Source organism: Tautonia rosea, from assembly GCF_012958305.1.
Lineage (GTDB): Bacteria > Planctomycetota > Planctomycetia > Isosphaerales > Isosphaeraceae > Tautonia > Tautonia rosea.
Genome location: NZ_JABBYO010000005.1, coordinates 173,015 through 230,685 on the forward strand (window position 1 = coordinate 173,015; position 57,671 = coordinate 230,685).

Below are 57,671 nucleotides of genomic sequence, written 5' to 3' on the forward strand. Positions count from 1 at the left end.
GAGTCGCTGAAGTGGCCCCGGAGCCGGAGCCTGAAGCCGGAGATGGTATCGGAAGAGGTGCTTGATCTTCATCACCGGCGCCGGGGCCGGGCCAAGCAAACGGACGGAATCCTCCCCCAGTTCCCGAAGCAGGTGAGCGAACGATTCGAGGTAGCCGACCACCTCCGCCTCCGACGGCCCCCTGGCGATCAATCGGACGACCCGACCGAACGGCGGGGTGCCGTTCTTCTCCCGTTCGGGAAGCTCCTGGGCCACGAACCCGAGGTAATCGTGCCGAGCCGCGAAGGCAATTGCGGGAGCATCTGGCGTATACGTCTGCACGAGGACCCGCCCGGGACGATCCCCCCTGCCCGTCCGTCCGGCCACCTGGGCGACGAGCTGAAACGTTCGCTCAGCCGCTCGGAAATCCGGCAGATGGAGCGATGTATCGGCGTTGACCACCCCCACTAACGTCACGTCTGGGAAGTCGAGCCCCTTGGCGATCATCTGAGTCCCCAGCAGAATGTGCACCTGCCTGGCTCGAAAGGCTCCGAGCACCTGCTCATAGGCCCCTGGTGATCGCATCGTGTCTGAATCCATTCGCCGGACGACATGTTGCGGAAAGGCCTCTCGAACCTCTCGCTCCAGCCGCTCCGTGCCGATGCCCCCGTAATGGAGCCGATGGTACCGGCACGATGGGCAAGTGTCCGGTGGGTCATATTCCGCGTCACAGGTATGGCACAGAGCCTTGTGCCGCTCCTTGTGGTGGGTCAAGGCCACGTCGCAGGCCCCGCACTTCAAAACGTTGCCGCACTTCGGGCAGAGGATGAACGTGTGGAACCCCCGGCGGTTGAGCAAAAGGATCACCTGCCCATCATCGGCCAGGGCCTCGCTCATCGCCCGTCGCATCAAGCCGCCGATTGCCAGCAAGGGCTGCCCCTTGGTCGGCTTCTCGTGCCTCATGTCGATGATGTCGACCCGAGGCATCCTCCGCTCGGCAACCCGTCGAGCGAGCGTCAACCGGGTGTATCTCCCTCGCTCGGTGTTGGCCCAGGTTTCGAGCGACGGCGTGGCCGATCCCAGGACCACCGGCACCTTTTCCAGTTGAGCGCGCTTTACCGCCACATCCCGAGCATGATAGCGAGGCGTTGTTTCTTGCTTGAAGGTCGATTCATGTTCCTCATCAATGACGATCAACCCCAGCTTCCGTGTCGGCGCGAAGATCGCCGACCGGGCGCCGACGACCACCTGGATCTCTCCCGCGGCGATCGCTCGCCAGTGCCGGTGCCGCTCGGCGTCGCTCAGGTGGCTGTGCAGAACCGCCACTCGGTCGAACCGGCGTCGAAAGCGTCGGATCGTTTGCGGCGTCAGGCTGATCTCAGGGACAAGGACAATCGCCTCTCGCCCTCGCTCCACCACCCGCTCAATCGCACTCAGATAGACCTCGGTTTTTCCGCTGCCGGTGACACCATGAAGCAGGAACGTCTGAAAGCTGTCGCTTCCGAGCACTGGATCAAGCTGATCGAGCACCCTCGCCTGCTCAGGGGTCAGCGCGATCGGGGCCTTGCCGTCGTGGTCGTCGTTCGAAGGCTCCGGATCGAGCGGACTGGCCACCGGAGCTCGGCTCATCCGGCGTCGAACCGTGTGAATCAAGCCTCGCTTGCGCAACGACGCAATCGGCGCGGTGGTGCACTTGGCCATTCGGCAGACATCGGCAACCGACAGCGTCCCTTCGGACTTGCAGAGCAGTTCCAGGATCTCAGCCTGCCGAGGCGGCAAGGCCAGGGTGTCTCGGGCCAGGCGGACCTCGTCCGGGACGGTCAGGCAGGTCGCGATCCGGGTCCCCGCCTGTTTTTTCACGCCGGCCGGCACCACCGCATCGAGCGCCTGGCCCCAGGAACAGGAGTAATAGCCCGCCATCCAGTGCGTCAGGTCGAGCATCACGCCGTCGATCAAGGGCGGGTCGTCCAGGATCTCCAGCACCTCCTTGACCTTCCCTGGCGCCACATTGGCCGTCGGCTCAATCCGAACGACATAGGCCGTAACCCCTTGATTCGATCGTCCAAGGGGGACCCGGACTCGCTGCCCGACCCTCAAGCTCTGCCTCAGGTGACGGGGGATTGCATACGAGTAGACCTCCTCCATCGGCCGGTTGAACACGACACCCGCAAACGGCCCCTCGGTCTCGACGGCAAACAGGGCACCCTGGCTTTGGTCGTTGGCGTCAGTGCGGGGCATGGCGATCCGCTTTGGAAGGCTTGGGACGAGCCGGAACCGGACGCACCGGATCAAGCACACGATCTCCCAGAACATTCCCTCTTATTGTCGGCAGAATGCTGGGCGGATGTCCACACCCCGGCAACAAGGAGATTCCTAGATGAACGATCGACCGAAGGCTCGGTCAAGCGCCAGTCTGGCCCGGACCATCGAGGGAGAGTCGGCCGATCCGACGTTAATCCGGGCCACCTCGTAGGGGCGATTCGAACCGGGACGATTCGAACGACCTCCGAAGGTAAAGCCGGCCCGGTATCCGGCCTCTCGTGCGATTCGGCACGTCCGATCGTCGTAATCCCCGTATTTTCCATAAGGATACGAAATGGCATCGGCCGGTCGGCCCAGCCTGGACTCCAGCAATTGCTTCGAACGGATCAGCTCCTCCGACTGTTCCGACTCGTCCAGATCGGCCAGCCTGCGATGGGTCTGACCGTGGGAGCCGACCCCCATGCCCGCCTCGGCCAGGGCTTGAACCTGATCCCAGGTCATCATCGCCGATCGGCCGAGGGCATCGAGGTCGAGCCGAACACCGGCCCGTTCCTGCAGGTGCTCGGCCAGACGATGCTCGTCGAGCCGGCGAGCGGCGAGGCAGGCGCGGACCACGAGGGCGAGGGCCTCGTCGCGACGTGTTCGGGTCAGGTCGATGGTCAGTCGGGCCGGCTCATCCAGTTCCAGACGATCCCGGTCGGTCTGCCGGATGATCCGAGAGACGAGATCCCACCAGAACGGCCGGGGGTGGTCGATCAGGTCCGGAGGAATGAAGAAGATGGCCGAGGCTCCGGCCCTGGTAAGCGCGGGCAAGGCATGGTCGAACTGATCGCGGTAGCCGTCGTCAAAGGTTATTGCGGCGCACGGTTCGGTGAGGGGGACCTCACCGGAGGCCATGTCGATCAACTCAGCCGGCGAGAGCAGCCGGAAGGCCCGCTGAATCCCCTTGATCTGGGCTTGAAAGTCCTCGGGAGTTGCCGAGAACACCGGCCCGTAGTCCGGCGTAAGGGCGGGATCCCCGATCCGATGGTATGCCAGCACAAGCAGACAAGGGTGTCGGGAAAGCTGCTCCATCGCACGAAGCAGACCAAGATCCCTCATTCGGTGAGCCAGAAATCGACGTTTGTTAAGCATGACGACCGTTCCAAGGCGCTTCGATCAGGTGTACGCGTAGTCCGCTTCAAGCTGGGTCAGATGAAAGGGAAGCCCCTGCGGGATCAATCCCGAGCGATCCCGGACGTAGCACGGGATCTCGAAGACGGCTCGATAGCCGGAATTCCGGAGGGCCTCGGTAATCCAGGGGGTCGTGGCGAAGCACTCCGCGAGGTCGGCCCCACGGCGTCTCAGCTCCTCGGTGGCGGCCTGGATACTCGCCAGCCAGAGATCGGGATCAGGATCATCAAGAAAACAATCGACGATCTTTCCCCGCGTCACCAAGGGTTGTGGAAGGACACTCAGGATCAGGAATCCCCGGACCGATCCTCCGCGACGGATCATCCAGCCTTCGAACCAGGGGCGAGGGAACCGGAGGAAGTGATTCAGGAGCGACGGGTCACGGCGGGTGAAGCAGAGCGGCATGGCCAGTCGCTCGATGACCGCTTCGGCATCGTGGCCGAACTCGGAGACCGATTCCAGAGCAACGTGAGTGATCGGCGACCGACGCAGGCGGAGCATCCCGGCGGCATCTCTGGTCGAGCCGAGAACACGTCTCGCCCATCCGCCGCCGCTCCGATTGCGGAGTCGATACCAGGGTTTCAGGAGGCGACGCCAGACGGGAATCTGCTGCCGGATCACGTACCCGGTCCGCTGGCCCATAGCAGTCGACGACGGAGTCAGGCCGATCGCGAGGTGGACCTTTGCCATCCGGTGAACCCGCATGAGCAACCGGGCTCCCATCCCGACCCCAGACTCGGAGACGACCCAGTCGATCGGGTGAATGGCGGGGATCTTCTTTGGTGCGACTCCTGTTCCCGCCTGAAGGATGGTGGTCGGATGCAGGCCGATCGAGCCGACGATCTGTCCACCCTTAATGGCGACAAGTCCGGAGGGAAGTTCCGGCGGCCCCCCCATCGGGTCGAACAACTTCCACCTGAGGATGTCCGGAGCGGCAAAAGTCGCATCGGACGAGACCCCGAATGCCTCGGTCAAAAACTGAGACAACGAGGGAACATCCTCTGGGGCGATCGCTCGAATCTCATCGGTCATCGCTTCGTTGCCTTCGCCCCAGATTCCTTACCGATCAACGACGGTTCAAGCCGCCGATCACGACGGCGGGTGTCCCTGCCCTTTTCCTGGGCCAGTCGCCCCGCCATAATCGACCGACGGAGGGGTCGGCCGAACTGGGGAGGACCCGGAATTTCCCTTAGTGTGACGGCCCGACCCGACCCGAGGCCAGCCCTTACCCCGGCGAACGGCCGGACCTTTGGGAGCGGTGGACTGATGCGATTAGGTTTGTTCGGCGGCACCTTCGATCCGATCCACCTGGGTCATCTGATCCTTGCCGAGTCGTGCCGGGAAGCGTTGGCGCTGGATGAGGTCTGGTTTGTCGTTGCCGGCCAGCCCCCTCACAAGGGCGGCGATCGAACGGCGGTGGCGGATCGGATCGAGATGGTCCGGATCGCCATTGCCGGGCACCCGAACTTTACCGTCTCGGAGGTCGAGGCGAATTCGCCAGGACCCCACTACACCTATCAAACCCTCGAAGCCACTGCCCGCGATCGGCCCGACGATCATTTGTTTTTTTTGATTGGAGGCGACAGCCTGGTTGATTTGCCGACCTGGCGGGAGCCTGGGCTCGTGATGGAATTGGCCACGGTGGTCGCGGTGGGGCGGGCGGGTTTCGCCGAGCCTTCGGCCGACCAGATGCGACCGATCCTCGAACGGGCTCCGCGGGCCCGACCCATCGAACGGGTCAATGCTCCTCAGATCGAAATTGCCTCACGAGACCTGAGGCGGCGGGTCGCTGAGGGCAGAAGCATCCGTTACCTCGTTCCTCGTGGGGTTGAAGCATTCATCAAGGCGCGAAACCTGTACCGGAGGAGACCGGAATGAGTTCCTGAGAATTTGGGGTTCATCGCTCGTCATGGCAACTGATTTGCAGCAAAAATCGCAATGGTCGTGACGATCCTAATCCCGGACCTATTTGGACGGGTTGATGGGATCAGACTCAAACTCTGCGGGCGGCCGAGCCCTGTGCCCGATCGCTCACGTTGGGGCGCTGGGGCCCCCTTTGCGAGAGGATTGACTGCGATGATGCCAATCACCCGAGACGACTTGGAAATTCTGCTCGATACACCGCAGCAGCTCAACTATGTCGTCAGTGCCTATGCGGACCTGACCGTCCGCGATGGATTCCGACACTTTGCCAGCACGGAATTAGCAAACATCGCACGCGCTGCCGACACGGCACTCTCGGAAGCCGAGGCGCGCAAGGTCCTGGACGAGCACGTCGGACCGATACTCAAGGAAGTCGAACAGACCAAGCCGGGAGCCAAGGGACTGGCCGCGTTTAGCGCTCCGGGGCGAGGACTCTTCCACGTGATTCCGCTCCACTTTCCGGTCGAAAACAAGCTGGTGCTGGATGAAGACCCGTTCGTCATGCCGTTGCTGGAGCGTTGGTTCGGTGATCCGAGCTATCTGGTTGCTTTGATTGACTCTCACGAACTGCATCTCTTCGAGGCCCACTCGGGGCACGCCGAACATGTCACCGGGCTGAACAAGGAAGTCCCTGTCGAGATCCAACGCGACAAGCCGCGATTTACCTACAAGAAGCGTTTTCTCGACACCTGGCACGAACGGCAGCAGCAATTGACGAACGATCAGTTCCTCAAGGGAGCCGCCGATCTGATCTCGGACCACTACCGCGCCGGTGCATTTACGGGTCTCATTTTGCTCGGTCAGGCACCCACGACCTCAGCCATCCGCCGCTTGCTCCACAAGGAGGCTGATACTGCGGTGGTCCTTGAACACGCACAATCCATGAAGCCGGAGCCAAAGGTTAAAGATGTCGAGGGGGATGTGTCGCGGGCAATGGATCAATGGAGGGCCGCTGAGCGAGGACGAATTCTCGACGAATTGAAGCAGCGATGGGAGCAAGGCCATCTGGTCGCCAACGGTCCGACTGAGGTGCTTGACGCCCTACAACAGGGACGAGCCGTCGAGGTGATTATCGGTCCGGACCGGACCATGCCCGGTGCGCGTTGTTCATCCTGCGGCTATCGATTCGGAGCACCGACAGCCCAGTGCGTTTACTGCAATGGTCGGACAATTAACGTGAACGCAGTGCAGGAGATTCTTCGCATGGCGGTCCGTCAGCCAGTCGCTCGTGTCCATTTGCTCGGACGTCCGGGAGAACGGGCCCCCGATCCGATGGAGCGAGCCAACGGGGTCGCCGCTTTCCTTCGAGCCGAGGCGAACTGGACCCCTTCGGAACCGGTCCGGGCTTGAGAAGGCGATCGACGGGAGACGTGGGAGAGGTGCTTATCGAACCACCTCTCCTCGAGACTCGGAAGCGGCCTGAATCACGGCATCAACGGGAGCAAGGTCTTCGGTCAGCGGCACTCGGGTCGGTTCCGCTCGACGGGAATTGAGTCGAACAACCGGCCGTGAGACGGGATCGAAGACCGAGGAAGGCCAGCGAACCAGTCGGACGCCATTGGCCAACGTGACCCGAGGGATGCTTGTCAAGGTGTTCGAAACCAGCGGCGGCCGGATCGGCAATCCATCCTCGCGGTGCCCAACCTGCTGGAAACGGGTTCCTGAGCGGGTGAGTTCATCGAGTCGTCGGCCCGAAAACCCGGCCTCCATGGCCAGATCAGCCGCGGGCCAGATGATCGCCGTGTCGAGTCGATCGACAGTGGCAAGGTTCATCTGCATCGAATGAAAGGGGCCTTCCCCCGTATCAAGCCAGCTGAGTGAAGCCGTGGCGGCCGCATGATCGGCGACAAGCGCGGGAGCCACCGAACGATCGCTCCGCAGAAAGATGTACTGTTTATGATCATTGGGGATGGACGTTGCGGTTTCGAAGATCGACCGCGCTCGTTCGTCGCCGACGACCATGTCCTCCTGGGCCGCGATCACGACCAGAGCAGTTGACTCGGGAATTCGATCCAGTGCCGGCTCGCTGGAAGGAAGGACTTCTCCCGGTAGGACCGTGACGAGTGCCTTGGGTTCCGGCAGTCCAACCTCGTCGGCCATCGCTGCGAGTTGTGCTGCCAGATTGCCCCCAGCCGAGTGCCCAATCAGGGCGAAGCGGTTCCGGTCCGGTCGTGCTCGGTTTGGTGCGGTATCGAGCACGACAAGCGCCTTGCGAATGGCGTCGAGCGCATTGGGTAAGAACTCAGCCGGCCGCGTGGTCCAGTCCTGCTGATACCTTGGATAAATGACGATGTTTCCACGACTGGTCAGGTGAGCAATCCAGGCCCCGTAGAGACCGGGATTCGTCGACATCCAACCGTGCAACAGAACGACGACTGGGGCTGGCTTTGAGGGTGTAGGATCGGTCGGCTCGAAGATCCAGTAGGAGCGCGGCCCCTCGCCGTAACTCAGCGCGAGCATCGCAGCGTGAGGCGAGCGCTTTGTGGTCTTCTCGGCGAGTGGCTGGTCAAGCGGGAATTCGGGGAGCGGCAAGATCCCGGCCAGCAAGAGTACCAGTGCTGATCCCACGTCAAACCCTCCTTGGTGTCGACGAACGGGAAACGGCATTTCGCACGGTTCCGAAACCTGACCGGAGGCTCGACCGCCTCCCCAGGGTTCCGGCAAGGGTCTCTTGCATAGCCGTTTTGGGGAAATTCCGAAAGATGGGATCGACGAATCACAGGAAAAAATCAAAAATTCCGTCAATCCTCTCAAGTCGGACGATCTGACCGACCGATGCATTTCTTTGCGATTTCCTGGAATCGAGCAGTTCTTGAAACTGGAATTTCTTGGAAGAACGCTGGACTGGCAGGGAGGCGAGTCCAGGGCTTCTTCCGTCTGCGAACCTGGAGTGCGGATGCGTGGCGACCGGCACGTTTCCTGGGATGGTCTCAGCCTCGTCCTGGGTGTGCTGCTGCTGAGTTTTCTCGTTCCCGGCCCTCTTTTGGCCGATTCGCCACCGGTCCGGATGACCCTCGAACTCAGCTGGCGACCTGCCGACGAGGATGTCGGACGCGCAGTGAAAGAGGAATCGCCTGGTACAGTTGTCGAGCTCTCGTCTGGGACAATTGTCGATGCTCTTGCCTGGTCAGACACGACTTCTCTCCCCCTCGATCACACGGCTCGACGCCTTGATCGTCTGAAGAATGGGGCGATCAGCCTGGGGTCGAACCCGATCGGACGGGCGAGGTTACGGATCGAAGCACCGATTGAATCGTTGCTGACCATTGTGACCCCGGCCGAAGGGAGTTGGACGGTTCCTCTCATCGCCTTCCTCGATGGTCCACAACGCTCGATTCTGGAGTCAGGAATCTTCCTTGAGGCCCGTCGATTGGATTGGGATGGACTGGAGGTTGGACTGCCCGGAGATGGGGTCGTGACCTCGGGAGCCATTGTTCCGATAAACGTCAGGGTGAATGTCCTCACTCCTGAGCCGACAGAGGTCTCGCTCCTGCTCTCGGTTCGGCTCCGACCGGTTCGATCGGATCGGATCCTTTGGGAAGAGTCACGGCGGCTGGTGCTCTCGACAAACCTGCCCCGACCGGTCCCGCAGATTCTCAACGTCGCCGTGCCGCTTGATGAGGGGACCTACCTTCTTGAAGTCACTGCATCCTGGACGCCTCGTGACCTGAATGTTGATGGAAGTCGATTGAGTCGATGGTGGCGACGGCTGCGAAATCGTTCGACCGATGTCGCTTATCGACGTCTTAGCCTTTCGGTCCTCAATTCCAGGGTTGAGCCGGCGGAAGGGGGAGCTTTGCAACCTCCTCAGCGTCAGGGAGCGGACCAGCTCGACATGGTTGTCGATTCGGCCGATCTGGGTCGGACGAAGGGACTGCGACCCCGAGCGGAGGGGCGGCTCGCGACGGAGTCGTCGGCAACGGATGCACCTTGGAATGTGCCGGGAGAATTGCTGGTTGATCCACCTCGTCGGGAGCGTCTCTGGAGCCTGGTGGGCAGAGTGGGTTCTGAAAATCGTCCCCTGGACCCTGCTGGTCCTGACGGTGTGTCCTGGGTGGCCTTGCCCCTCAAAGTGCCTCATCCGGATCGACCTCATCGCCTCGATCTGGCGGTGCTGAGTGGAGATCCCGCTTCGGTTTCCGTCGCAATCGTGGCACCAGGCAATCGTCCCCGATTGTTACTGGATGCAAGAGGCTATGGCCCGCCGCTTGTCGGTCCTGGGAGTCAGGCGGTCTGCTCGTGGTCGGTCTGGCCTGATACGACCGATCCGGTCCTGATCGTCGTGAATCGCTCGGCCGATCGGCCACTCTGGCTCGGCGAGGTCAAACTCATCGAACAGGCCGACGACCCCGCTCCGCTTCTCGTGATGGGCTCGCCCGCTGATGGTGGTCGGTCGTTGGCGGTCCGCGTTTCCGGACGTCGTGATCTCGAACGGTTCGGTGGGACAAATGATCACGGACCGGATGATCCCATGGCTCGGGCTCAGCACTTGATCTCCTACCTCAAGTCGGTCGGAGCTTCGGCCGTGGTGCTCCCCGCTCCAGAAGAACGTGGTTGGGTCCGAGACGCCTTGGAAGGACAGGCGTTGGAAGATTCGATTGGGCCCGATCCCGATCGAGTTCTTCTGCTGATGCTCAAGCGTTACCAGATGGTTGTGATCCTTGAGATGGACGTCGAAGGAAGACCCTTGCCTGGCTTGCCGCCTCCCGAGGACTCCAGAGCGGTGGAACTGGGGTTGGTCCGGATTGACCGATCGGGAGCCTCGGAATCGGATCAACCGACCTACAATCTGCTCAGACCGGAAGTTCAACGGGCACTTACACAATCATTGATCGAAACGGTTCGCGCAATGGCGGGGCCACGAGGCCCTCAGTGCGATGGAATCTTGCTGCGACTTGGGCCAGGCCCGACCCTGCCCGGTCGGCCCGATACGGGTTTCGATGATTGGACCTACGCTCGATTTGTGCGAGATACAATCAAGGGAGATGTGGCCCCTGGCCTGGGCAAAGACAATCCTGATCGGTTCGCTGCTCGACACAAGTATCTCACCGGCTCGGCGCTGGTTCCCTGGTTGACCTGGCGATCTCGGCAGGTCGGGGCCTATTACTCGAGCCTTGCCGCGGCAATCGCCGAGGCCAGCCCCGGAGTCAGTGTGATGCTTGCCACTCCGGTGCTCGATGATGGCGTGGTGGGAGTCGAGGCCCGCCGTTTCGATCGGGATGGACTGCCTCCGGATGCTGCCTGGAGATCACTCGGGCTTGATCTGGCCGATTGGCCTGGAGGTGATCGTCCCTCCCCCTATCTCCTTCGAGGCGTGAGTGGGGGAGTCGGTGGGTTGGAACACGATCTGGCAACTCACCCCGCACTCGACGCTCAATTGGTGAATCGGCCTGGTCGAGGGCTGCTGCTCGGTGCTGATGAGGAGCGAGTAGAGGAAGGTGTCGCGTCGGATCCGCAATTCTCTCTCAAGCTCTCGGCAGTACCCCCTCCTTCGGGGGTTGAGGGGGACGAGGTCTTCGCTCATGCGGTGGCTGCACTCGACGTGGGCTGGGTTGTGGTGTCGGCCTCCACGCTGATCAGTCAGGAGGATCGTTTTCGACGCTTTGCCACCGTGTTTCGGAGCCTCCCACGACCCAGAAGCGGCCCTGTCGGATCGTCCTCGGTGGGCACGGTTGCCCGACTGGTGACGCTCTCCGATCGTTCCTATCTTTGCCTTGCGAATGACACGCCTTACGTCTCGCGATTGACCGCGGTGATCGGGACACCTGCGACGACCCTGATCGAAGACCTGGATCGCGGTGTCCCCGTGCCGGTCGAACTGGTCGCTGGAGGTCAGCGGGTCACCCTTGATCTTCCGCCGTTCGGGATCAAAGCGTTGCGGATTGGGGCATCGGGCGTCCGCCTCGATTCGGTCTCGGCAGGTCATGATGCTCGGCGGTATGCGCATCGCACCGCCGTTTCTCGACGGCTCCAATCCCTGGCCTCGGGCGGATCGATCTCGCACCTGAATCCCGGTTTCGAGCCGGAATCGCTTGTCCGCCAGGCCTCCTCAGGAGATCAGTTGGATCAGGATCTGGTCGGCTGGACGACCGAAGGGGTGTCAGGAGCATCGTTAGCGATTGATGTGATTGGACCAAGAACCGGCCAGGGAACCCTCAGGCTTCATGCCACGGAGGCACCTGCCACAGCGACCAGTCCGGCTTTCTTCCCTCCAGGGCCGGCGGCGACCCTCAGGGCGTTTGTGCGAACCGATCCTCCTGACGCCGCGATTCGGGTCCGGATCGAGTCGGAGCCTGGAACACCAACGCCGGTTCACCTCGCCGCAGACCTTCCCGAGCAGGATCGGAGCGACTGGACTGCCTTGGCCTTACGGGCCCCCGGACTTCCGGCCGACGGCGTTTCTATGCTCCGTCTCCGGTTTGAGCTGAGGAGTCCGGGACGGCTCTGGATCGACGATCTTTCGCTGACCGGCCCGGGGCTGGCCCAGGCTCGAAGCTGTCTGACTGCGGCGCTTCAGGCATACGAAGAAGGACGTTACGCCGACTTTGCCCGGCTGGCTCGATCTCACTGGGTCGAGAAAGCTGGGGGACCGATCGAACCTCTGGATGCTTCCCCCCTTGTGGCTCCGCTGGCCGGAGAGGTTTCGACTGATCTACCCGCCCGGTCGCGGCTTCGGTAAGATCACGATCGTCCGGGTTCGGATATCCCGAAGGATCCCTTGAGGAGCAACTCCGCGACCGCTCGGGGAGTGGGTGATTCTGGACCAATCGGGAACCGCCGCCACGGAGATCGGAGCGTTCTGGCCCGAGGCGGAGCGGCCGTAGGGTCGTTGCGTGACCCGGAACGACCGCGAGGGATGTCCGCGTTTTCCCCAAGATCGCCTCGCGAAGTCACACTCCGAGGGAGGGTCAGGAGGGCCTCGAATGTTCGTCTCATGCAGCACCCTCTGTTTTGCCGACCGGCCGCTTGAAGCGGCCCTTCGACAAATTGCCGAATTGGAGTTCAACAAGTTCGACCTGGCTCTGGTCGAGGGTGGTCCTCACCTCAGCCCATCGGAAGTCGCCACCGACCCCGATGCCGCCTTACATCAGCTCAGGAGAGGCCCGAGCCTTTCCCCCTCAGCCCTGGATCTCGACTTTGGCTCGGTCGACACGGAAACACTCCAGAAACGGTTCGAGGCGATCTGCCGTTTCTCGAAACTGCTGACCGTCGCTGTGTTGACGATCCCAGCGGCGCCGATCGATACGCCACTGGAACGTGAGATCGAGCGGTTGTCCGAGCTCGCCCGGGTTGCGAATCGGGAGGGCCTGGTTCTCTCGGTCCGGACCCACCGTGAGACCCTGACCTCGGATCCGTCGGTGGCGCTCACCCTTTGTCAATCCGTCCCCGGACTAGGGATCACGCTCGATCCAAGCCACTATGTGCTGGGGCCGCACGCCGGGAAAAATTACGACGATCTGTTCCCCTACGTCCAGAATCTTCATTTTCGAGACACGGGGAAAAATCCAGGAGAAGAACAGGTCCGGGTAGGTCAGGGGAAGGTTGATTACGCCAGGATCGTTACGATTCTTGAACGGCATGGGTACAATCGGTCACTGACCGTTGCCCTGATCAACCACGGAACATGCTCGTTCGATGTCGAGGTGGAAGTGCGGAAAATGAAGCTCTTGCTGGAAAGCCTCATTTAAACACTCACCTTGTTGAACACTGGGGCTCCTGGCGAGGAGGTTCTCGGGCGACTATAATTCGGAGCACGAACAGGGTGGTGTGTTTCGAAATGGTCGATGGCCGCCCCGATTCCTTGGCGATGATCGCCCTGACCTGATTTCCCCGACGCGACGCGATTGCCAGGCCTTCGCGAATCTCGGAAAAGTCGGGGGGATCGAGAGGCTCAGCCATGTATGACCTCGTGGTCCTCGGGGGCGGTTCGGGAGGGTTGAACGTTTCTGGAGCCGCGGCAGCAGTTGGCGCGAAGGTGGCCCTGATTGAGGCAAACCAGCTCGGCGGCGAGTGCACGTTTACAGCTTGTGTTCCCAGTAAGGCACTGATTCATGTGGCGGATCTGGCTCGTCGCATCCACCATGCTGAACGTTATGGCATCACGGTGAGTGCTCCAGCAATCGACTTCGGTCGTGTGATGAGTCGCGTGCGGTCGGTCGTGTCTTCCTTTGCGGTCTCGGACATCGAAGCGATGCAGGCTCGGGGTGTAGAGGTTATCTCGGGCCGAGGTCGATTTGAGGCCTATGACACGGTGGTCGTCGACGAGACTCGTCCGATCCAAGGGCGAGCATTCGTGATCGCGACCGGCTCACGCCCGGCAATTCCCCCGATCAAGGGGCTTGAGGCGGCCAATCCCCTGACGAACGAAACGATTTGGACACTGACGGATCGGCCGGAATCGCTTGTGGTGATCGGTGCGGGCGCTGTGGGGCTCGAACTCTCACAAGCGCTAGCTCGCCTCGGAGTGGAGGTGACGATCATTGAAACGGCCCCTCGAATCCTGCCGCAGGAAGACCCTGAGGTCAGCAATCGGCTTCGAGCGTGCCTGGAATCTGAAGGGATCAAAATTTTCACGAACGCCGAAATTGACACGATTGAATGCCGGGACGACGGGAAGGTCGTTCATTTTGTCGACCGGCAGACCGGGAACAGTTATCAAGCGTTGAGAGAGATGCTACTTGTGGCCGCAGGACGCCGAGCCAATGTGGAATCCTTGAATTTGGACGCAGTGGGGATTGAGGCTGATCCCGAACGAGGCATTCCGGTCAATGCGTACCTCCAGACGTATGCCCGGAGGATTTATGCAATTGGTGATGTGATTGGTCGGAACCAGTGGACCCATGCGGCCGAGCGGGAAGCCGCTGTGGTCTTTCAGAATGCGGTTCTAGGGATTCCCAAACGGTATGACGAATCGGTCATTCCTCGAACGACCTTCACGGATCCGGAGGTCGCCTCTGTGGGCCGAACCTCCGGATTCGATGCCTCGGAATCTGTTCGGATCCTTCAGGTTGAATACGAAGAACTCGATCGGGCTCGGATTGAAGGCCGCACTCAGGGCTTTGCCAAGGTCGTTGTCACACCTTCGGGAAAGCTTCTTGGTGCGACCATTCTGGGAGACAATGCCGCTTTGGTCCTGCAGGAATTCGTTCTCGCGATGGATCAAGGATTGACCCTGCATCAACTTCTCAACACCATTCACCCTTATCCGACTCATGCCGGACTCGTCCGAGCCCTGGCGACCAGGTTCGCTTCGACTCGTCTGGAACATGGGCTGACCCGAGCTGCTTTGCGTATTGTATATGGATATGAACCTGCGTCGGGGATAACAGCGCGATCGGAATCCAGTCCTGAAATCTGATGTGCTTGGATCGAGGTTCACCACATCCGACCCTGGTCATTTTGAGCCGAGATCATCGCTGACAAGGCTCTGGAGAGCCGAATACGGCAACTCTTTGAACGACGAACAGGCATTTGCGAACTGCTTCAGAGGGAAAGGTGCACCATGACTCGCATGCTGCAAGTGGTTCTGATGGGAATGCTGATCATCGTTCCCACGCGAAGTGAGTCGGCCGAGGGGCCGAACATCGTGTTTTTTCTCGTGGACGATCTCGGGGTAATGGACCTTGAACCGTATCACCCAGAAACCTTTTACGAGACGCCAAACCTGAGCCGTCTGGCATCGCGTTCCATGCGGTTTACCAGTGGTTATGGGGCCAATCCGGTTTGCAGTCCGACACGCTACAGTCTGATGACCGGGAAGTACCCGACACGAGTTGGAGCGACGAACTGGTTCTCTGGGGTGAGGGAAGGACGGTTTCGCCCTGCTCCATTGAAGGACGTGATGCCCCTGGAGGAGTTCACTCTGGGCGAGGCATTGAAGACGGCAGGCTATCGAACTGCGTTCCTTGGAAAATGGCATCTGGGACCGACCGAGAAGTTTGGACCGAAATCCCAGGGTTTTGACGTTAATATCGGGGGATTTCGGGTGGGATCGCCTCCAGGAGGATACTTCTCGCCATATGAGAACCCTTATCTCGAAGATGGTCCGGACGGCGAGTATCTGACCGATCGACTGGCGGGCGAGGCAGCTGGGTTAATCCGCGCCTTCAAAGATGATCGGTTTTTCATCTACCTTTCTTTCTATTCTGTTCACACGCCGCTTCAGGCGCTGGATGATCGGGTTGAGGCGTACCAGGCGAAAGCGGCCCGACTGAAGGTAAGCGAAGCCGATCAGTTCGCCTCGGAGGAACAAGTCTGGCCGGATGCCGGTCCAAGACGGGTACGAGTGGTGCAGAGCCACCCCACTTATGCGGCCATGGTGCAGAGCATGGATCAGGCGGTCGGGAGGGTACTGGATGAACTCGACGAGCTAGGACTGAGTGATAACACCGTGATTTGCTTTATGTCAGATAATGGTGGGCTGTCGACATCTGAAGGGTCTCCGACCTCAAATCTTCCGTTTCGAGGGGGCAAGGGATGGCTATACGAAGGAGGCATTCGCGAGCCCTATCTCATTGCCTGGCCCGGAGTCACTGACTCGGGTGGGACATGTGACGTTCCAGTGATGAGTACTGACTTTTATCCGACTTTGCTCGATATTGCGGGAATTCCTTTACTTCCGGAACAGCATCGTGATGGATTGAGTTTGGTCCCCTTGCTGAAAGGGGAGGAGGATTCACTCGCTCGTGACGCACTGTACTGGCACTATCCGCATTATTCCAATCAGGGTGGATTTCCGGGAGGGGCGATCCGATCGGGCAATTTCAAGCTAATCGAACGGTTTGAGGATGGGCGTATCCATCTTTACGATCTGTCGCGAGACGTGGGTGAGAGACACGATCTTGCCTTCGATCACCCTGAGGTGGCGGATTCCCTTCGAAAGCGCCTGCATTCCTGGTATCAGGAGGTGGGAGCAGAATTTCTTCGAGCGAGAGAAGGTGGACCGGAACCATGGACCCCGTAGTTCCGTTGAGAAATGACGCACTTTGTCTCTGTGGATTGAGTCACGCAACTCCCTTCTCCGATGTTTCTATTTGAGCGATTTCGTTGTCACCCCGCCGATTCACGCGCGATGAGTCAATGGCATTGGATTGGGCGTTGCCACCGGTCCGCGCCTGGTTTATGGAAACCTTCGGGACACCGACGAGAGCGCAACACGAAGGCTGGCCTTCGATTGCCTCTGGTCGGCACACATTAATTTGTGCTCCGACTGGAACGGGAAAAACGCTGGCAGCGTTCCTCGCAGGCCTTGATCTCGCATGGAAGGCATCGGGTTCTGAAGGCGTTAAGATTCTTTATGTTTCACCGTTGAAGGCGCTCAACTCCGACGTTGCGATCAATCTTGAATTGCCACTCACAGGGATTGTTCAAACGGCCGAGCGGATGGGTACGCCACTTCGATGCCTGAGTGTTGGGGTACGCACGGGTGACACATCCTCCTCCGAACGACGCGATCAACTGAAACACCCTCCTGAGATCCTGATCACGACACCCGAATCGTTTCATTTGATGTTGACAAGTCGCCAGCGGGAAACGCTTCGAAGCGTGACTCATGTGATCGTGGATGAGATCCACGAGCTTTGTTCCCGGAAGCGGGGTGTGAGTCTTGCTGTCTTGCTGGAACGACTCGAACGCCTCACCCCTCGCGCGTTTCTTCGCATTGGGTTGTCGGCGACGCTGAATCCGGTCAAGGAAGTTGGTGCATTCCTTGGAGGATGGCGCACCGTCTCATCGACTACGGGGCGTCGCCGGAGAGTTCGTCGACCGGTCACGATTGTTGATGCGGGGAGTTCCAAATCGATTCAGATCACGGTTCGATCGGTCGATCGCGCGGTCCCAAACATGGAACGCAACGACCTTGAAGTTCAGTTGCTCGATGTCATCCGCGACTCTCGATCGACATTGATTTTTGTGAATCACCGAGCGGAAGTCGAACGGCTCACCAATCGGTTGAATGATCTGAACGGGAAACAAAATCCGCCACAGGGTGGGGCAGAGGTACGACCGATGGTCCGGTCCCACCACGGAAGTTTAAGTCTTGAGCAGCGCCGAGCGACAGAAGCAGCACTCAAGGACGGGAACCTTTCGGCCGTGGTGGCAACGGCTTCCTTGGAATTGGGCATTGATGTCGGCACGATTGACCAGGTGTGTCAAATCGGCTCACCTGGAAGCGTGGCCAGAAGCCTACAACGAGTCGGTCGAGCCGGACATTCGGTGAATGAAGTCAGCCGAGCTCAACTGTTTGCGAGGACCGATTCCGAACACATTGAACTGGTCGCGCTTGCCGAAGCCATTCGGCATGGAGCTGTCGAACCTCTCCAAATTCCTGAACGATGCCTCGATGTGCTTGCCCAGCAAATTCTTGCATGCGTTGCGGTGGAATCCTGGGAGGTCGATTCGCTTTTCGAATTATTCAAACACGCTTATCCCTATCGAAATCTTTCTCGAGAAGAGTTTGATTCCGTTCTCTTCCTGCTCTCAGGTCGATCGAGTTCCATCGACATACGCGATCTCCGTGCTCGACTCCACTGGAATCGCGTTGCAAATCGATTGGAGCCTCTTCCGGTGACACGACGCCTCGCGATCCAAGGGGGAAACACAATTCCTGACGCAGGTCAGCTTCCCGTGGTACTTGAGGGAGAAACGAGACTCGGTGAACTGGATGAAGATTTTGTGATGGAACGTCGCGTGGGGGATATTGTTCAGCTCGGAACTTCTTCCTGGATGATTCGATCGATTGATCCCAAGCGCGTTCTGGTCAGTCCCGCGGAGGGACGTCCGGGAATCGTGCCCTTCTGGAGGGGAGAAGGACTGGGTCGGTCAAGCCTACTTGGTCTCCGGATCGGAGCACTTCGAAGGCAAATTGCACTTCGAGCCAAAGATGAGAACTGTGTCGAGTGGTTGTCTCAAAGTCTTTCTCTCGATCACAAGCTCTCAGAAAAGCTGGTCGCAATCATCAGAGAACAACTTGATTCGGTTGGGGTGGTGCCAAATGAGAGGCAAGTTCTCGTTGAATCGTTTTTCGATGAGTCGAAACTGTTGTCGTTCTTGATTCAGTCTCCGTTCGGAAGACGGTTCCACCTGGCCTTGAAGTTCGTGCTTCAAGGGTTCCATCGGGACCGACTGGGAATCATCCCCCTTGGTTATCATGTTGATGACGGTCTCTTGATCCAGTTTCCGGAATGGGTTTCCCCTGACTGGAACCTGTTTGAGGGAATCACTCCGGCTCAGTGTGAGACAATTCTCGTCAGAGAACTTTGGGATAGTCCTCTGTTTCAGATGCGGTTTCGGCAGGTTACAAATCGGGCCTTGCCGATGGCAAGTGCCACGTCCTCTGTTCGAACTCCACTTTGGTTCCAACGGCATCGTGCGGAAACGTTGTTCAAGTCGATTTCCGTCGATCGGGAACATCCTTTATTCCGTGAAGCGATTCGTGAATGTCTTTCCGAGGATCTTGAACTTGCCGAGCTTCAATCGTTTTTTCTGAAGCTCAATGATGGCTTCATCACGGTGGAGTCGATTCCCCTGGGAACGCCCCTCTCTCCTTTTGCCTCGGAGTTGCTTCATCAGATATCCGGCAGACTCCGATCGCAGACCCAGCGGTCGTTGAGACGTCGAAGGCGATATTGGAAGGACCCGTTTCGGGAGATCGAGCACCACGAGCCAGCGGATTCCGAACCTCGAATCGGGCCGATTGATCCTGATGCGTGCGAGCAGCTTGAAGCTCGGCTTCGAGGGCGATCCTCTCCTCCTCGAACGCCCGAAGAACTGGTGGAGTTGCTTCGGTATTGTGGGGACATCGACGAAGGAGATTACTCTCAAGCCATACAGCCGCATATTGAAGAACTGATGGATCGAGGAATGGCAACTCGAATTGATATTGCTGGAGTCGAGCTTCCCATTCGATGGATCTCGACGGAATTGCTTCCAATTTATGTCGCTGCATTCGAAGTGGATAATCTCGGGATCGAACTGGATTTTTCCAAGCATTCTCAGCACGAGCCCATTACCAGGGAGGTGGCAAGGACCCAGATCATCCGGTCCTATTTTCGGTCTCACGCTGTGGTCAATCTTGATCAGGTTGCGGCGCGTTACGGGATGCCTCTTTCAGTCGCACAAGGGATTGTTGATCATCTTGCTCGAACTGGTGAGCTCGTCCCCTTTCGTAAATCGCCTGACTCCGGCCCAGATCGGTGGATCGAACGTCGCAATTTCGACGATCTCCAGCGAATCACAATCGCATTGAGACGGAAGGAATCGGTTTCGGTTGATCCGGAAACTTTTGTCGATGTGCTTGTGACGCATCATGGACTTGATCGAGAGATCCGAACTTCTGGGGAAGCGATTGACGAAACCTTGCTTCGGCGGTTGGCGGGGTTTCCAGCACCGATCGAGTTCTGGGATTCAGAAGTGTTGGTGAGAAGGATGGGCATCTCGAATCCTCGCATTCTCGACCAGTTCTTAAGAACCGAACAGTGGCACTGGCGATGTTTGGTTGAGGATGGGGGAGAGCTTTTCCTTTCCCTGGTCCCCCCCGATTTCTCGGGAGAGTGGGGGACGATGAAGCCGGTTTCATCCATGTCTCCCGATGCAGAGACACTCCTCGGGCTGCTGAGATCGAAGGGGAGCCTCGAAACCAATGAGCTTGTCGCAAACAGTGAGATCGATCCGATTCGGGTGATCTCTGCGATTGAAGAACTCTGGAAACATGGCTTAATCGGAGGTGACCAGTTCGATCCCGTCCGACATTCGAGTCTTGGAAGGGCTTCCCTGGTGACGAGAGCACCGGTGAGTCGGAATTCGCGCCGATCTCGGAGACCTCGCGAGGCGATTCGAGGCGGGCAGTGGGAATCTTCCGACGTCAACTGGTTGGTATTCGCGAAATCTGACGTGAGAGAACCCGGAACCAATGGTTCCATCGAGACGTGGGCGAGTCTTCTTCTCAATCGCTACGGGGTCTTATGTCGCGAGACGGCCAAACTTGATCGCTGGGCTCCAGCATGGTCCGAGTTGAGAGCTGCGTTAGATCTGGCCGAGTTACGAGGCGAGGTTCGGAGAGGATATTTTGTTTCAGGGCTTTCCGGAGTGCAGTTCGCAACCGAGTCGTTCGTCGAAGCGCTCCGACAGCACCATGTTCAGGAGCAGAACTCACGGCCCGTGTTGATTTCGACAATCGATCCGGCCAACCTTTATGGATCGGGAGCGCCGTTCGCGTTCCCTCTCCGGGAAGATCTGGGAATTCGATTTGCTCGATCAAGCTCAAATCACCTTGTGTTGTTGCACGGGCGACCGGCGATTCTCTCGGAGCGTTTTGCTCGAAGGCTCACGGTGCTTCCCTGGGTCGAGGGTGAGGAGATCGAGAAGGCGTTCGGTATGTTGAGCCGATTGGTCGCTCCAGGGAGACGTGTACTCAAGATCAATGAGATCAACGGCCAGCCCGCGCTCAGGAGCAATTTTGCCGGGAGTTTGCTTCGAGCCGGTTTCGTGAGGAACCCGCCCGGGTTGGCGTTTTATGCGGGGTGGTCATCAGGCCCTTCCGCATGATAGGCTTCTTCAAGCTCGAGCACAGAAAGGGCGCTCGCTTCGTGTCACTGGACGAGGTATGGCGATGATCGATCTTCCTCCTGAGCACACGAGTGATAACCATCGCCCTTATGACTGTTTGATTATCAGTGATTTGCATCTCGGCAGCGATGTCTGTCAGGCCCGATTGCTGGAAGAATTTCTCGAGTGGGCCGCAGAACAGACCTCTGAACTGGTGATTAATGGTGACATTTTCGATGATTTGAATTTTAAGCGGCTCAGCAAACGGCATTTTGCCTGCCTGAGGAGTATCCGAAGGCATTCAGATCGCGATGATCTTCGACTTACTTGGATTCGAGGCAATCATGACGGGGCGGCCGACGTCATTAGTCATATTGTGGGTGTCGATTTTCTTGACGAATATGTTTTTGACAATGGCACGATTCGTTTGCTCATTCTTCATGGAGATCAGTTTGACCACTTTATTACCAAATACAAATGGATGACCTCGGTTGCGTGTGGCCTTTTCTACGTGATTCAGAAATGGGTGCCCCACCGCGCCGCTCGGTGGATCCGGCGGATTTCAAAGCGGTTTCAACGCAATAGCGAGGTGGTGCGTGATGGCGCTGTGGATTACGCCCGTACCAAGTCGTGCGATCACGTGACCTGCGGACACACGCATGCGGCGTTCGAGTGCGAGATTGACGGGATTCGATACGTCAATAGTGGGACCTGGACCGAGCACCCCCCCTGCCCGTTTGTTGCCGTTGTGGGCAATCGAGTCTGGTTGGAGAAATGGCCGTTGAGTGATCCTCAGCCGCTCGCGATTGTGATGGATCGAGCGGGTCGAACCTCTCCTTCGGAGGCGAGCGAGGATTGAGTTGAGGTGTTTGGCCGACACCGGCTCGGAATCCGGGATTGCGTCGGCCGGATCGCCCATCCTACGATACAACCAAGATGTCGTTTCACCGGCAGGGCGTAGGGCTTTGGAACGCGCACTTTCCGGTTTATTGAGAGTCAAGCCTCGGTGAGGAGGCGGAGGTCAGCGTGTCGAGCGATCAGACCCGGATCGAAAAGGATTCGATGGGGAGCATGGAGGTTCCCAGGGACGCCTATTACGGGGCTCAGACCCGTCGGGCCGAGTTGAACTTCCCGATCAGCGGTCTTCGAATGCCTCGGGCGATGATCCGATCGCTCGGGCTGATCAAGAAGGCCGCCGCCCAGGTGAACCGGGACCTCGGTCTGCTGGACCCGAAACTGGCTGAGGCGATCGTTTCTGCCGCCGACGCAGTGGCCGCTGGGCGGCACGACGACCAGTTTGTTGTGGACGTGTTCCAGACCGGGAGCGGCACCTCGTCGAACATGAACACGAATGAGGTGATCGCGGGGGTCGCCAATGAGTCCTTGACCGGCCAGCGAGGCGGTAAGAGCCCCGTCCATCCCAACGATCACGTCAATTACGGTCAATCCTCGAATGATGTGTTTCCGACGGCGATCCACCTGGCAGCCTTCGAGGGGATCGAACGTCAGCTGATCCCTGCGATGAGCGAACTGGGCCGTCGGTTGAAGCAAAAAGCCGCGGAACTGGATGGAGTTGTGAAGATCGGCCGCACTCACCTGCAAGATGCGGTGCCGATCCGGCTGGGACAGGAAATCTCGGGATTCGCTGCCCAGGTGGATCATTCGATCCGTCGCCTTTCAGCCGTTCGGGAGGCTCTGGGTGAACTCGCGATCGGAGGGACTGCTGTTGGGACCGGTCTGAATACGCACGAGGAATTCCCTGAACGGATGGCGGCGAAGCTTTCGGAAGAACTCCGCCTGGCCTTCCGCCCTGCGACGAACCACTTTGAGGCGATGACCAATAAGGACGCGGCCGTTGAAGCGTCGGCAGCATGCAAGACGGTCGCAATCAGCCTCTCAAACATGGCGAATCAGATCCGATGGCTCGCCTCGGGACCCCGTTGTGGAATTGGCGAGCTAATGATTCCCGAGCTTCAGCCGGGCAGCTCGATCATGCCAGGGAAGGTCAATCCGGTGATCCCCGAGGCGGTGATGATGGTTGCGGCCCAGGTGGTGGGGAATGATGCGACCATCGGATGGGCCAATGCGCTGGGTTCGAATTTCGAGCTTAACGTAATGATGCCGGTCCTGGCCTATAACTTGCTTCAGTCGATTTCATTACTGACCAGCGCAGCCAACGTGCTGGCAAGCCGTTGTATTCAGGTCGATGCGGAGGTGGTCGTCTTCGGTGAGGTTCGAGGCCTTGAAGCAAACGTGGAGCGTTGTCACGCCCTGATTGAGCAGAGCCTGGCCATGTGCACGGCGCTGGCTCCTCGAATCGGCTATGATGCGGCGGCAGCGGTGGCCAAGGTGGCGTCCAAGACCGGCCGGAATGTCCGAGACGTGGTGAACGATCTTGTCGGCAAACCCGTGGCAGATTACGAAGCGATCCTGGGAGTCGCAGCCTCTCCCGCGGCTCAAGCAACGGGTCCTCTGCGTCAGGCGGAGGTTGATCAACTGCTCGATCCGATGCGACAGACGCACCGAGGGACAGGCAGTTGACCGGCTGAGTGCCTGGAGCTCAGAGCCTTCCTTCTGGCCACGCACAGCAGCGGGATATCAATGATGGATAAGGCCGACCAAATCAATCGCGTCGAACACGATGTTGAAGATCGGTCGGCCGATTCCGCGCCGATCATCATTGTCCAACGCGGTCGAGCAACCTGGGGACGGGAACTCCTGTTGCTGCTTCTTCTGCTGTCGACCGCGTCGTACATCGTCTATCAGGAATATCGAGGTCCATCGGTCATTCTCCGAAACCCACCAAGGCAAGAAGCCCGCATGGTGGATTCTGTTCCGGTCGCAGCGATCACTCCAGGCAATCTGGTGATTCGAGGTGCGGAAGGTGGAGAACGAGAGTCCGAGTCGACGCCGGCCAATCGGCTCCCGAATCCGTCCGAAAACGCCGCTGAGGAGAGTCGTTTCATCGAATCGAATTCGAACGTCATTCCTGCCGAAGGGCTTCCCGGAGGTGGAGGAGTTGACCCCTCTGATGGCCTGGAGGAGCTCGGGGGAAACGAAGCCGAGGCCCTTGAGAACCCGGTCGTCGATCCCTTCGGATTTCCCGAGCCGTTGAATGACCCTCGAGAACCCTCGTCAGAGGAACCAGAGCGTTTGCCTGATGCTGAGGTTCCTCGCCGCGCGAGCGCGGTGATTGTCTGGGATCAGGACCGTCTCCATCGGCCGCCGATCGCACCTCGGGAGGAGGCGGATCGCCTCGCCGATCATCAGCGAGGTGATCATCTGGAGGCGAGACGGGATCGCCAGGAGAACGTGGAGCAAGTCAGAAGCGACACACCGGAACGCCAGGTTGCAGTACAGACCCTCGCGCAGCGGCGTCATTTCCTGCAGTGTCTTGCCCTGGCGATTCGCCAGTACGGACGTCAGGCTGGTCCGCACATTGACGGGCTTTGCCGTGATTACCGCATCCCCTTACCGTTCGAGGTCGTGCAACTGGAGCAACACTATGGTGCCAATGTGTTCCTTGCAGGTGGAGACCTTGAGCAGACCATCACTTCGCTCAGGCGTCTCGGGGCTCCAGAGAGCTATCTTGTGGAGCAGTTGAGCGAACAGATGACTCGGACCATCGGCGCTCGGCACGGTCCTCGGAACGCCATGGAAGCCAAAGTTTTCGCAGCTCGAAAGTTGCTAGCGATCCCACTGCCGGATGAGAGTGAAGTCCAAAAGACTTCGCGACCCTCGATCGGCGGATGATGCAGGTCTCGAGGAATCGGGGTCGGTATGCTGGTTCAGTCTGAAGCGACCTGATTGCGTTGATGGTGTGAGGCCCATCGGGCATTAATCCAGTCAACGAGATCCTGAGCATAGCGGTCTGGGTCTGGCTCGAACTCAAGAGTGTGGTGGGCGTCGGGATATTCGATGATCGTTTTGTCGAGACTCTTCAGCCGTTCCAGATAGGCCCGTGTGCGATCGTTGTTGACGATCCGATCATGCTCGGCGAGCATGAGGAGACAGGGCTGTTCGACTCGGGAAGGAGCTCGCCGGGCTTTTCGATCGAGAAACGTACTGGCAGCCAGGAGTGCGGCCGAGGCGGTTCGGAGACTCAAGGGGTCGTTCGCAATGAAGCGTTGGGCCTCGGGGTTCGCGGTGAAGAGTGCGGGATCTGCCAGTGGAATGGGGAAATGAGCCTTTCTGTTCACAAAGAATGCGGCTGCAATTCGGAGGCGTTCGGAGGTTGAGACCCCGACCCTTGGCTCAAGTCCTGGACAGATCAAGGCAATTCCTTGGATCAAATTGGGTTGTCGGGCCGCGGAAGTGACGACTAGCTTTCCTCCCCAACTGATTCCTCCAAGGATGACCGGCAAGGACGGGTGAGGCTCACGAACACTCCGGCAGATTTCGAGGACGTCCGTGATGAGCCTTCCGGAGGAGGGACAATGTCCGCGATCTTGATGATTTGAACCCGACCCGCGACGATCTGGGAAATGGGCTTCGATCCCTGACTCGGCAAGCGATCGACCGAGCCGATGATACCAACCGGCGTGGCTCTGAACTCCGTGGAGGATGATGCAGATGGCATGCGGTGCCACCGTCGGCTTCCATCGCGTGACCTGAATCGGGTAACCGTCCGTGGTGTGAATCCGGTGTGTGGTCGACTCAATCATGGTGTGAGTTCTCGTCGAGCAACCGTCATTCGTTCGAGCGGAGCATGCTGAACGGCCACTCCCAGGCCAGGGCCGGAGAGCGGCTCGGCCCATCCTCCGTAACGGAATGTGATGTCAGGAGCAGTCAGGTTCTCGGCCAAGACGTGGCGATCGTACGACCCTTCCAGATAGCGAAGACCGACCAGGTTGGATGCCAGGTGGCGACCAGCCGCAGAGAGGATACCTGATTCTCCGGGATGACATCCGAGTTGCACACCCAGCCCATGTTCAACGGCGAGATTAATCAGGCGGAGGGTGGGAGCGATTCCGCCACACTTCGAGATCCGAACGTTGAACAGATCAGCGAGACCAGAATCGATTGCTCGATGGGCGTCGGGCTCTCCGCAAAGGGATTCATCGAGCATGATCGGAATCCCGAGTTGTGGACGCAGTTCGGTCAGTCGCTCGACTTCGAGGTGCGGGACGGGCTGTTCCAACGCAGTTGGATTGAATTCGCGCAACGGAGCGACACGTTCGAGCAATTCGTCGGCCGACCAGGCTTCATTCGCATCGATACGAAGATCCGTTGATCTTCCCAGAATACTCCGGAATTGCCGAAGACGTGCCGGGTCATCCTGGCCTGAGACTCCAACCTTGACCTTCACCTGATGAAAGCCATATATCCTCATCTTCCAGGAAGAAATCCGTTCCTTTCGTGCTCCATTTGCGGTGATGGCACCGCTGTATCGCACCGGACCGGGAGTGCTCCGGAGGTAGGATCGACCGGTCAGAAGCTGTCGGATTGCGTCTGAGAGGGATTGCCCAAATCGCCGACCGTAGGCATCGAAGAGTGCGAGTTCCACGGCGCATCGTGCTGCATTGCCGAACATTCCACGGGGATCGTTCTCAATGCTGGGGAGTCGGATCGAGGCAATCCGAGCGACAGCGTCTACAAAATCGGAGGGTGATCCAACTTGCTGGGCGACCTCTCCGGTTTCGAGAGCGTCAAAGGTCGTCTCGATTGTCTCACCCGTCACATACGAGCGTGGCACACCCTCGCCGAACCCGACGGTCCCATCCTCGAGCGTAACCCGAACGATCAGGCTGTCACTGACTGTTCGCTCATACGAAGCGTGCTTGATCGCTTTTTTCAACGGCAGGGCTAAATGAATCCCCTCAATCCTGACCAAGCCCATCGAAATCCCCCAGCCGAGCGTCTCTTGATCACTTTGCCCAATTCTACCCCGAGAATTCGAATGGAGCGTGCACCAGCTCACTCCAGTGGGTTGACTATATGATGAAGGGCCCCTCGTGGTGATTCTCGCGACGATCCCCACCGGTTGCGAACCGATCAACCACGAATCCTGAGTGAGGGATCGAGGGGGATCGCGCTTGATGTGTCAGAGGGAACGGGGTCAATGGAACCCGATGGGTCCTCGGGGGTTAGAAGAAGAACATCGACATTCCGACGGTGGCGAGGAGTAAACCGCCGGCCGCGCCGAGTGATCGTTGCAAGAGGGAAGAACCACGGAAACGAGGGGTCAGTCGTCGGAACCATCCGGCACAAAGAGCAACTCCGAGTAGCGTCGCGGAGGCCCCAAGACTGAACGCCAGAAGTAGGACCACGCCAAGCACCAAGTTTCCGACGACCCATGCCATAGCGAGCAAAAGCACCGCGTCCCAGCAGGGAATCGCCCCAATGGCCAGGCCGGTGAGAATCGCTTCGCGAGGCGAGAGAAGCGCGGTACCTGGCGAATCGGTCTTCGGTGCCAGACCGTTCAGCATGGTCCCGAGACGCCAGGTGCCAAGAATGGCAAGGAAAAGGCCGACCGATCGGGTCATCGGACCATCAATGTTCCCCAACTGCGGAGGGAATACCAAGACCGCGATCACGGCCAGGATCACCGCCAGGATGAGATGAGCTCCTGCGGCTGAGCTTGCGAGCAGGAGACCCTGTTGGACCGGGTGATCTCCCTGGATCGAAGCTCCGAGGACGACGGATTTCCCGTGGCCGGGCTGTAGAGAATGGGCTGCTCCGAGGAGAAGGGCAGCCATGAACACGATGACGCGAGGGGTCTTCGACGACTCCCAGAAGAGCCGGGTGAGCCGTTGCGGTTCGACTCGATCACCTCCCGCAGGAATTGCATCCTCTCCCGATTCGGATTGAGGATCAGACGGCACCGGGAGTTGAGCGGTGAGGGCAACAGCCGAGTGGTCCAGGGGAAGATAGTCAATCGAGACTTCACGGGTCTGACGTTCCTCCTCGTCGGACAGCAGAAAGATCGGAACGTCTTCGACCTCATCAAGTTCGGGCGGCCCGTTGTATCCGTTGATTTGGGTTGTCGCATCGTGGCGAAGGGCGAGCCGACTGATCCCGTAAGATGAGGAATAATTCGAGTCCAGGACGCGAAGGTGGCCCTGGTCGGGAATCGAGGCCTGGAAGACGAATCGGAGGAGCAGATGCTCCTCAAAGTTCACAGCCACGTCGTCGATAGTCCAGGACAGTTCGGTTTGGTCGACGGTGGCCAGCAACCCTCGGGCATTCAGGGGGGCGATCATGCGCGCATAGCCCTCGATCCGATCAATTCGATCGTCGCCTGCACGTTCTGGAGCGAGTCGCTTGAGATCTTGATAGAGCGTCCACTCGGTCTGGCTGACCTCGTAAACGACCTGAAGCGAGGGAGGGTCGAGAATGATTTGAATTGCCCGATCCACCCGCTCATTCGGGATGTCGTGAGCCTGCGCAGGTTCCTGGGCGACGATCGAAATGACAAGGACGATCGCGACCCAAAACCAGGAGAACGTAACAGTTGGCAATCTAACCCGCGGCTCCCGGATGATCGGCCTGATAGAATTTTTCCATTGCTCGGGTGACAACATAGATGACGACATTCCGGCTGACCGGCTTGGCCAGGACACAGAACGCGTGAGCTGACAGAGCTTTGCGTAAGAGGTTGTCGTCCTGATCGGCCGAGATGAGGATCATCGGCAAGACCCCCTTGATCTGCCGGATCAACTGCATCGTTTCCAGGCCGCTGAGGCGAGGCAAGTGCATGTCCATCAAGGCGAGATGGACCACCTCGTCGCGAGCGATATCAACGGCCTCCTCCCCGGTCTCCGCCAGGAGGGTCCGGTAGCCGGCAGGCTCGAAGATCTCGCGGAGCGACTCTCGGGTCTCGGAGTCGTCGTCCGTGATCAGGATCGAGAAAGGAGAATCGCCAGGCACGGGACGTATCTCACCCAACAGGCGTCAGATCGGTGTGAGGTCACTCGGAGGAGACGGCAAATTGTAGACCGGAGCGGAATTGAAGTCGAGAATTGTCTGCCGATCGGTCACAAGCGACAGTTTTTCAAGAAGTTATGGCTGAGAGGGTCATGATGAGAAGTTGACTCATGTCGGCGGATCCCTTGGTCGAGAGTGCCAGTTTGGCAGATCAAGCAACGTGTGTCTGTCGCAACCACCCCAACAGGTCATTCTGGTTGGGCGGTAGCGAGGCGATCTATTGGGAGGGTGATCGGCCGTCCGAACCGGACGGCAGGGTCGAATGCGTCGGTTGTGTTGAGCTCATCCAGGTTGGTCTGAATATCGAGAAAGTGATAGCGTTCGAGCAGTTGCCCGTCGGCTGCGGTTGCCTCAAGAAGGACAGGCAGGCTTGTTGATTGATCAACCACCAACCTCCAGAATTCGCCTTCGGGAGTCGTTCGCAAGACTTCGAGACAGGTGACCTCGAAATCGTCAGGAACATGAGGCCCTTCAAGAGTGAAGTTGCCCAGAGTGGGATCTCCTGATCGGACTCTATCAACCTGTGTTTTCGTCTGAGTGAGAATGTGGAGCAGACCCGCTTCGGTGATCGGATGACGGCTATTACTCAGGGCCAATGGGCTTGAGGGTTCAAGCTGCATGGGAGGAACCGGGATGAGGGTTTTCCCCAGCTTGATGTGCATCATTCCATTGCATTCGGTCTCAGAATAGAGCACCTCCCGCCCTCGGTTCGGCCCGTCGGGCCATTCCAGGCGAACGGCAAAGGGTTCTGTCCTGACATTGAGCACAACCGTTTCAGCTGGTTGAAGCGAGTCTCGAACGCGTTCCTGTCGATCCAGCGTGACTCGGTAATTCTGGATACTGGTTAATCGAGCGATCCCCTGATCCATCAGGAGATCAATGGCGTCGAGCGGATCGGTCGGCTCCGGAGCGGGGGGTGCAGGAGGGGAGGAGGCAAAGCTGGTTTCAGGAGCGTTGGTGGGACGAGGATTGGTCGGCGGATCAGGATGATCGGCCAAGAATCGCTCCGGCTCCGGTTCAGTCGGAGCGAGAGTGGGATCGGCTAACGGCATGGCACCAGGCGCAGGAGCATTCAACGGTCTGGGGGACGGAATCTCGAGGGAATCGCTCGGACGAGCGTTCAGGTTCAGTTGTGAGGCGTAGGAATCTGTCGCTCCCGTTCCGTCCTGGACCGGGGGAACATGGTTGGGGGCGGACGTCAGCCGATCCCCGCCGATCCGAGGGTTCCAGGTCTTTTGAAAGGGAGCACAACCTGAGACCATAATCATCAGAACCGCCGTGAGGTCACGAAGCGGCAAGACATGCAGGCGGAGTTCGCTTCTATGCTGACCCGATGTCATCCCTTTGGCCTCCGAGCCGGGACATGGTGACATCCGTGTCCGCTTGCCGATCGCGAGATCGGCTCAACGGGTTTCGGGGATATTGACTCCACCGATCAGACGGAGCGGTCAGGCCGCTCCGGACTGCTTGGACTCGTCGGCAAAGGTAAAGGTCGAAATGACCTTTAGATCCGAGAGCAAGCAAGGTTGTTTATACTGCTCAAGGGTGCCACCAGTCGAGGCCAATCGGCGCGATCGGAAATCGCCCCAGGAGCCAGGAACGACCCGACGGACCTGGATCGGACCCAGGCGATGGGTGTCTCGCTTGTTCTCGTACTCGACATTTTGGCGACAGAGTTCCTGATCAATCCGCTCGGCGAGAAACTTTGGATCAATGACTCCGGGAAGATCGTCGCTTTCGACGAGCAAGGAATAAAACGGAGGATCACCCCAGGTCGGCAGCACGATGAATGAACCCAGGGTCAGCCCGAGTTCCTGCTGAACGGTCTTCAAGGCACCAACGACCTGGAACTCGGAGAGTTTCTCTCCAGTCATGCTGGAGATGTGGGAGCCTTTGTTGAGGAAGGTCAATAACGGAGCTCGACCCTCAAACCCGACACACTGCACCAGATCACGAATCTGATAGCGGTAGAGACCTCCGGCGGTGGTCAGGAGGATGAAATAACGACGTCCTTCCACGAGGTCGGCTGCTCCGATGGCTTCAGGCTGATCGGCGTCTTCGGCTTCCTCGGGAATGAACTCGAAGTAATGATGCTGGTAGTCGAGAATGCCGGCTGGGGAGTGGTCTTCGACGGGAATCGTCATCCGACCTTCGGAGGCAATTAAGCCGGGGTCTCGGATCGGGGCTTCACCGAAAACGTCACTGAACTGGTTCAGGTAGGCTCCCATCGTGCCACCAGTCCAGTTGGCAACCAGTTGCAGGTCGGTCCAGTAGTCCTTGGGAAGCAACTGACCGGTCCGGTTCACGACCTCCTCCAGGCGACGGGCCGTGCCAGGACGACGAAATCGGGTCCGCAACCGAAGGTTCTTGCGGACGTCGTCCGGAATCTCCCACTTCGGATCAATCCGTCCGTCGCGGAGGTCGCGAATCAACGTTTCCTTCTCTCGATCCCCGAGTCGAGCGATGCCGAGCAGGGTGCTGGGATTGGCGGCAATGATCGCTCCGAGGTTTCGAGCCACGGAGAGGCGAAGCGCGACATAGTACTTGGCTTCGACCTGTTTGATCCGGGACGCCGCCGGGGGCATGCAGTAATTCAGTCGAACGAGCGGGTGCTGCATGGCGGCGGTCAGGCCGGTGATCGCCCCGCATGGGATTCCGGCGGAGGTGGATGATTCCCGCCAGTCGCTCGCGAGTTGCAAGATCGGCCGCATGCCGTCGCGCAACATTCCTTCGTGGGCATCAAAGGCAAGGATGCCCCAGATCTTCCATCCATCTCGGTAGGCGTTAAGCGATTCTCGGGTGACGGGAATTGTCTTGGGACGGGCGGTGGTGCCGGAGGTCATGGCAAACATCATGACCTCGGTTTTGGGACCGAAGAGGGCGTGGGTATGCCCTTCTCGAACGCGAGCCAGATAGGGCTCCATTTGATCATAGTCGCGGATGGGAACCCGTCGTTGATAATCCTCAGGAGACTGGATCGAGGAAAAGCCATGCTCCCGACCGAAGTCGCTGTCGGCATGGCGGCGCGTCAATTCCAGCAACCGATTGCGCTGGATTTGATCGGCCTCGGTCGTGGCTCGAAGAAATTCGCGGGCGAGTCGCCGGGCCCGCTCGGCCATGGGTGCGCCCGCCCACCGGCGAATCACATGGAACATCGGGTCTTTGGCTCGACGAGGAAAGAGGAGTCATCCCACTCAGAGCCTTTTGAGTGAACTCGAAGGCCCTCAACATCCCTGCGTCAGCATGAGACGACGAGTTCGCTCAACTGTCAACCCGAGACGGTTGATCGGTGAGCGGAGGATAGCGAGACTTCCAGAAGAAATGGTTCGACGACCTGCCCATCAACTTCGGAGAGTTCGACCTGAGACGAACGGGCACGGGGTGCTGAATTCCGGAAGAAGGTTGACACACGGCAGCGGTACTCGTCGGGAGAGATTTCCCGGCAGCGATTATGCTTGGCACCAGGGACGAGCCAGAGTTCCTTGGGCTCCCGAGCGGCGTCAAACAGGCCCTGGGCGATCGAGGGTCCGATGTAGGCGTCTCGTTGACCGTGGATCATGAACAAGGGACGGGGCGTCAGTCGAGCCGCGGCTCGCTCAATGTCTGGGAAGACGCGACGAAGACGCCACTGCGAGCGGAGTCGCCCGACCCATCCCACGAAGGCGAACATTGAGACCGGCATATACCGCCAGATGAACCACCGGCCGACATAAATCTCCGCCCAGCGAAGAATATAGGCCAACATGGTGCCGCGCGTCGGGAAGGCACCGTCGGTGGCGACGGCCCAGACATCCCTGGCATCGGCGGCCACGCAGAGGGCGGTTCCCCCTCCGCGACTGACACCGAACAGGGCGAAACCGGCAGGATCGCGATCTGGTCGCGTTCTCAGATAGTTCAGTGCTGCTTGAAGGTCGCGAACCTCCCGACCGCAGACCCATTGGAAGGGCTCGTAACCTTCTTCGATATCACTATTTCCGTGATTGCGGAAATCGAAGGTGAAGAGGTCGAAGCCTTCATCCCGAAGGGAATCGGCGTAGGCGAGCGCACTCCAGCGATTTCCAAGAAATTCGTGGCAAAAGACGATGACCCCGAGTCGTTCAGGAGAACGAGTCCGGAAATAACTTCCGACGAGTTCCAGCCCATCGTTGGTGAGGAAGGTGACTTCTTCCGCTTCGGGCAAGGGATCGACACGAAGCGGGAAGAAGACCGGCCTTTCCTCGAAGATCCGGCTCACATACGGAGTGTACCGGACCAGGATGTAGACGACGAACGTCAAAATCCCAATCACGGGCAGAAGGGTAAGGAGCAGAACAACCTGGGTGCTGGACACGTGGTGATCACTCCAGACGGACGAGCGTCGTCAAGTCGAGCCGACACACAACGAGAGTCGGACAGGGGGTCAGTGAAACGTCAAGGAACGAGGGTCAATCTCGATAACGTCCGAGAATCAACGCGATATTCTGCCCACCAAAGCCGAAGCTGTTGGAGAGAGCAAGGTTCACCTTCAAGGAACGGGCTTCACCGGGGATGTAGTCGAGGTCGCAATCGGGACTCGGATGGTCGAGGTTGGCCGTGGGCGGGACGATTCCGTCTCGAATGGCGAGCAGACACACGATGGCCTCGACACTGCCGGTGGCTGCGATCAAGTGGCCCATCATACTCTTAGTGCTGGAGATGGGGATATTGTATGCCCGATCCCCGAGAGATCGCTTGATCGCAAGGGTTTCGATGCGGTCGTTGACTTCGGTGCTGGTTCCGTGAGCATTGATGTAATCGATTTGCTCTGGGGAAATGCCCGCATCGCGGATCGCTTCGTTCATGCAGGTGATCGCACCTCGGCCTTCATCATGACTGTCGGTCAAGCGGAAGGCATCAGCCGTCGAACCGTAGCCGAGGATTTCCCCGTAGATCCGCGCACCACGGCGGGTGGCATGCTCGAGTTCTTCGAGCATGAGCATGCCGGCACCCTCTCCGATAATGAAGCCGTCTCGATCACGATCGAAGGGTCGGCTGGCATGTTGTGGGTCGTCGTTACGAGTTGAAAGGGCGGTCAACAGATTAAATCCAGTGACTCCGAACGGGTGAATCATACTATGGGTGCCGCCGGAGAGCATCACGTCTGCGTCACCGTAGCGGATCAACTCAACGGCTTCACCGATCGCCTGGGCGCTGGCGGCACAGGCGGTCAGACAACTGGCATTCGGTCCGCGAGCATCGAGATAACTTGCGAGATGTGCAGAAGCGGTGCCAGGCTCTTGTTCAGCCTCGTGGATCGGGTGCAGACGATCCAGACCTTGCCGGACGAACGAGGCCATGTCGACGCGATTCGTTTCCTTGCTGGCTCGATGCACGAGGTCGACAAACCGAGGGAAGTCTTGCTGCCCCTCCCCTGCTCCAAGATAAACGCCGAACGAGGCCGGATCGGGTCGAGCGTCCTGTGAATAACCGGCATCGTCAAACGCCATTTTGGCTGCGGCCAGGGCAAACTGAGTATTTCGGGAAAACTCGTTGTAGCGTTCCCAATCAGCGATGTAAGCGTTCAGGCGAAAATCCTTGACTTCCGCTGCGATCTGGGTTGGAAAGGTGCTGGCATCGAACAAGGTAATCCGATCAACCCCGCTGCGCCCTGCCAGCAAGGCATTCCAGGTCGATTCCAGGTCGGCCCCGACAGGGGTAACCATTCCCATCCCGGTAACGACGACGCGACGTCGCATAAGTGATTCCTCGGGCAACGCGGCCGATGACGCCCAGATTGCTGGTGAAATGCTCAGAAGGAGACTCAATCCACGGGGCCGACCCGGACAGCGAGGGCGGCAACTTGCCCGTAACGGTTCAGGTTCAGATTGACGAAGACGGGATTCTCGGTTGGTCGGGGATCACCGTGAACAACGTCGATCTCGCACCTGGGATCCGGATTGTCACAGTTCAAGGTTGCGGGGATCAAGCCAGCCTGTGTCCCGAGGAGACTGGCAATCAATTCGATGGCACCGCAACCACTGGCCGTGTTTCCCGTATAACCTTTTAATCCAGTTACTGGAACAGATCGACCGAAGACTCGATGGTACGCTCGAGCCTCTGCCAGATCGGAGTCGATCGTTCCCCAACCATGGGCGTTGACGTGCCCGAGTTGTTCAGGGGTCAGTCCGGAGTCTCGAAGGACGCCTCGAACCGCCAACTCTGTTCCGCGTCCCTCGGGGTCGATGCCGTTCGAAGGATTAGCATCACAGGCTGAAGAAAACCCAAGCAACTCGCCGTAGATAGTTGCCCCTCTGCGTTGAGCATGTTCGAGTTCTTCAATGACGAGAATGCCAGCCCCTTCGCCGGGAACAACCCCACATCGATGGGTGTCAAACGGACGGCAAGCGCCCGAGGGTTCGCCTTCCCACGTGCAGTTCACCTTGTTGAGTTTCATGCGAATGAAGCTCAACGGGTGAATCTTGGAGTCGGCTCCTCCGGTGATCATGACGTCAGCCTGGCCGCGCTGGATGATCCGAAATGCTTCACCGATCGCGGCATTGGCGGCGGCTTCACCCTGGGTGATGGTGTTGCTTGGTCCTCGACAATCATTCAAAATCGAGATGTGGCACGCGAGCATGTTTGGTAGGTATTTGAGCATCCAAAGAGGCTCAATTTCGGGGATGCCGTCGCGTCCATAGACCTCGAAGTCGAACGAGCCGTCCGCTCGGGTGGCAAGATTGATGGCGGGTGCCAGTTCGTCGAGATCGGTCGAGATCATCCCTGCCCCGAGATCGATCCCGATTCGGTCCGGTTCAATCTGCCCCTCAACCAGTTTCCCATCCACCACGGCCAGTTCGGCAGCGGCGACCGCGAGTTGAATATCGCGGGCCATGTACTTCAGGTTCTTTTGTAGGGCCTTGCGGTGCTTGTCGATGGCAAGCGATTTCGGATGAAAGTCGAGGACTTCACCGGCGGCGTTGCTTGGAAGACCATCAATCACGAAGGAAGTCAGCTGATCCACGCCGCCGCGTCCCTCGCGCAGCGCCGACCAGTTGGCCTCGAGGCCGATTCCGAGCGGGGAGATCAGCCCCAACCCGGTGATCACGACGCGGCGTTTAGGAACGACGACCATGAGCAAGACCTGAAACAGGACGTTAGTACTCGTTGGGGAAACATCAAGCAAGAGCTTCCCGATCAACCAGCAGGGGGAACAAACGACCAGCGATCAGTCAGTTAGTCATGCTGACCAGCGAGATCTTGACTTGGCTCGGTCGGGGAAAGATCGGTGGTGTCCCCTGGAGCCTCAGTGGTCTCGTCTGGAGGCGGTAATTGCCGGGCGCGGTCCTGGGCTTTGGCCAAATCCAGCACTCCGAGGAGTTGCTGAGTAAAGACAAAGTTCTTCGGCCCGAAGATCTGGTTTGATCGTGACTGGTCGAGATGGGCAAAGACGATCTCAACGTCGGCAAGCAACTGGCCGTCGAGAAACGCCTTAGCGTCGACAACAGCTCCTTCGCTACGAAGGTCGGCAAGCGTGACTTCATAGATTAGTTGATCACCCGCACAGGCCACACCATGAAATTCGGCCCGGGGAATTTTTGCCAGGACGACCTTTTCGGCAAAGCCTTTCGCTTCACCGACCAGGATGCCACCCGTCTGCGCCAGACCCTCGATGATGAGCGAGGCAGGCATGACCGGATACCCCGGGAGGTGATCGTGAAGATGTTCCTCGGCCAGAGTCAGGTTCTTGATCGCCTTGGCGAACTCACCGCTCCGAAACTCAAGGAATTTGTCGATCCAGATCCATCTCATGGCGGGACCGCAGGGGGGTAGGGCGACAGACCGATCCGACACGAGAGGGGATAACGTCTGTCGCGGAGACGGCTCGAACGAGTCTCGGGTCCCGACTTCGAGACCCGGTTATGCCAGTCAACACGCGGTCAAGAAGCTCAGGATTTGGTCCCGTCGAGCTTGTTCGAGACGTATTGCACCAATGTCTCAACCGTGTAGAGATTCATCAATTTGTCGACCTGCGGGTCGGCTTCGAACTCGGTAAGGTCAGCAAACGGCATCCGCTGCTTGATCTCGATCAGGCCCTTGGAGGTGAGTTTACCGTTCTCGGTGAACTCGGGATCGGAAATATTTTCCGGGAACAGCTCACCACGGGGAATCTTGATACTGAAATTCCGTTCGAGTCGGAACACGATATCAAGGAGGTCGATTGATTCTGCGCCGAGGTCGCCAAAGAGGGTTGCGTCTTGGGTGACGTCTTCCTCGTCAACTCCGAGAGCATCGACGAGAGTCGACTGGACCTTCTGGTAAATTTCTTCGTGGGTGGGCATAGTTCCCTCGATCTGCGTGGTGTGGAGAAGGGTCAAAACGGAATCAAGGGAGCCGGAATCTCCGACCGGCTGCAACCAGTGATCCACGTAAGGAAGGGGGAAGGGTCCGAATCGAACGGGCCATCCTCGGCCTCGACGAATCGAAGGTGTCGATCGGGGCGCCTCGGGCGAGGAGATCATCATGACCGGTTTCCCGAATCTTTGCAACATCATCGGCCAGGACTGACCATGACTGGAGTCCATCAACCGATTCGGGTCACGTGGGGCAAATCCAATTCCGGTTCCGATCAGGAGGATCGGGTCGGGCTGTTCATCACCGCGGGATCGAGGACCGATCCGTTGCGACTCATGGCTTTGGCTGCGACTGAGCCTTTACGAAGCGTAGCGTAGAGGTCTCTCATCTGCTCGACGATCTGGGTGTCGGTTCGATGAAGCGCTGGATCACGCTCGCGAAGGTTGTAACGCATTAAGGTAAATCGACCGCCGACCATGACCTGATCGTCGATGACTCCTTTTCCCTTGAATTCGGTTTCTCGATCTCCATGTTTGATCAGGTCAACCTGGAGCACCAGACGACGGCCAGGCTCTACAAAACTGCCGTATTTGATCGTCCGGGCTTGCTTGAGCAAGATCACGCTATGAGAGAAGTCTTCCATATCTCGAATCAGCCAGGCCCCTGCCTGAGCGAGTGCTTCGAGCATCAAGACTCCAGGCATTACAGGGAAGCCCGGAAAATGGTCGGCCAAATACTCTTCTCCGAGCGAGAGATTCTTGACCGCCTCGAGGCGCCTGCCAGGCTCGAGGTCGAGGATCCGATCAATGAGCACGAATCTCATGGATGCTTCTCAACTCAAGGTGAGGCCCGGTCGGAGGTTCGAGGGTCGCAGGGCGACTCAATATGCGTGCATCAGGGCCGACGGATGATCGTCGGCACACTATAATCAAGACCGGACGGAACCAACAAGGCTATCCCCGTGCACGGCAGTAAGTTACCTTGGAAATCTCCTTCAGTCTATCTCCCGAGCCAAGCCGGTCAAATGGAAGCCCTGGGCAACTTCGCTTGCCATAATTTCCTAATTCCCCCATTCCGCACAATCGGTGCGATGGGAAGCTTTTTTGCCTTCCTCTTTATTCATGAGCGTCACGACCGATGATTGCATCCTGGTTGACCAGTCTGGTCATGGTTGGCGTCGTGGTGATGGAGCGATCAGACCCTCCCCTGGTCTGGTCTCCCTCAGGTGATTGGATTGCATTCGCAGTTGCGACGCCGTCAGTTGAGCATTCCTTGGCTCGCTTTCCGTTTTTTCCGACAGACAAAGGAGATCAAGTCGAACTCGGGAAAACGTCGTCCGACGATCTCAGTTCGGGGCTCACCTTCCGAATCTGGGCGGTTCGGGTATCGGATGGTCAAGCGCTGAAGGTTGCAGAAAGCGCTTACCCGCTGACCTCCCCGGCCTGGGGACCGGATGGTCAGGGACTGGCGTTTGCTCAGGTGGTTGAGGATGAACAGGACCGCACGCTGCGTTGGGAGGTGATCATTGCCTACGGTGAGGATCGAGAGGTCATCACCAGTCGGCCGTTGCAGAGCGAACCTGATCGAGGCGAAACGCTCCTCGCGGAGGCAGTTGTCTGGGAGCCAAGGGGGGCAATTCTGGTAGTCCCTGATCCTGATCGCATAGCGGTCGAATTGATCGATCACAGGAATAGGGCGACGCTTAGGCGGATTGAGGACGCTCGATTCGTCTCGTTTTCTCCCCTGGGAAACCGGATGAGCTTTTTTCGGTCACGAGGAGATCAGTGGGAACTGGTCGAGAGCGATTTGGATCTGGGGCCAGAAGTGGACCGGCCGATTGATCTCGTCGCTCGAATCGATCAGCCTGCGATCTGGACCTCGGACGGCCAGTCGCTGCTCTACTTGAAGCTGGGGAATCCGTCGGCTGAGGGGCGACAAACGCGTTTGTTCAAGTATCGAGTGAGTGAACAGATCACCCAAGAGGTCAAGGAGGTCGAGAGTCCAGCCTTGCCTGGGGAACAGATTCTCGGCTCATATCTCTGTGTGGGAACGGATGGACTCGATCAGTTCTTTGTCGTTCAGTTCTCGGGTCGATCAACGGCGATTGCGTACCATCAAGGAAGCCATCCCCTTGATCGGATTCATCCGTTCTCAGGCCTGGGGATGATTGGGGCACCAAGTGTTTCTCCCGACGGAGACCAACTCGCCCTCCGATTTGGCGGACCGGGGGTGAGATCACTTCCCGCGCGACTCACCCTGAGGGAAAAGACGCTTCGACCGTTGATTCCCGATGATGAACTCCGAGCTGCATGGATTGTGGCTCTTGGTGAAGCTGCGGAACCGGCCTCAGCGACTGTTCAACGGCCGACCCGATTACCCCTCGGCGCCGAGCTCGGCGACCTTGGTCCGTCTCCAGCAACATACAAGAGGCTCGCAGACGTGGGGACTCGACTGACCAGGGACTTGGAAACCAATCCCGTCAGCCGATCACTCAGAGTGCGACCGATCGCCTTCTTTTCCTACCTCCAAGGAGATTACGAAAAGGTTGATCGAGTCATGCTCGAACTCACACGAACGGCAATGAATGCTGACCAGGCACTCAGAATCCTGGGGTTTCAGGCACAGCTTTGCCTGGCACGAGGTAAGGACCGAGAGGCGAGCGAGATGATCGACTTTATTCGTCATCAACGTCGCCATCAGGTCGCCCGCGTTGAAGAGGACGGCAACGGTGGGTATACCGTGACACAGGGCGTTTCCGACACACGATCCTGGCCTGACGAGCTCTGGAACGTTTCACAGAATCGTGTGGAACCGAGATCGGCCAATCGACTGGAACCGCCTGCCTCTCCCCCGCAGACGGCTCCCTCGCCATTCGATGCCGTGGTCACGCCAGAGGGTTCTCCTCGCTCATCAATTCAGAATCGACCTCCTCGACAGGACCCGTGAAGGGGGATCAAAGTACCGTGAAAAGGACGATCTGAGCGATTCGGACCATGCTTGTTCGCTGCGAGGTCGTGATGGTCCCTTCTTCGACCCAACCGGCGATTCGGCCCACCATGCCTTGCATCATGACGCGTTGGGGACCCGGAATACGAAGCTGTTCCTGGTGTTCGAGGAGTTGACCCAGGACCAACCCAATCGCTTCAGCCTCCTCGATCCAGGGCCTCCGTTCCGAATCCCACGCTGGCAGCACTTCCGCGGAGCCAGCCTGGCGAACGAAGCGTTCGATCAAGGTCGTTGCGGCAGTGAGCTTGGTGTAGTCGATCGTCTCGGGAACGTCGTCAGGTGTGTGATAAACGGGATTTTCTCCCGTAGAGAAGAACAAGAACGGAATCTGCTTCCAGCGAAATGGTCCATAATCGCTTCGATCGATGACCAGAAGGTCTGCGCCGACAATTCCGAGATCGAGCGGCAGACCGGCAGCAGCATCAGTGATCCAGGGTCGCAACTCTGGACTGTGTTCGGTTCCCATTACGAACAGGGTGTTCTCGCAAATCCCGGCGAACGATCGCCCGAGCATGTCAGCAGTCAGGAACAGCCCAATCTGCTCCAGAGGGACTGGTGGTTCCCTAACAAAATGCTGAGAGCCAAGTAACCCCTCTTCCTCCAGGTCAAAGAAGACAAAGAGAATTCCTCGGGAGGGGCGATCTGGACCTTCCACGATACAGCGGGCGACTTCGAGCACCATGGCAACCGCCGAAGCGTTATCATCGGCTCCGGGATAGAATTGGCCACCCCGGATCCCGAGGTGGTCATAGTGAGCCGACAGGATCAGCCAGTTCGCGTCTCGATCAGGATCGGTTCCTTGAATTCGTGCTGCGATATTGCGCCCGTTCAAGCCTCCGGAAGTGAACTCCTGGTCATAGCGATCGCCAAAAGCCGGCTCCAATCCGAGTTCCTGAAGACGTTCGATGATAAAGTCGCCCGCGGCGCGACCTCCCTCGCCCCGTCGTCCTTCCAACTCGGGCGACGCCAGGTGAAAAACGTCATTTCGAAGTCGAGCCAGTTCCGGACTGGCCGCAGTCGATTCGGTTAATGAACTCACGCAGATCAGGATTGGAAGCGTGATGACGAGCAGACGGCGCATGGATCCTCCTCCTGGAGGCGGGAATCGAGGCAGACCCTCAGAAGTTCCGTTCCTGAGGGACGATTGGACGACACCATCCCGACGAGCGTCACGAACCGAACTTCAGGGAGAAAAACATCTGCCTGGAGCCGCCGCGCAAGCCGTTTCAGGTCGATCATACTCGGGACTCTGGCGGAGTCGAAACACGGAGGTGATGCATGACCCGCAGGATGATCGTGGCTTCGGCAATTCTGTTCGGCCTGACTCTTGGCTTCGTTGCGGCACCGCAACAGGCTAAGGCCCAGGATTGGACCTCGTTCTACCATTGGCCATACGTGCCACCCCAGGTTCCTGGAAATGGGGTCCAGACGAATCAGCTTTACGATGGCTGGTACCTGTACCCCAAGGAGATGCGGATTGTCCCGCAAATCCAGGGACCCTACTACCGCAACTTCTACGGTGGGAAGAAACTCTTCGGTCTGGATCGCCAGCCTCACTGGCTCCACGACTGGAGCAGCAAGAAGAAGTACTATCAAGGGCATCACTTCGCCCTTGATGTCTTCTAATTCGCTCGCCGGTCTGCCGGTAAGTCTGCGATGATTTGACGAGAACGGGGGCATCCGAGCAACTTCTGGGCTCGGATGTCCCCGTTGTCAATTGATGGAGAAGACAGATTCATCCCTACTGCTAGGAACGAAAAAGTTTCCCGGTGAATCAAGCTAATTGCATGAAAAATATCATTTAGGTTATTTGTTGGCCATTTTTAGAAGTGAAGCGAGAAAGAGGAGAATGGTGAGTCCGCCGGTTACCCAGAGCGCAAGTTTCGTGCCCTGAGTTAACGGCGTTGGGGGAGTTTCTCTGAGGTACTGGCTGAACGGTTTGTGGGGAGTCTGGGGTTCTGATGCGTGAGGTGACGCTTCGAGATCATCATCGAACAGTTCGTCGCGGATGGGCATGTGGAAACCTCCATCGCGAGAGGGAATGACTCAGAGACGTGCCTCGAACGCCCAGTCCCAGCTTCGAGGTTGATCCGTAAATTCCTGTCCAAGCGGAAGATTTGCGTCCCAGGGATAAAGGACTTGTTCCAGACGAATGGAGCGAAATCCGGCTTTCCGAAGACGATATGTGACCTCGAACGATTGCCAGAATTTTTGGCGCAGCCCTTGAAATGCGAATCGGCCGAAGGCGAAGTCGTAATGATGATGCTCTGCCTGTTGCGCGGCAAGGCGATCGGCTTGTGAGGGGGCGATTCCCTGATCCAGGGCCCGGTCGAGAAGAAGCATGGTCTGATACTGGATTGCGTCGATTGCCGGGACGACTCCAAAAAAGACTCCGCCGGGACGTAAGCATCGGTAAACGGCGCTGAGGGTCCGGTCGATCTCCTGCACGTCGGGCATCACAAGCGAATTGATGGCCACGGCCACATCGAGCGAGCCGGCCAGTTCGTCGATCTGATCCATGGGACGGACGAGGAAGTGGACCTGATCGGCCTGGTTTCCAAGTCGCTCCCGGGCGGCCTCGATCATGGCCGAAGCGAAGTCGACCGCGGTGACCTTCTGAAACCGCTTGATGAGCCGTGGAAGTAAAGGTCCTGTGCCACAGCCCAGATCGATGACGCTTTTGGATACGGCATTCGGGATCGCCTCGATGGCTTCGAGAATCGGATTCTCGACTCCCGGTTCGAAGGGGTCAAGAAACAACTCGTCGTATTGCGCCGCGTGTCGTCCCCAGTGGCGCGACTGGGCCCGTGATGTTGTCCTCACGCGAATAGATCCTTCATGGCGGTGCCTTTTCTGGGATCGAGTCGGGTCGCTACTGATGGTCGAGCTGTCGCGGAGCTTAGCAGAATTCTGTTCAACAGTGAGGCGTCGATGCATCCGGGTTCGCGGGGAGAACAAGAAGTTGTCGATCCGAAACATCAATGCCTGTGAGCCTAGGCAGGCCGAGCAGATCAAATCGGCCGCAGTCGGTATAGGCCCAGGTTGCGAGTGATCGTCGGTGGCGGAGACGCTTCGGTAATTTGCTCCAAACTTGAGACGCCAGACGATCAATCGGTGCGTCAGATTCGACCAGAACCCGGCGGCCCCGCCCGATCGCTTCCACAATCAGATCAACTCGATCATCTCGGGACCGATCGCTCGCCGCGGGGCGTGGCAACGTCAGGGTGCAAGGTTGAAGTTCCGAGGTCTCGGGTCCCCATTCGACCCTGAAGGCGGACGTCAGTCGAAAGGGGTCGAAGCGAACCCGCTGCGCACTTTCTGGACTCAGGAAGATGGCATGGAACGCCGCCGCATCGGGTCGACCGACATCATCGCTCCCGGGGGAGAAGGGGCGGAGTAAGAGCCAGTGGCCGTCGTCGAGCCAGCGTGTGACAAGGCCCTCGGGGGGAGCCGCGTCTCTGAGACGTTCACCGAGGCGTTGGCACGTGTCCTTCATGACCGAGAGCCATTGAGCCCGGCATCCGGGAGAGGAGCCCAGCACGTCGTAGCCCCGATGCCAGAAGGGAAAGCTTCCATAAACAGCGTGTTCGAAGGTAATGGTCGGTTGGGTGAAGGGCCACATGTACGTTTTGGCTCGTCTTTATTCGGTCGTGTCAGTGATCCTAGCAGCCGAGGTTTCTGCGGGACGAGGCAGACGGGGTAATTCAAAATCCGATTGGAAGATCAACTTCGCAAGCCCTTTGCTCCGAGAAGGTCGAACGGTTCCATTGAATACCCGCATCGCCAGGGGATCATCGCCGCTGCGGAGCGTGGCCACGACCGAATCGGACCAATCGTGATCGATGAGCTGGATGACGACATCGTCCCCATATTTCCAGCGTACTGGACGAGTAAACGTATAGTTCCAGATCGGCTCCGAACTGTTCGGAATGACGGGGGAAGGACCATATTTTTCTCCACCAACCCAGAGAGCCACTCCGAGATCCGGACCCCCACCCCCCATCGTTTTCGTAATGCTGGGGTCGACTGTCCCTCGTACAAGAGTCACCTGATAGTCCCTGGGCTTTGTCAGTTCTTCCCATCGCTTCAGGAAGGTGCGTGCGGCCTGGGTGTATCGACCCTGGGGATTCAGTTCCAGATAGTCTCGAAGGCGCCGGGAGACTTCAGGAAGATCATTGGGAAACGTCGACCAGTGATCGAATGCTTGACGATACAAATATTCATCTCGACGCTGCTCGATTCGATCGATGGATTGCTTGGCCTGTTCGATATAGGAGCCGCCCTCGGCGTGGGCACGCAGATAATCCTGGTATCGCCGGATTTGTTCGTCGAATGCCTGACGAGGTGAAGAGGTTTCAAAGGCGACCGCTCGATCGAAGTCTCGACGGTCGAGTCGTTCGACCCAATCGTCAATAAGCGAGCGGACCTCAGATGCCCTGGGGCTCTCAGGACGGGCTTCGAGAAATGTTCGAGCACGCTCGATGAGATCGAGGTAGTCGGGATCGGGAAGTCGGGCATCGACAAGCCAGGCGTCGACGATCTCGCGATCGCGACGAGCTTCCTGTTCATCCAACTCCTTGCGGATCAAGTCAGCGAGTTCAACAGCCTGATCCGCAAACGGGGTGTCGGGATCGTCTCGAAGGAATTGCTGGATCATCGCAAGCCGATCTTCGGCAGACTGGCTCGGGATCAGTGCTTCGGCCCGGATTTCCTGCCATCGTCGCTCGGCTTCGCGACGGCGGAGGGTTGTCTCCGCCTCCTCGATGGCAGGGAGTTGCTCGGGAGAGCGCTCTTTCAGTTCGGCAAGTTCTGCACGAAGGGCGTCTTGCTCTCCTGTCCCAACCTCGGCTCGTAAGCGCGCGACCTCGACCCGAGCTTGGTCCCGACGAGCGCGGGCATTCCGAGACTCCTCGGGCCAGAAGATCGGTTGGGTTGGATGCCAGGCGAGGAACTGTTCCCATCGCCGTGCGATCTCCGGAGCCGAATGCCCGCCACGCTCGTAAGCGAGGGCCAGATGATAGCCGGATGCGTCGTAGACGGCTGCACTCGCGATCAGCAAGGCAACAGCCGAGATCCCTTTGACGAAACCTCGAACCACGGCGCGTCGGCGAAGTGAACGAAGTCGTCTGCGATACTCGATCAACTTCGTTGAGTTCGGATAACGCCGAGCATAGGCTCTGAGACATCGGGAAATGCGCGAGGTATCGCGAGGAGCGAGATCCCAGATCCATTCCAGAAGTTCGCGATCGGTCGCCTCGACCTGTTCTACGAGCCAAAGCAAAGGCCCTTCGAGTCCCATTGGCTCAAGATGTTCTGGAGGAGTGCCGTCGTCCGGTGCATTGACTCCGTACGAACTCACGGCGAACACTGCCGATCGCGGCGCATGCAAGGCAAGTGCGTGTCGGGTCATCCCGAACCGTGATTCAACCACCTCTTCAGCTTGATCCGGCTCAGGTCCTCCAGCTGCCAGAATCCGATCGTACTTGGTCAGAAGCAGAGCGACCGGGCGACCAATCATTGTGTTGTCCGAAGCGCCGATGTAACGCTCCAGAAGATGCTCGACTTCTTGCTGTCGACGGCGACGATCGGTTGGGTCTGCAGAACCGGCAGCGTCGAGGCAGAGCAACACGGCGTCGCAATCCGCGAAGAATTCGAGGATTGATGCGTCCGAACCCAGGGCCACATGCTCGCCCTGATAATCCTTGACAATCAGATCGATGCGGGCTGGCCCGCGATAAAGACGTAATTCCAGGTCGGTTTCGGTCAGTGTTCCGGCAGGGGATTCGCCCGCTTCAATCCGAGCGATCTTATCTGCGAGGTACTCGGCTCCTCGAGCACCGACGGCCGCGAGTCGGATTCCGGGAATTTGCCCGGCAGAGGCTTCCCGGTAAAACATCGCAAGCAGTGTTGTTTTCCCGACAGCTCGATGTCCGAAGAGCGCGATGCGCCTCGGACCGGTGAGGCGGCGCTCCAGAGCGTCAAGATCGGGAGTTCGGCGAGTTGCCATACCATCGTGCTGGGGTTCGAGCTGACAGGAGTCGACCCTGTCCAACAGGAGAATAGAAGCCGGTCCTGAAACGGGTGTTCGAGGAAAGCCAAGTGGGACCGACTCCCCTTCGGAATCAAGAGGAGCGGACCGTCGCTCGGAGGCTGCGTCCAACGAATCGAAACGGAGCGGTGAGGTATCGGAGGGGCAAGCCCACAATGACCAGAACCGCAAGGACCGCAACGATTCCTGCTCCGATCAGGACCACCCATCGAAACACAGGGCCTCCGAGACCTGACAATCCGAGCCGATCCGCCAGCGAACGTTCCAGACCTCGGGCCGCACCCGAGCCGACGGCTCCGGCCAGATCAATCCCTGCCTCCGCGAACTTTGCGACGGCAAACTCGGTGATCCGGCCGGCCGAATCAACGAATTGGTCCGGGTTGGCGAGAAAGAGGGAGAGGACCCCTGCGGCCGCAAGTTTTCGCTTGTGTTGCAAGACGGTTCCAACATAGAAGGACCAGCCTGGGCGTCCCGATCGACGAAGCACATTGATGGCCTCGGGACCTTCGCGGGCGATCACTTCGGCCACATCATCTCCATAGACCCGGACGGCAGTCATTCCATCAACCCCGAGTCTCCGGATCATGACATCGGCCTGATCAGGATAACGGAGAGCAATCCGTTCAGCGGCTTCTCCCATGCGAAGAACCAAGCGTTTTTCCGCAGGTTCAAGGGCTCGGAAGGTGCGGAGGAGCTCGGGATCGGAGGTATCAAGCATTCGGGCAAAACGCAACTCGAGGGCTGTTTCCGTGGCCTCGTTAATTGGTCGTCCCGCATGAGCGATTGTGTCGGATCGACGAGCGAGGACCGAGAGACTGTCACCACCGACTTCGTCGAAAAGTCGGCCGGAGAGTCGCCCGGTTTGAGCCAGTTCAGGGTCTGTGGACTTCACGACCCTGCGAACCACGTCGTCCATCCAGCCAAGTTTGCTCGCCATGACCGCTTGCGGACAGGAAAGCAAGCCCAGGAGGATCAGGCTCGCGGCTGCCGGTCGGAATGGGAATCGCCATCGCATGGGATTGTGTCCTTCGTCTTGCCGAAGCACCACGCGGGACCGGCGACCCGCTCGAACAATCCTGGTGGTGCAACGACTCTGCTCCGCCTTGGTCGTTGAGAAGATTAATCGTTCGAACCAATCCGTTGGCAGTCTGTCTGAATCAAAATCCGGCAGTTGATCGTTCGGGAAGCGGTCGGGTGGAAGAGAGGTGTTCTTCCATTTTGTGGATCGCGACAACCCCCACCCCTGCCTGAGTGGCCTCAAGCGCCAGATACTTCAAGCCTCGGCCGGGTGGGATCCGGCGGATCAGAAGCTCACCTTGCTTGAGAAATCGCATGGGAGTCCAGGTTGAAAGACGAAGACCGGCTCGCGCGCAAAACGGGCGAGCCATTTCGGTCGCTTCTCGAAGATCGAGGCGAGTGAGGGCGACGGGAGTTTTCTTGAGGGTCTCAAATAGACCCCCGGCCGATCGAACCACCCACCAACGCGCCGCCCGAGCCGTTGCGTCGGTTGATTCCAAAGCTGAGCGTCGAACCGCGACCCGACTGGCGAGTTCAGCAGTTTCCTCTCGGGCGATCCGACCCGCTCCTCGAATCGCTCCTTTGGCTGCGGACTTGACTTCGGAGCGAGCGATTTCCGAGGCAACCACTCCCTGCGGTTGCAAGGTGGTGAGAAACAGCACATCCGCAATGATGAACCCAGCATCAAACACCGCCCAGGCATATTCACCCCGAGTCGGAGAATAACCCTTGCGCAAGACGTCGCCAAGGTGCAGGAGATCGTAGAGCGGAAGGAACTCGTAATACGAGGTTTCGGTTGATCCGAGCGACTCGGCACGGCTGAGTCCATCCCGCCGAATCATCTCGATGGTCTGCTGACCACTCTCTCCCGAGAATATGGTCATCGCATAGGCCACGTTTTCCAGCGTGGATCGCTCTTGTTTGGCCTTCAAGTCCGCAAGGAACTCTGGGGAAGCGTCCGACGAGGCAACAGGGGGGATCACGCCCGGACCATCGCGTCGGAGAATCTCGCGAAATCCTTCGTGATCGTCGTATTTCGTAAGCATTGCCAGCGCTGCTGCGCCGTGTTCGGCAATGGCGGCAACGGCCCGCGCCTGGTCATTGGTGTTACTCGAATAGTCATAAACCACCGAGGCAGCATCGGGTCCAACTCGTCGTAGCGCACGTTCCGCATCGACTCCGTGTTCAGCAATCAAGCGAAGGCCCTGAGGACTTCCACCGACTTCGGGAATCAGGTTCAAGGCCGCCACATGCCGCAATTCGGCGGCGAACATCTCAGGCGACCTGCTTCGGAGTCGCTCAACAACGTACGCTTCGTTCACCCGAAGGACAATCAGGGTATAGTCCAGAGGAATTGCGTCTCTGAGGACCAGGAGGATCGCTCCAAACCGATGTACGGTGGCAAAACCATCAAGCCCTTGCAACCGAAAGGCATCGAGAGCGAGGTCGCCGTAAATGTCGATTGTTCGAACCGCGGCCTTCAGGTCCGGAGAGCCTTCAGAGAGATCCAGACACATCAGGACTGCCATCAATTGTCCCAAACGCTCAGGATCGTGTTCCCAACGCTCGATCAGTTGAGTGACACCGCTCGGATCACTCAGAATCAAGGGAAGTGCTGAAGGGAAAGAGGCAGCAGCGCGTCGTTGCCCCGCATTGAGACGAGCAATGGAGGTGATCAGGACTCGCCGATCCGTCGAGTCAGAACGCTTCAAACCGAAGTACTCTCGCCAGTTGAGCAAGAGATCCGCAGCGGCCTCATCGTCAACCAGAGTGGTGAGGCGTCGAAAATCGTCAGAGGCATGTTCGTATAGATAGACCGCCTCAAGGTCGAGCCGGTCAAGCAGTTGTAAGCCTCGAAGACCGTCAGTTCGCTCAATCGTAATGGCGTTCTGCCCATATCGCTCGAGAACGCGTTCCACCAGTTCCGGATGATCCGGATAGGCATGGCGGATCCGTTCCTCGCTTCGTAATCGTTCCGCATCGGCCGTGACTGCGACAACATGAGGAGTCGAAACGAGTTCGGACTCTTGAACGGGAAGTTCAGGATGTTTGGTCCCGAACTTTATTAGAACTCCGAGCGATCCGAGCAACGCGGCGATGGCAATGATCCGCTTCATAGTCGAATGGCCTCGATCTCCGGAGTGCCGCCTCGGCGTTCGGCGGCCCGTCGATCCAACTGGTACTCTGCTAAGAGGATGCGAATCAAGTGCCGATCTCCTGAGTTCTGGTTCGTTCGCATCTTGCCGAACGCAAGAATCGCCAGTGTTCCCTTGAGAAGTGTAGCCGTCAATCGGAGCTTCTTGGGAAAGGTGACTGGGAACGGCTCGAAGGCTCAGTTGCGATCGATCCGATTCGCAGGACCGTTATTCTTTCGACGAGCGAGGGGCTGTTGCCTTACACTTCGTAGGCATAGGGCGAATGAAGAGTTCGCGACCCTGGACGATCTTGAAGATGAATTCGTTGGACCGGCCTGTTCATTGCTTGAACTTCGAGGTGATTTCGTGCTGATCGATCCTGAAGAACCGCTTGCTGGGGTCAGAACAAAAATTGTAGCAACACTTGGGCCTGCCTCGAGTTGTCCGGAAATGATTGCTCGGCTCCTCGGCGCGGGAGTCGATGTGTTCCGTCTGAACTTTTCGCATGGGTTGCACGAGGAGCATGCCGAAACACTGGCGACGATTCGCCAAATGGCCTCGGAACGCGATCGTGTCGTCGGTGTTCTGATGGATTTGTGTGGTCCCAAGATCCGTCTTGGTGAGCTTCCCGACGGGACGATGAGTTGCCAGACAGGCGAGATTTACACCCTTGCGCGAACTCCCACGGGGGAAGAGAACGAGTTTTCAAGCACCTATGATGAGTTACCAGAGGATCTTACGGTTGGCGATTCGGTTTTGTTCGCTGACGGGACCGTGGGCATGGAGGTGACAGAAAAGCGGCCTGGGCTGGTCAGGCTCCGCGTCTGGCTTCCAGGAGTGATTCGATCGCGGCAGGGAATCAATGTTCCAGGATCAGGCCTGAGTTTACCTTCCCTCACGGAGAAAGATCTGGTTGATCTCGACTGGGCCACCAAGCATGAGGTGGACTTCATTGCACTGTCGTTCGTGCGATCTGGTGCCGATCTGGCTCGGTTGCGCTATGAACTCAATCAGCGGAAGATTCGAGCCAAGGTCGTTGCGAAGATCGAGAAACCGCAGGCTGTGAACGACCTCTCCGCAATCCTCGCGCTCAGCGACGTAGTTATGGTGGCCCGGGGGGACCTGGGGGTTGAGGTTGATGTTGCCAGGGTCCCAGCAATCCAAAAACGGATTGTGAAGGAGGCTCACTCGGCCGGAGTTCCCGTGATCATCGCCACCCAGATGCTCACAAGTATGGAACGGTCTGGCCGACCGACCCGAGCCGAAGCCAGCGACGTCTTCAACGCGGCGATCGACGGTTCTGATGCCGTGATGCTGTCCGGAGAGACCGCAATCGGAGACTTCCCCGTGGAGGCAGTGCGTACCATGAGTCGGATTCTGACCGAAGCGGAACGATTCGAGACGGCAGCTCATCCCTTCGAGGGGATTGAGGTGGGGAGGGATGTGGGTTGGGTGTCTCCGATCACTGAATCAGTCGTTGAGGCAGGAAGTCTTGCTTCCCGAAAATTAGGTGCTGCGTTAATGGTCGTGGCGACCCGGTCGGGCCGATCGGCGCTCGCAGTATCGATGCAGCGTAATCGAACTCCGACCATTGCACTGGGGCAGACCGACGAGGTCGCCCGGCAACTCAGCCTGCTCTGGGGAGTGCTCCCAAGGACGATTCCGGCCTCGATTTCTGACCTCGACGAGGCCGTTGACCACGCAGTTTCCTGGGCTAGTGACCAGGGTTTGGTGACTTCAGGAGATCGAGTTGTCGTACTCCGAGGATTTTTTCCGGATCAACCGAGTCACAATACGATGGTTGTCCGCGAGATCGAGAATCCATCATGATTTCTCAGAACCGACCGGCTTAGCTCGCGACTCCTGCCCGGAACTCGTCAGAAACCCGAGGAATGAACGCGTTTCGGTCGGCAACGACAATCTGACCGAGCCCCTCCTCTCGGGAGCGTCGAAGCGATTCCTGGGCAACATCGAGGAGAACATCGGCTTCTTGGGCGTCATCCGGAGAACAGGCGGCTCCGATGGCGATCTGGCAACATTCGTTCCAGCCGGTCACCTCCAGAATTGACCGGGCAACGGCTTCGGCAATGAGGGCAGTGTTGTCTGAGGAGGCATTGGGAAGAACCGCAATCAGTGTCCGTTCATTGTGCTGAACAACCAGATCGCTTTCGCGGAGTGTTCGTACCACCGAGTTGATGACGAGAGTTGACTCAGATTCCGGTTGTGTCGTCGAAGCGTTCCCTGGATTCTCGATCAGTTTGGGCAAACCGATCGCCAGCACTCCGAGCGGTTCTCGACGGCGTCGAGCCAGAAGTATCAGTTGCCGTAAGTAAGGGATTAGCAGTGAATTTGGTTTCAATGCAGGCTCTCCAGCACCGGGAAGCGAGATGCGGAGGAGCCGCTCTCGACCGAGCAGACGGTCACCGATTGCAGCGATGGCACAGAGCGTTTCGAGGTCGGTGCGAGTCGAGGGAGGTATGCGTCGTCCCTGAATCGGGGAGATGAGGAGGGTTCCGAGGAGCTCGTTTCGGTAGCGGATCGGCACCTGAAATGGGGGGCCGGGTGGTGTTCCGAATAACGATCGGCTCTGCAAGACCCGATTCGGGCCTCCGACCGGTCGTATTTCGACTCGTGGGGCTCCAGTCAGTTCCTGGGCTGATTGGAGCAAGAGCTTGTGAACCTCATCACGTTGGGTCGATGCCCCAACAGAATCCAAGAATGTGGCAAGGACGTGACTGGAACGTGGAGCCCAACCCAGAATCTCGGCCCAACGACGATGGAATGGCTTGGGTCTGGGCTCGTTCGATTCGACGATCTGGGTCATGATCGTCGAAGTGTTGATCGACGCTTGCATGGGGCTGTGCTCCGAGTCGTCGGATCATCGGCGCGATCGTGATCAATCAGGTGGTTCTCCAGAAGGACCCTAGGTTACCGATCGTCTTCGAGCAACTTGGTCTTGTCAGGAGCCGACGATCTCGGCACCATACGCCCGCTTCGGGACGGAACCTCCGCTTCTGAACCGAAGCCTTCCCATCCGAGCGTTCCAATCAATCGGATCATCGGCCCCCCTACTCTGCGAGACATCCCATCGTGTCTGGGCCGCGATCGTCGGTCGAGGTCGAGCAGAGGATTGTCATGAAACGACCCAGGCCCCTTTTGTCTGCGCTCTTCGCAGCGTTGATCCTTCCGGCGGGCCTGTCTGGCTGCGCAACAGTCAGGAATCAAGGGGTACTCCCCAATCCTCTCATCATCCAGACGACCAGTTTCGATGTCGCCTGGGACGCAACGGTCCACGCACTCGATGAGGATTTCGAGATCGATCAGGAGAACCGGCTGGCCCGGCGGATCTCGACCTATCCCGAGACGGCTGCGACCATTGTCGAGCCCTGGCGCGGCGATTCCATCGGGTTTAGGCAACGACTCGAGGCGACCTTGCAAACATATCGACGCTTTGCGATAGCGACCGTCGAGCCAGTTGCCGAGGGATATGCCATCAACGTCGAGGTCTGGAAAGAGCTCGAATTTCTCGATCGGCCGGAACGACAGAATGGCGGGATGGCTGCCTTTCCGCAGGATTTTCAGATCAACAGATCACGAGAAGTCGTGGGACCGATCGCCCCTCCTCTCGGATGGATTCCTGAGGGTCGAGATTTTGCTCTCGAACAACGCATTCTAGATCGAATCGAGCGGAAGTTGCTCAATCCGGGTTCGTTCCCCTGATTAATGAGCGTTCGTCAGACCCTCGCGACCAAGGTGACAGGCGATCGCATAGTAGACCTCGACCGCCTGTTCAAGTTGATCGACTGCGATCCACTCGTCCTTGGTGTGTGCCTGAGCGATGTCTCCAGGGCCAAGCACCAGCGACGGGATTCCCGACGCTGAGAGCGGCCCTGCATCGGTTCCATAGGGCACTGCAGAGATGGATGGACGTTGGCCAAGAACTGTGCCGATGGCTTCTCGAACCGGTTCCACCCATGACGATGCCCGGTCGGGACCAAGTGAAGGCATTCGGACCCAGGGTTCGCTAAAGGCGAAGGGGATTGAATCACCGAGCGCCTGATGGAGTGCATCGCGGAGAGCCTGGCGAACCCCGTCAACATCCTCTCCAGGAATCACGCGACGATCAAGGTCGATCGAACAGGTATCCGGGACGACATTGACACTTTGGCCCCCTTCAATCCGACCGACAGAAAGAGTCGGAGGTCCGAGGAGGGGATCTGGCGTCGACTCCTGGAGACACTCTGAATAATTCTGGATCGCGGTCAGCACGTGTGCCATCCGATAAATGGCATTGATGCCATCGCGAGGCCGAGAACTATGGCAGGCGACACCTTCGGTGAGGACTTTCCAGCGGACGGCTCCTTTATGGGCCGTGACGACCTCGAGCATCGTCGGCTCGGCCACAATGGCCAGGTCGACTTCGAGTCCCTGGGAGGCTAGCGCCGAGGAACCGGTGTGGGTGTACTCTTCATCGACGGTGCAGGCCAGAATCACTCGGGCGGCCCCTTTTGGCCGGTTGTTCACCAGCCGAGCGAAGGCTGACAACATGGCCGCCATACCACCCTTCACGTCACATGATCCTCGTCCGTAAACCCGACCTCCCTCCACCGATGGACGGAAGGGGTCGATCACCATTCCTTCGGTTGGGACCGTGTCTTGATGAGCGTCCCAGAGCAGGGTGTGCCGAGCATCGGACGGCTCGAACTTTGCGATCAGGTTGTCTCGTCCCGGGGAAATCGTGCGCCGTTCAAAAGGCACGTCGAGGGAACGAAAAAACGATTCCAGATAATCCGACACACGTCCTTCAAAAAAAGGTGATTCGTGTGGAACGGATCGGCCCATCGGGTTGACACTCGGTCGCGACACCAAGTCAGAGAGGATCTTCACAACGTTCGAGGCAGCCACGATGAATCGCTCCGCAGCGAACCGAGCCCCGGCTCCTCTTCAACCTGATTTCAGGGGACGGCATGAAGAGGAGCCATCTGGCCAGGAAGAGACGAGAGTGAACCCCGATTACTTCACACGTTCGACGTATTTGCCGTCGCGTGTATCGATTCGAACTTTTTCACCAGGACCGATAAATGGAGGCACGCTGATCTTGAGGCCTGTTTCTGTCGTCGCTTCCTTGTACTGGTTCGTCGCAGTGGCCCCTTTGATCGAGGGAGGAGTGTCGGTGATCGTGTGCTCGACCGTGTCGGGCAACTCGATCGAGACCGGCTTCTCATCAACGTAGCGAACGCTGACCTTGGTGTTCGGTAGCAAGTACTGCATCGAATCGCCGATCATGTCAGGCGAAAAAGTAAGTTGATCAAAGGTCGAGGTGTCCATGAAAACATGCTCGTCACCTGACGAGTAGAGGTACTCGTACTCCTTCGACTCCACGAAGGGGACCTCGATCTGGTCGACCGATCGAAATCGCTTGTCGATGATCGAGCCAGTCTGCATGTTCTTGAGTTTCGCCTGGACCATCGCACGGAGGTTTCCGGGCGTATGATGGTAGAAATCATGGACAACATAATTGGTGCCGTCCATGATAATCACCATGCCACGGCGGATGTCAGTCGCTTTGATGTTCATGGCAGACGAGGAAAAACGCGGGCTCTAGGGAAGGAGGATCGTGCCCAGGTGGACGGGCATCGGATGATGGAAGATCTTATTCGATCAAGGTCTACGGTGCCTAGTCCAGTTCGGCGGTCCGGAGATCAGGAGCTTCGAGAGGCGGGCAGAACACCGCAATGTACCAGGGTTGGCACGATTGGTCCTGGATCGAAGCCAGCCTCGGTCAGCCACTCTCGGTACTCGGCGGCGCTATAGGCCCGACCCTCGGTGAGCGAGAAAAGCGAGGCCGAATAAAGCGCGACTGGCAAGGGCCCATCCATGTCGTCGTTGAGGAATACATCGTGAATTAGAAGTTTTCGACCGGCCGAGAGTGCTTCAGACAGTCGGGAGAGGAGGGTCTTGCACTCAGGAATATCCCAATCGTGCAAGATATTGGACAGCAGGACGGTGTCCGCACCGTGCGGCACAGGGTCAGTAAACATATCGCCAGAACGACATTCAAGACGGTCGGCCACACCATGTGCTTCGGCCAGTTCATGAGCGACTTTCAGCACCTCGGGGCGATCCCAGACGATCGCTGTGAGCTCTGGGTGACGTTGCAAGTAGGCAATGCTGTAGAGTCCGGATCCTCCACCGACATCGAGCAAGGTACGGCATCCGGAGAGGGGGAAGGCCTCAGCGAGCACAGGTGCCACGTTTCTGGCCCGACCGGCCAGGGAGAGGGTCAATGAACGCGCCGTTGTCTCTCGCTCCATGGCAGAGTCAATCCCATCTCGATAAACGAACGCGACTCCTTCCTCGGTCACAGGGCCAGAGGTCGCGGGATGATTTGAGCGTAGCCGTTCGGCCATCTCAATCACTCCAGGGCTCTGCGCCGCCAGAGTGAGGTAACAGCCGACGTCAAAACGAGCGCCGGGAACAAGATGCTCTCGGGAAAGCTCGGTGAGTTCAAGGAACCCTTGGTCATTTCGGCTCAGTAGACCCATGGCTCGAAGGGCGGTGAACAGGACTGTCGCGGGTCGTTCCTGAAGGTGCAAGTCAGCTCGTAAGGCTGGCTCGGTTTGGGGAGCGTCGGCGAGGCGTCCAAATACATTGAAGTGGGACACTGCGGCTGTAAGTAACTCAGTGGCAAAGTTCCCTCGAAACAGCTCAAAAATCGGCGTCGGATCCGTACGGGGCCGGACGAGTTCTCGGTTGGTCATCGAAAGGTACTCCGCTCCCGGTCATCGGCCGGGTTGAGCAGAACGCTGCTCATATTCAGGGGAAATCGGTCTGGCAGCTCATGACTCTTGGCGTGTTCTGGATCGCGTCGAGGCTTTTCTTCTGACGTTGACCGTTACATCATCGCCAATCGTTTGATGGGGACGAACTCGCTCTTGAGTCTGATGCTGACGTTATCAGCAAAGAAACGAAATCTTCCAGCCAAGACTGTCATCGTGACCGTGCAGCCCTCCCGTGGCAACCAGTTGCCTGAGTTCGTTCTGGTGCCTTTGGCGATACTCCCACTCTGCAACGCAGGCCCCATCGGTGGAAAGAGAAGCAATGACTGCCTGCTCGTGCGATTCGAAACAGGAAGATCGGCCCGATCGGTTTGGCCGAGGGCGTCCTCAGCCACAATGCGGATTCGGGTGGAGTGGAACTCTCAAGCCGAGCAGATCGAAGCCGAAATCGTCGGGGGCTGTGCCTCGAGGTGCAACTCAACGAGTCCTTCTGGGAAGGACCACCCTTGGACGGGTCGGGATGCTCCCCGTACAATCGCTCGAGTGTGAATTCGCCTCTGTCCCCGACCCTGGAAGAGTGACCGATGGCCACCGACCCCCTCCTCAAGGACCGACTTCCCGCCCTGATCAATGCCATTGTCGGGACCTACGAGCAGTGTGGTGGGATCAACCACCTCGGTCATCCGAGTCTCCCGAGCTACCGAGAGATTACCGAAATTCTGATCGACCTTCGCGAAATTCTTTATCCCGGTTTTGGACGCCGTCAAAACCTTTCAATGAAAAATGTGACCTACCACGTGGGGGACTTGATTGATGGGTTGTACGACCGCCTGAGCGATCAAATCTTCCGCGCCTTGAGACGCCATGATTGCGAGGGAAGGGAGGATGACACGGTTTGCATCGCTCGGGCACAGCAACTTACGCTGAAATTCTTTGAATCAATTCCTGAGTTGCGTGACGTACTTGCCGAGGATGTCGCAGCAGCCTATGACGGTGACCCCGCGGCGAAAGCATACGACGAAATCATCTTTTGCTATCCGGGGGTTGCAGCGATCACCATTTATCGGATCGCGCACTTATTTCATCGTCTTGGCGTCCCACTTATTCCTCGCATGATGACTGAATACGCCCACTCCAAGACCGGCATCGACATCCATCCCGGAGCCTCAATCGGCCGTCGATTTTTCATCGACCACGGGACCGGAGTTGTCATTGGTGAGACAACCGAGATCGGCGCTAATGTCAAACTTTATCAGGGGGTTACGCTCGGAGCATTAAGTTTTCCCAGGAATGAGAACGGAGAGATCGTTCGAGATCAGAAACGACATCCCACCCTTGAAGACGACGTGGTGATTTACGCCAGTGCGACAATTCTCGGGGGTGAAACAAGAATCGGTCATCATGCCGTCATCGGATCCTCGGTTTGGCTGACACAAAGTGTCGAACCCTATACCACCGTGACGATTGAGAGCCCTCGGCTTCGCTATCGTGTTCCTCGGAACGATCCCTCGTCTGTCAATGTTGGTTCGCCCGAGCAGTAATTGATACGTGTGATCTGAGCGATTTGGG

General features: G+C 58.4%; 42 protein-coding genes (1 of these 42 cut by a window edge). 15 read left to right on the plus strand and 27 right to left on the minus strand.

The features are described from left to right. The 3 genes from priA to HG800_RS10465 all read right to left on the minus strand — a co-directional run. Positions 1 to 2,217, minus strand: partial view of a replication restart helicase PriA gene (gene priA / locus HG800_RS10455; protein ID WP_169976571.1) — the 5' portion only. It extends 81 nt beyond the left edge of the window; the window shows 2,217 of its 2,298 coding nt (coding positions 1-2,217); its start codon is at positions 2,215 to 2,217; its stop codon lies off the left edge, out of view. Between the two features lie 135 nt (positions 2,218 to 2,352). Beyond that, positions 2,353 to 3,375 carry a polysaccharide deacetylase family protein gene (locus tag HG800_RS10460; protein WP_169976572.1) on the minus strand — a complete coding sequence of 341 codons (1,023 nt, stop codon included), beginning with the start codon at positions 3,373 to 3,375 and terminating at the stop codon, positions 2,353 to 2,355. 24 nt (positions 3,376 to 3,399) lie between these two features. Next, positions 3,400 to 4,446 (minus strand): hypothetical protein, encoded by a 1,047-nt coding sequence (locus tag HG800_RS10465; RefSeq protein ID WP_169976573.1) that lies wholly within the window; start codon positions 4,444 to 4,446, stop codon positions 3,400 to 3,402. A 234-nt stretch (positions 4,447 to 4,680) separates the two neighbouring features. Between HG800_RS10465 and nadD the strand changes: the two genes are divergently transcribed. Continuing rightward, complete coding sequence (gene nadD, locus HG800_RS10470; RefSeq protein ID WP_169976574.1) at positions 4,681 to 5,292, plus strand: nicotinate-nucleotide adenylyltransferase; 612 nt, start codon at positions 4,681 to 4,683, stop codon at positions 5,290 to 5,292. Between the two features lie 198 nt (positions 5,293 to 5,490). Further along, positions 5,491 to 6,687 (plus strand): baeRF10 domain-containing protein, encoded by a 1,197-nt coding sequence (locus HG800_RS10475; protein ID WP_169976575.1) that lies wholly within the window; start codon positions 5,491 to 5,493, stop codon positions 6,685 to 6,687. Positions 6,688 to 6,720: 33 nt separating this feature from the next. Here the strand turns inward: HG800_RS10475 and HG800_RS10480 are convergent, their stop codons facing one another. Further along, entirely contained in the window at positions 6,721 to 7,905 is a 1,185-nt protein-coding gene (locus tag HG800_RS10480) for an alpha/beta hydrolase (protein WP_169976576.1), read from the minus strand. Positions 7,906 to 8,233: 328 nt separating this feature from the next. Here HG800_RS10480 and HG800_RS10485 point away from each other — a divergent pair, with 328 nt between their 5' ends. From HG800_RS10485 to HG800_RS10520, 8 genes are all read left to right on the plus strand, one after another. Then, complete coding sequence (locus tag HG800_RS10485; protein WP_169976577.1) at positions 8,234 to 12,016, plus strand: hypothetical protein; 3,783 nt, start codon at positions 8,234 to 8,236, stop codon at positions 12,014 to 12,016. A gap of 244 nt (positions 12,017 to 12,260) precedes the next feature. Then, positions 12,261 to 13,025, plus strand: a complete 765-nt coding sequence (locus HG800_RS10490) for a sugar phosphate isomerase/epimerase family protein (protein WP_169976578.1) — start codon at positions 12,261 to 12,263, stop codon at positions 13,023 to 13,025. A gap of 209 nt (positions 13,026 to 13,234) precedes the next feature. After that, positions 13,235 to 14,695 carry a dihydrolipoyl dehydrogenase family protein gene (locus HG800_RS10495; RefSeq protein WP_169976579.1) on the plus strand — a complete coding sequence of 487 codons (1,461 nt, stop codon included), beginning with the start codon at positions 13,235 to 13,237 and terminating at the stop codon, positions 14,693 to 14,695. A 144-nt stretch (positions 14,696 to 14,839) separates the two neighbouring features. Beyond that, positions 14,840 to 16,300, plus strand: coding sequence for a sulfatase (locus tag HG800_RS10500; protein WP_169976580.1), 1,461 nt, complete (start codon positions 14,840 to 14,842; stop codon positions 16,298 to 16,300). Between the two features lie 158 nt (positions 16,301 to 16,458). Continuing rightward, a complete protein-coding gene (locus HG800_RS28405) occupies positions 16,459 to 20,880 on the plus strand; it encodes a DEAD/DEAH box helicase (RefSeq protein ID WP_390622629.1) in 4,422 nt (1,473 codons plus the stop codon). Between the two features lie 64 nt (positions 20,881 to 20,944). After that, on the plus strand, positions 20,945 to 21,739 hold the full coding sequence (locus tag HG800_RS10510; RefSeq protein WP_235963578.1) for a UDP-2,3-diacylglucosamine diphosphatase: 795 nt from the start codon (positions 20,945 to 20,947) through the stop codon (positions 21,737 to 21,739). Positions 21,740 to 21,906: 167 nt separating this feature from the next. After that, on the plus strand, positions 21,907 to 23,421 hold the full coding sequence (locus tag HG800_RS10515; protein WP_169976583.1) for a class II fumarate hydratase: 1,515 nt from the start codon (positions 21,907 to 21,909) through the stop codon (positions 23,419 to 23,421). A gap of 60 nt (positions 23,422 to 23,481) precedes the next feature. Continuing rightward, complete coding sequence (locus HG800_RS10520; RefSeq protein WP_169976584.1) at positions 23,482 to 24,633, plus strand: hypothetical protein; 1,152 nt, start codon at positions 23,482 to 23,484, stop codon at positions 24,631 to 24,633. Between the two features lie 35 nt (positions 24,634 to 24,668). Here HG800_RS10520 and HG800_RS10525 read toward each other — a convergent pair whose 3' ends face one another. The 12 genes from HG800_RS10525 to HG800_RS10580 form a co-directional block, all read right to left on the minus strand. Then, positions 24,669 to 25,637 carry an alpha/beta fold hydrolase gene (locus tag HG800_RS10525; RefSeq protein WP_315852011.1) on the minus strand — a complete coding sequence of 323 codons (969 nt, stop codon included), beginning with the start codon at positions 25,635 to 25,637 and terminating at the stop codon, positions 24,669 to 24,671. Further along, on the minus strand, positions 25,541 to 26,719 hold the full coding sequence (locus tag HG800_RS10530; RefSeq protein WP_169976586.1) for a dipeptide epimerase: 1,179 nt from the start codon (positions 26,717 to 26,719) through the stop codon (positions 25,541 to 25,543). The genes HG800_RS10525 and HG800_RS10530 overlap by 97 nt, the downstream gene beginning before the upstream one ends. 247 nt (positions 26,720 to 26,966) lie before the next feature. Further along, a complete protein-coding gene (locus tag HG800_RS10535) occupies positions 26,967 to 28,340 on the minus strand; it encodes a HoxN/HupN/NixA family nickel/cobalt transporter (protein ID WP_169976587.1) in 1,374 nt (457 codons plus the stop codon). Position 28,341: 1 nt separating this feature from the next. Beyond that, positions 28,342 to 28,749, minus strand: coding sequence for a response regulator (locus tag HG800_RS10540; RefSeq protein WP_169976588.1), 408 nt, complete (start codon positions 28,747 to 28,749; stop codon positions 28,342 to 28,344). Positions 28,750 to 28,994: 245 nt separating this feature from the next. Continuing rightward, positions 28,995 to 30,146, minus strand: a complete 1,152-nt coding sequence (locus HG800_RS10545; RefSeq protein ID WP_169976589.1) for a DUF1571 domain-containing protein — start codon at positions 30,144 to 30,146, stop codon at positions 28,995 to 28,997. A gap of 108 nt (positions 30,147 to 30,254) precedes the next feature. After that, positions 30,255 to 31,961 (minus strand): GH3 auxin-responsive promoter family protein, encoded by a 1,707-nt coding sequence (locus tag HG800_RS10550; RefSeq protein ID WP_169976590.1) that lies wholly within the window; start codon positions 31,959 to 31,961, stop codon positions 30,255 to 30,257. Between the two features lie 113 nt (positions 31,962 to 32,074). Beyond that, positions 32,075 to 33,136, minus strand: coding sequence for an alpha/beta hydrolase (locus HG800_RS10555; protein WP_169976591.1), 1,062 nt, complete (start codon positions 33,134 to 33,136; stop codon positions 32,075 to 32,077). A 94-nt stretch (positions 33,137 to 33,230) separates the two neighbouring features. Next, positions 33,231 to 34,520, minus strand: a complete 1,290-nt coding sequence (fabF, locus tag HG800_RS10560) for a beta-ketoacyl-ACP synthase II (protein ID WP_169976592.1) — start codon at positions 34,518 to 34,520, stop codon at positions 33,231 to 33,233. A gap of 65 nt (positions 34,521 to 34,585) precedes the next feature. Further along, the gene (locus tag HG800_RS10565) at positions 34,586 to 35,947 is read right to left on the minus strand and encodes a beta-ketoacyl-[acyl-carrier-protein] synthase family protein (protein ID WP_235963581.1); all 1,362 of its coding nucleotides are present in this window, start codon (positions 35,945 to 35,947) and stop codon (positions 34,586 to 34,588) included. Between the two features lie 50 nt (positions 35,948 to 35,997). Next, positions 35,998 to 36,573 (minus strand): 3-hydroxyacyl-ACP dehydratase FabZ family protein, encoded by a 576-nt coding sequence (locus tag HG800_RS10570; RefSeq protein WP_235963584.1) that lies wholly within the window; start codon positions 36,571 to 36,573, stop codon positions 35,998 to 36,000. 137 nt (positions 36,574 to 36,710) lie between these two features. Next, positions 36,711 to 37,103, minus strand: a complete 393-nt coding sequence (locus HG800_RS10575; protein ID WP_169976593.1) for an acyl carrier protein — start codon at positions 37,101 to 37,103, stop codon at positions 36,711 to 36,713. A gap of 287 nt (positions 37,104 to 37,390) precedes the next feature. Next, positions 37,391 to 37,939 carry a 3-hydroxyacyl-ACP dehydratase FabZ family protein gene (locus HG800_RS10580; protein WP_169976594.1) on the minus strand — a complete coding sequence of 183 codons (549 nt, stop codon included), beginning with the start codon at positions 37,937 to 37,939 and terminating at the stop codon, positions 37,391 to 37,393. Between the two features lie 314 nt (positions 37,940 to 38,253). Between HG800_RS10580 and HG800_RS10585 the strand changes: the two genes are divergently transcribed. After that, entirely contained in the window at positions 38,254 to 40,062 is a 1,809-nt protein-coding gene (locus HG800_RS10585; RefSeq protein ID WP_169976595.1) for a PD40 domain-containing protein, read from the plus strand. A gap of 7 nt (positions 40,063 to 40,069) precedes the next feature. Here HG800_RS10585 and HG800_RS10590 read toward each other — a convergent pair whose 3' ends face one another. Next, positions 40,070 to 41,203 (minus strand): M28 family peptidase, encoded by a 1,134-nt coding sequence (locus HG800_RS10590; RefSeq protein ID WP_169976596.1) that lies wholly within the window; start codon positions 41,201 to 41,203, stop codon positions 40,070 to 40,072. A 197-nt stretch (positions 41,204 to 41,400) separates the two neighbouring features. Between HG800_RS10590 and HG800_RS10595 the strand changes: the two genes are divergently transcribed. Beyond that, positions 41,401 to 41,748, plus strand: a complete 348-nt coding sequence (locus tag HG800_RS10595) for a hypothetical protein (protein WP_169976597.1) — start codon at positions 41,401 to 41,403, stop codon at positions 41,746 to 41,748. 180 nt (positions 41,749 to 41,928) lie between these two features. Here the strand turns inward: HG800_RS10595 and HG800_RS10600 are convergent, their stop codons facing one another. From HG800_RS10600 to HG800_RS10625, 6 genes are all read right to left on the minus strand, one after another. Next, complete coding sequence (locus HG800_RS10600; RefSeq protein WP_169976598.1) at positions 41,929 to 42,138, minus strand: hypothetical protein; 210 nt, start codon at positions 42,136 to 42,138, stop codon at positions 41,929 to 41,931. A gap of 30 nt (positions 42,139 to 42,168) precedes the next feature. Further along, positions 42,169 to 42,945, minus strand: coding sequence for a class I SAM-dependent methyltransferase (locus HG800_RS10605; RefSeq protein ID WP_315852012.1), 777 nt, complete (start codon positions 42,943 to 42,945; stop codon positions 42,169 to 42,171). Between the two features lie 91 nt (positions 42,946 to 43,036). After that, on the minus strand, positions 43,037 to 43,744 hold the full coding sequence (locus tag HG800_RS10610) for a hypothetical protein (protein ID WP_169976600.1): 708 nt from the start codon (positions 43,742 to 43,744) through the stop codon (positions 43,037 to 43,039). A gap of 18 nt (positions 43,745 to 43,762) precedes the next feature. After that, on the minus strand, positions 43,763 to 46,129 hold the full coding sequence (locus HG800_RS10615) for a TRAFAC clade GTPase domain-containing protein (RefSeq protein WP_169976601.1): 2,367 nt from the start codon (positions 46,127 to 46,129) through the stop codon (positions 43,763 to 43,765). 115 nt (positions 46,130 to 46,244) lie between these two features. Then, positions 46,245 to 47,186: a hypothetical protein gene (locus HG800_RS10620; protein ID WP_169976602.1), complete on the minus strand. Its 942-nt coding sequence runs from the start codon at positions 47,184 to 47,186 to the stop codon at positions 46,245 to 46,247. A 142-nt stretch (positions 47,187 to 47,328) separates the two neighbouring features. Then, entirely contained in the window at positions 47,329 to 49,305 is a 1,977-nt protein-coding gene (locus HG800_RS10625) for a hypothetical protein (protein WP_169976603.1), read from the minus strand. 384 nt (positions 49,306 to 49,689) lie between these two features. Here HG800_RS10625 and pyk point away from each other — a divergent pair, with 384 nt between their 5' ends. Then, entirely contained in the window at positions 49,690 to 51,153 is a 1,464-nt protein-coding gene (gene pyk / locus HG800_RS10630) for a pyruvate kinase (protein ID WP_315852013.1), read from the plus strand. A 19-nt stretch (positions 51,154 to 51,172) separates the two neighbouring features. Here the strand turns inward: pyk and HG800_RS10635 are convergent, their stop codons facing one another. Then, entirely contained in the window at positions 51,173 to 51,916 is a 744-nt protein-coding gene (locus HG800_RS10635) for a diguanylate cyclase (protein WP_169976605.1), read from the minus strand. Between the two features lie 542 nt (positions 51,917 to 52,458). Between HG800_RS10635 and HG800_RS10640 the strand changes: the two genes are divergently transcribed. Beyond that, positions 52,459 to 53,043 carry a hypothetical protein gene (locus HG800_RS10640; protein WP_169976606.1) on the plus strand — a complete coding sequence of 195 codons (585 nt, stop codon included), beginning with the start codon at positions 52,459 to 52,461 and terminating at the stop codon, positions 53,041 to 53,043. On the opposite strand, the gene HG800_RS10645 is transcribed toward HG800_RS10640, so the two are convergent. The 3 genes from HG800_RS10645 to HG800_RS10655 all read right to left on the minus strand — a co-directional run bounded on the left by HG800_RS10645 (position 53,044) and on the right by HG800_RS10655 (position 56,084). Then, positions 53,044 to 54,228, minus strand: coding sequence for a M20 family metallopeptidase (locus tag HG800_RS10645; RefSeq protein WP_315852014.1), 1,185 nt, complete (start codon positions 54,226 to 54,228; stop codon positions 53,044 to 53,046). It abuts the gene before it with no gap. A 108-nt stretch (positions 54,229 to 54,336) separates the two neighbouring features. After that, positions 54,337 to 54,900, minus strand: a complete 564-nt coding sequence (gene efp, locus HG800_RS10650; protein WP_169976608.1) for an elongation factor P — start codon at positions 54,898 to 54,900, stop codon at positions 54,337 to 54,339. Between the two features lie 125 nt (positions 54,901 to 55,025). Next, positions 55,026 to 56,084 carry a methyltransferase gene (locus tag HG800_RS10655; protein WP_169976609.1) on the minus strand — a complete coding sequence of 353 codons (1,059 nt, stop codon included), beginning with the start codon at positions 56,082 to 56,084 and terminating at the stop codon, positions 55,026 to 55,028. A 602-nt stretch (positions 56,085 to 56,686) separates the two neighbouring features. Between HG800_RS10655 and epsC the strand changes: the two genes are divergently transcribed. Further along, positions 56,687 to 57,643: a serine O-acetyltransferase EpsC gene (gene epsC, locus HG800_RS10660; RefSeq protein ID WP_169976610.1), complete on the plus strand. Its 957-nt coding sequence runs from the start codon at positions 56,687 to 56,689 to the stop codon at positions 57,641 to 57,643. Positions 57,644 to 57,671 lie beyond the last annotated feature (28 nt).

What these genes read in the sequence shown, in the direction of transcription:
- HG800_RS10460 (WP_169976572.1), bottom strand. Translation starts at nt 3,375, where the DNA reads ATGCTTAACAAACGTCGATTTCTGGCTCACCGAATGAGGGATCTTGGT.
- HG800_RS10465 (WP_169976573.1), bottom strand. Translation starts at nt 4,446, where the DNA reads ATGACCGATGAGATTCGAGCGATCGCCCCAGAGGATGTTCCCTCGTTG.
- nadD (WP_169976574.1), top strand. Translation starts at nt 4,681, where the DNA reads ATGCGATTAGGTTTGTTCGGCGGCACCTTCGATCCGATCCACCTGGGT.
- HG800_RS10475 (WP_169976575.1), top strand. Translation starts at nt 5,491, where the DNA reads ATGATGCCAATCACCCGAGACGACTTGGAAATTCTGCTCGATACACCG.
- HG800_RS10485 (WP_169976577.1), top strand. Translation starts at nt 8,234, where the DNA reads ATGCGTGGCGACCGGCACGTTTCCTGGGATGGTCTCAGCCTCGTCCTG.
- HG800_RS10490 (WP_169976578.1), top strand. Translation starts at nt 12,261, where the DNA reads ATGTTCGTCTCATGCAGCACCCTCTGTTTTGCCGACCGGCCGCTTGAA.
- HG800_RS10495 (WP_169976579.1), top strand. Translation starts at nt 13,235, where the DNA reads ATGTATGACCTCGTGGTCCTCGGGGGCGGTTCGGGAGGGTTGAACGTT.
- HG800_RS10500 (WP_169976580.1), top strand. Translation starts at nt 14,840, where the DNA reads ATGACTCGCATGCTGCAAGTGGTTCTGATGGGAATGCTGATCATCGTT.
- HG800_RS28405 (WP_390622629.1), top strand. Translation starts at nt 16,459, where the DNA reads ATGGAAACCTTCGGGACACCGACGAGAGCGCAACACGAAGGCTGGCCT.
- HG800_RS10510 (WP_235963578.1), top strand. Translation starts at nt 20,945, where the DNA reads ATGATCGATCTTCCTCCTGAGCACACGAGTGATAACCATCGCCCTTAT.
- HG800_RS10520 (WP_169976584.1), top strand. Translation starts at nt 23,482, where the DNA reads ATGATGGATAAGGCCGACCAAATCAATCGCGTCGAACACGATGTTGAA.
- HG800_RS10525 (WP_315852011.1), bottom strand. Translation starts at nt 25,637, where the DNA reads ATGGGCCGAGCCGCTCTCCGGCCCTGGCCTGGGAGTGGCCGTTCAGCA.
- HG800_RS10530 (WP_169976586.1), bottom strand. Translation starts at nt 26,719, where the DNA reads ATGGGCTTGGTCAGGATTGAGGGGATTCATTTAGCCCTGCCGTTGAAA.
- HG800_RS10545 (WP_169976589.1), bottom strand. Translation starts at nt 30,146, where the DNA reads ATGACATCGGGTCAGCATAGAAGCGAACTCCGCCTGCATGTCTTGCCG.
- HG800_RS10550 (WP_169976590.1), bottom strand. Translation starts at nt 31,961, where the DNA reads ATGTTCCATGTGATTCGCCGGTGGGCGGGCGCACCCATGGCCGAGCGG.
- fabF (WP_169976592.1), bottom strand. Translation starts at nt 34,520, where the DNA reads ATGCGACGTCGCGTCGTCGTTACCGGGATGGGAATGGTTACCCCTGTC.
- HG800_RS10570 (WP_235963584.1), bottom strand. Translation starts at nt 36,573, where the DNA reads ATGAGATGGATCTGGATCGACAAATTCCTTGAGTTTCGGAGCGGTGAG.
- HG800_RS10575 (WP_169976593.1), bottom strand. Translation starts at nt 37,103, where the DNA reads ATGCCCACCCACGAAGAAATTTACCAGAAGGTCCAGTCGACTCTCGTC.
- HG800_RS10580 (WP_169976594.1), bottom strand. Translation starts at nt 37,939, where the DNA reads ATGAGATTCGTGCTCATTGATCGGATCCTCGACCTCGAGCCTGGCAGG.
- HG800_RS10585 (WP_169976595.1), top strand. Translation starts at nt 38,254, where the DNA reads ATGATTGCATCCTGGTTGACCAGTCTGGTCATGGTTGGCGTCGTGGTG.
- HG800_RS10590 (WP_169976596.1), bottom strand. Translation starts at nt 41,203, where the DNA reads ATGCGCCGTCTGCTCGTCATCACGCTTCCAATCCTGATCTGCGTGAGT.
- HG800_RS10595 (WP_169976597.1), top strand. Translation starts at nt 41,401, where the DNA reads ATGACCCGCAGGATGATCGTGGCTTCGGCAATTCTGTTCGGCCTGACT.
- HG800_RS10600 (WP_169976598.1), bottom strand. Translation starts at nt 42,138, where the DNA reads ATGCCCATCCGCGACGAACTGTTCGATGATGATCTCGAAGCGTCACCT.
- HG800_RS10610 (WP_169976600.1), bottom strand. Translation starts at nt 43,744, where the DNA reads ATGTGGCCCTTCACCCAACCGACCATTACCTTCGAACACGCTGTTTAT.
- HG800_RS10615 (WP_169976601.1), bottom strand. Translation starts at nt 46,129, where the DNA reads ATGGCAACTCGCCGAACTCCCGATCTTGACGCTCTGGAGCGCCGCCTC.
- HG800_RS10620 (WP_169976602.1), bottom strand. Translation starts at nt 47,186, where the DNA reads ATGCGATGGCGATTCCCATTCCGACCGGCAGCCGCGAGCCTGATCCTC.
- HG800_RS10625 (WP_169976603.1), bottom strand. Translation starts at nt 49,305, where the DNA reads ATGAAGCGGATCATTGCCATCGCCGCGTTGCTCGGATCGCTCGGAGTT.
- HG800_RS10640 (WP_169976606.1), top strand. Translation starts at nt 52,459, where the DNA reads ATGAAACGACCCAGGCCCCTTTTGTCTGCGCTCTTCGCAGCGTTGATC.
- efp (WP_169976608.1), bottom strand. Translation starts at nt 54,900, where the DNA reads ATGAACATCAAAGCGACTGACATCCGCCGTGGCATGGTGATTATCATG.
- HG800_RS10655 (WP_169976609.1), bottom strand. Translation starts at nt 56,084, where the DNA reads ATGACCAACCGAGAACTCGTCCGGCCCCGTACGGATCCGACGCCGATT.
- epsC (WP_169976610.1), top strand. Translation starts at nt 56,687, where the DNA reads ATGGCCACCGACCCCCTCCTCAAGGACCGACTTCCCGCCCTGATCAAT.